At 69.3% G+C, this 56,268-nt stretch carries 55 protein-coding genes (2 of these 55 cut by a window edge); 35 read left to right on the top strand and 20 right to left on the bottom strand.

Features of this window, described 5'->3' with window-relative positions:
• The 3 genes in view from ACH49X_RS18220 to ACH49X_RS18210 are tightly spaced (each overlapping or abutting the next) and all read right to left on the bottom strand, a layout consistent with a single transcriptional unit that may run on beyond the window.
• Positions 1-479 carry the 5' portion of a M24 family metallopeptidase gene (locus ACH49X_RS18220; protein ID WP_357103185.1) on the bottom strand. The gene continues 646 nt to the left of window position 1, outside the view, so the window shows 479 of its 1,125 coding nt (coding positions 1-479); the start codon lies at positions 477-479; the stop codon falls past the left edge of the window.
• Complete coding sequence (locus ACH49X_RS18215) at positions 469-1,704, bottom strand: Xaa-Pro peptidase family protein (protein ID WP_195079162.1); 1,236 nt, start codon at positions 1,702-1,704, stop codon at positions 469-471. The genes ACH49X_RS18220 and ACH49X_RS18215 overlap by 11 nt, the downstream gene beginning before the upstream one ends.
• On the bottom strand, positions 1,701-2,873 hold the full coding sequence (locus tag ACH49X_RS18210; protein ID WP_195079163.1) for an amidohydrolase family protein: 1,173 nt from the start codon (positions 2,871-2,873) through the stop codon (positions 1,701-1,703). The genes ACH49X_RS18215 and ACH49X_RS18210 overlap by 4 nt, the downstream gene beginning before the upstream one ends.
• Positions 2,874-3,165: 292 nt before the next feature.
• Here ACH49X_RS18210 and ACH49X_RS18205 point away from each other — a divergent pair, with 292 nt between their 5' ends.
• From ACH49X_RS18205 to ACH49X_RS18155, 11 genes are all read left to right on the top strand, one after another.
• On the top strand, positions 3,166-3,813 hold the full coding sequence (locus ACH49X_RS18205) for a helix-turn-helix domain-containing protein (protein ID WP_357205763.1): 648 nt from the start codon (positions 3,166-3,168) through the stop codon (positions 3,811-3,813).
• On the top strand, positions 3,801-4,274 hold the full coding sequence (locus ACH49X_RS18200) for a hypothetical protein (protein ID WP_195079440.1): 474 nt from the start codon (positions 3,801-3,803) through the stop codon (positions 4,272-4,274). Before ACH49X_RS18205 ends, ACH49X_RS18200 begins: the two co-directional genes overlap by 13 nt.
• A gap of 375 nt (positions 4,275-4,649) precedes the next feature.
• Positions 4,650-5,390 carry an ABC transporter permease gene (locus tag ACH49X_RS18195; protein ID WP_195079441.1) on the top strand — a complete coding sequence of 247 codons (741 nt, stop codon included), beginning with the start codon at positions 4,650-4,652 and terminating at the stop codon, positions 5,388-5,390.
• Between the two features lie 19 nt (positions 5,391-5,409).
• Positions 5,410-6,249 carry an MlaE family ABC transporter permease gene (locus ACH49X_RS18190; RefSeq protein WP_397070405.1) on the top strand — a complete coding sequence of 280 codons (840 nt, stop codon included), beginning with the start codon at positions 5,410-5,412 and terminating at the stop codon, positions 6,247-6,249.
• 21 nt (positions 6,250-6,270) lie between these two features.
• On the top strand, positions 6,271-7,461 hold the full coding sequence (locus ACH49X_RS18185) for an MCE family protein (RefSeq protein WP_195079442.1): 1,191 nt from the start codon (positions 6,271-6,273) through the stop codon (positions 7,459-7,461).
• Positions 7,458-8,480 carry an MCE family protein gene (locus ACH49X_RS18180; RefSeq protein WP_357205760.1) on the top strand — a complete coding sequence of 341 codons (1,023 nt, stop codon included), beginning with the start codon at positions 7,458-7,460 and terminating at the stop codon, positions 8,478-8,480. Before ACH49X_RS18185 ends, ACH49X_RS18180 begins: the two co-directional genes overlap by 4 nt.
• 2 nt (positions 8,481-8,482) lie before the next feature.
• Positions 8,483-9,517, top strand: coding sequence for an MCE family protein (locus tag ACH49X_RS18175; protein WP_357205757.1), 1,035 nt, complete (start codon positions 8,483-8,485; stop codon positions 9,515-9,517).
• The gene (locus tag ACH49X_RS18170; RefSeq protein WP_195079168.1) at positions 9,514-10,752 is read left to right on the top strand and encodes an MCE family protein; all 1,239 of its coding nucleotides are present in this window, start codon (positions 9,514-9,516) and stop codon (positions 10,750-10,752) included. Before ACH49X_RS18175 ends, ACH49X_RS18170 begins: the two co-directional genes overlap by 4 nt.
• 2 nt (positions 10,753-10,754) lie before the next feature.
• Positions 10,755-11,888 carry an MCE family protein gene (locus tag ACH49X_RS18165; RefSeq protein WP_357103169.1) on the top strand — a complete coding sequence of 378 codons (1,134 nt, stop codon included), beginning with the start codon at positions 10,755-10,757 and terminating at the stop codon, positions 11,886-11,888.
• A gap of 2 nt (positions 11,889-11,890) precedes the next feature.
• Positions 11,891-13,330 (top strand): MlaD family protein, encoded by a 1,440-nt coding sequence (locus tag ACH49X_RS18160; protein ID WP_357205894.1) that lies wholly within the window; start codon positions 11,891-11,893, stop codon positions 13,328-13,330.
• A gap of 248 nt (positions 13,331-13,578) precedes the next feature.
• Entirely contained in the window at positions 13,579-14,049 is a 471-nt protein-coding gene (locus ACH49X_RS18155; protein ID WP_357205754.1) for a DIP1984 family protein, read from the top strand.
• A 228-nt stretch (positions 14,050-14,277) separates the two neighbouring features.
• Here the strand turns inward: ACH49X_RS18155 and ACH49X_RS18150 are convergent, their stop codons facing one another.
• The 5 genes from ACH49X_RS18150 to ACH49X_RS18130 are packed head-to-tail and all read right to left on the bottom strand — an operon-like array spanning position 14,278 to position 18,909.
• Positions 14,278-14,508 (bottom strand): hypothetical protein, encoded by a 231-nt coding sequence (locus ACH49X_RS18150; RefSeq protein WP_195079170.1) that lies wholly within the window; start codon positions 14,506-14,508, stop codon positions 14,278-14,280.
• On the bottom strand, positions 14,508-15,176 hold the full coding sequence (locus tag ACH49X_RS18145; protein ID WP_195079171.1) for an SRPBCC family protein: 669 nt from the start codon (positions 15,174-15,176) through the stop codon (positions 14,508-14,510). Before ACH49X_RS18145 ends, ACH49X_RS18150 begins: the two co-directional genes overlap by 1 nt.
• 16 nt (positions 15,177-15,192) lie before the next feature.
• Positions 15,193-15,693 carry a (2Fe-2S)-binding protein gene (locus ACH49X_RS18140; RefSeq protein WP_357205750.1) on the bottom strand — a complete coding sequence of 167 codons (501 nt, stop codon included), beginning with the start codon at positions 15,691-15,693 and terminating at the stop codon, positions 15,193-15,195.
• Positions 15,686-16,561 (bottom strand): xanthine dehydrogenase family protein subunit M, encoded by an 876-nt coding sequence (locus ACH49X_RS18135; RefSeq protein WP_195079173.1) that lies wholly within the window; start codon positions 16,559-16,561, stop codon positions 15,686-15,688. Before ACH49X_RS18135 ends, ACH49X_RS18140 begins: the two co-directional genes overlap by 8 nt.
• Positions 16,558-18,909: a xanthine dehydrogenase family protein molybdopterin-binding subunit gene (locus ACH49X_RS18130; protein ID WP_357205747.1), complete on the bottom strand. Its 2,352-nt coding sequence runs from the start codon at positions 18,907-18,909 to the stop codon at positions 16,558-16,560. The genes ACH49X_RS18135 and ACH49X_RS18130 overlap by 4 nt, the downstream gene beginning before the upstream one ends.
• Before the next feature lie 343 nt (positions 18,910-19,252).
• Here ACH49X_RS18130 and ACH49X_RS18125 point away from each other — a divergent pair, with 343 nt between their 5' ends.
• The 8 genes from ACH49X_RS18125 to ACH49X_RS18090 all read left to right on the top strand — a co-directional run bounded on the left by ACH49X_RS18125 (position 19,253) and on the right by ACH49X_RS18090 (position 28,272).
• Positions 19,253-20,350 carry an XdhC family protein gene (locus ACH49X_RS18125; protein ID WP_195079175.1) on the top strand — a complete coding sequence of 366 codons (1,098 nt, stop codon included), beginning with the start codon at positions 19,253-19,255 and terminating at the stop codon, positions 20,348-20,350.
• Between the two features lie 136 nt (positions 20,351-20,486).
• Positions 20,487-21,731 (top strand): cytochrome P450, encoded by a 1,245-nt coding sequence (locus ACH49X_RS18120; RefSeq protein ID WP_357205744.1) that lies wholly within the window; start codon positions 20,487-20,489, stop codon positions 21,729-21,731.
• A 97-nt stretch (positions 21,732-21,828) separates the two neighbouring features.
• Positions 21,829-23,475 carry an NAD(P)/FAD-dependent oxidoreductase gene (locus ACH49X_RS18115; RefSeq protein ID WP_357205741.1) on the top strand — a complete coding sequence of 549 codons (1,647 nt, stop codon included), beginning with the start codon at positions 21,829-21,831 and terminating at the stop codon, positions 23,473-23,475.
• A gap of 153 nt (positions 23,476-23,628) precedes the next feature.
• Positions 23,629-24,339, top strand: coding sequence for a hypothetical protein (locus ACH49X_RS18110; protein WP_357205738.1), 711 nt, complete (start codon positions 23,629-23,631; stop codon positions 24,337-24,339).
• The gene (locus tag ACH49X_RS18105) at positions 24,266-25,843 is read left to right on the top strand and encodes a methylmalonyl-CoA mutase family protein (RefSeq protein WP_357205735.1); all 1,578 of its coding nucleotides are present in this window, start codon (positions 24,266-24,268) and stop codon (positions 25,841-25,843) included. The genes ACH49X_RS18110 and ACH49X_RS18105 overlap by 74 nt, the downstream gene beginning before the upstream one ends.
• Positions 25,843-26,241: a cobalamin B12-binding domain-containing protein gene (locus ACH49X_RS18100; RefSeq protein WP_195079178.1), complete on the top strand. Its 399-nt coding sequence runs from the start codon at positions 25,843-25,845 to the stop codon at positions 26,239-26,241. Before ACH49X_RS18105 ends, ACH49X_RS18100 begins: the two co-directional genes overlap by 1 nt.
• 37 nt (positions 26,242-26,278) lie before the next feature.
• Complete coding sequence (locus ACH49X_RS18095) at positions 26,279-27,235, top strand: TIGR03564 family F420-dependent LLM class oxidoreductase (protein WP_195079179.1); 957 nt, start codon at positions 26,279-26,281, stop codon at positions 27,233-27,235.
• Positions 27,232-28,272, top strand: a complete 1,041-nt coding sequence (locus ACH49X_RS18090) for a CoA transferase (RefSeq protein WP_357205732.1) — start codon at positions 27,232-27,234, stop codon at positions 28,270-28,272. Before ACH49X_RS18095 ends, ACH49X_RS18090 begins: the two co-directional genes overlap by 4 nt.
• A gap of 66 nt (positions 28,273-28,338) precedes the next feature.
• Here ACH49X_RS18090 and ACH49X_RS18085 read toward each other — a convergent pair whose 3' ends face one another.
• The gene (locus ACH49X_RS18085; protein ID WP_357205729.1) at positions 28,339-29,376 is read right to left on the bottom strand and encodes a ferredoxin--NADP reductase; all 1,038 of its coding nucleotides are present in this window, start codon (positions 29,374-29,376) and stop codon (positions 28,339-28,341) included.
• Between the two features lie 75 nt (positions 29,377-29,451).
• Here ACH49X_RS18085 and ACH49X_RS18080 point away from each other — a divergent pair, with 75 nt between their 5' ends.
• The 8 genes from ACH49X_RS18080 to ACH49X_RS18045 all read left to right on the top strand — a co-directional run bounded on the left by ACH49X_RS18080 (position 29,452) and on the right by ACH49X_RS18045 (position 38,709).
• Complete coding sequence (locus ACH49X_RS18080; protein WP_357205726.1) at positions 29,452-30,864, top strand: AMP-binding protein; 1,413 nt, start codon at positions 29,452-29,454, stop codon at positions 30,862-30,864.
• Positions 30,842-31,747 carry an acyl-CoA dehydrogenase family protein gene (locus ACH49X_RS18075; protein ID WP_357205723.1) on the top strand — a complete coding sequence of 302 codons (906 nt, stop codon included), beginning with the start codon at positions 30,842-30,844 and terminating at the stop codon, positions 31,745-31,747. The genes ACH49X_RS18080 and ACH49X_RS18075 overlap by 23 nt, the downstream gene beginning before the upstream one ends.
• The gene (locus ACH49X_RS18070) at positions 31,734-32,822 is read left to right on the top strand and encodes an acyl-CoA dehydrogenase family protein (RefSeq protein WP_357205721.1); all 1,089 of its coding nucleotides are present in this window, start codon (positions 31,734-31,736) and stop codon (positions 32,820-32,822) included. The genes ACH49X_RS18075 and ACH49X_RS18070 overlap by 14 nt, the downstream gene beginning before the upstream one ends.
• A 2-nt stretch (positions 32,823-32,824) precedes the next feature.
• On the top strand, positions 32,825-33,592 hold the full coding sequence (locus ACH49X_RS18065; protein WP_357205718.1) for an enoyl-CoA hydratase/isomerase family protein: 768 nt from the start codon (positions 32,825-32,827) through the stop codon (positions 33,590-33,592).
• A gap of 357 nt (positions 33,593-33,949) precedes the next feature.
• A complete protein-coding gene (locus tag ACH49X_RS18060; protein WP_195079186.1) occupies positions 33,950-35,800 on the top strand; it encodes an SCO2524 family protein in 1,851 nt (616 codons plus the stop codon).
• A gap of 10 nt (positions 35,801-35,810) precedes the next feature.
• Positions 35,811-36,725, top strand: coding sequence for an SCO2523 family variant P-loop protein (locus ACH49X_RS18055; protein ID WP_195079187.1), 915 nt, complete (start codon positions 35,811-35,813; stop codon positions 36,723-36,725).
• Complete coding sequence (locus ACH49X_RS18050; RefSeq protein ID WP_357103137.1) at positions 36,726-37,736, top strand: SCO2522 family protein; 1,011 nt, start codon at positions 36,726-36,728, stop codon at positions 37,734-37,736.
• Between the two features lies 1 nt (position 37,737).
• Entirely contained in the window at positions 37,738-38,709 is a 972-nt protein-coding gene (locus ACH49X_RS18045) for an SCO2521 family protein (protein WP_195079189.1), read from the top strand.
• Positions 38,710-38,713: 4 nt separating this feature from the next.
• On the opposite strand, the gene ACH49X_RS18040 is transcribed toward ACH49X_RS18045, so the two are convergent.
• The 3 genes from ACH49X_RS18040 to ACH49X_RS18030 form a co-directional block, all read right to left on the bottom strand.
• Positions 38,714-39,535 carry a hypothetical protein gene (locus ACH49X_RS18040; protein WP_357103134.1) on the bottom strand — a complete coding sequence of 274 codons (822 nt, stop codon included), beginning with the start codon at positions 39,533-39,535 and terminating at the stop codon, positions 38,714-38,716.
• Position 39,536: 1 nt separating this feature from the next.
• Positions 39,537-40,013, bottom strand: a complete 477-nt coding sequence (locus ACH49X_RS18035) for a GNAT family N-acetyltransferase (RefSeq protein ID WP_195079191.1) — start codon at positions 40,011-40,013, stop codon at positions 39,537-39,539.
• Between the two features lie 136 nt (positions 40,014-40,149).
• Positions 40,150-40,914: an SDR family NAD(P)-dependent oxidoreductase gene (locus tag ACH49X_RS18030; RefSeq protein ID WP_357103130.1), complete on the bottom strand. Its 765-nt coding sequence runs from the start codon at positions 40,912-40,914 to the stop codon at positions 40,150-40,152.
• A 123-nt stretch (positions 40,915-41,037) separates the two neighbouring features.
• Here ACH49X_RS18030 and ACH49X_RS18025 point away from each other — a divergent pair, with 123 nt between their 5' ends.
• Together ACH49X_RS18025 and ACH49X_RS18020 are read left to right on the top strand one after the other, a co-directional pair.
• A complete protein-coding gene (locus ACH49X_RS18025; protein ID WP_195079193.1) occupies positions 41,038-42,183 on the top strand; it encodes an acetyl-CoA C-acyltransferase in 1,146 nt (381 codons plus the stop codon).
• A 7-nt stretch (positions 42,184-42,190) separates the two neighbouring features.
• A complete protein-coding gene (locus ACH49X_RS18020) occupies positions 42,191-43,096 on the top strand; it encodes a GTP-binding protein (protein WP_357205715.1) in 906 nt (301 codons plus the stop codon).
• A 7-nt stretch (positions 43,097-43,103) separates the two neighbouring features.
• On the opposite strand, the gene ACH49X_RS18015 is transcribed toward ACH49X_RS18020, so the two are convergent.
• Together ACH49X_RS18015 and ACH49X_RS18010 are read right to left on the bottom strand one after the other, a co-directional pair.
• On the bottom strand, positions 43,104-43,913 hold the full coding sequence (locus ACH49X_RS18015; RefSeq protein ID WP_195079194.1) for an acyl-CoA thioesterase II: 810 nt from the start codon (positions 43,911-43,913) through the stop codon (positions 43,104-43,106).
• 44 nt (positions 43,914-43,957) lie between these two features.
• Positions 43,958-44,611, bottom strand: a complete 654-nt coding sequence (locus tag ACH49X_RS18010; protein WP_195079195.1) for a TetR/AcrR family transcriptional regulator — start codon at positions 44,609-44,611, stop codon at positions 43,958-43,960.
• Between the two features lie 195 nt (positions 44,612-44,806).
• Here ACH49X_RS18010 and ACH49X_RS18005 point away from each other — a divergent pair, with 195 nt between their 5' ends.
• Together ACH49X_RS18005 and ACH49X_RS18000 are read left to right on the top strand one after the other, a co-directional pair.
• Positions 44,807-45,592 carry an enoyl-CoA hydratase gene (locus tag ACH49X_RS18005; protein WP_195079196.1) on the top strand — a complete coding sequence of 262 codons (786 nt, stop codon included), beginning with the start codon at positions 44,807-44,809 and terminating at the stop codon, positions 45,590-45,592.
• Positions 45,593-45,753: 161 nt separating this feature from the next.
• Positions 45,754-46,254, top strand: a complete 501-nt coding sequence (locus tag ACH49X_RS18000; protein ID WP_357205712.1) for a hypothetical protein — start codon at positions 45,754-45,756, stop codon at positions 46,252-46,254.
• Positions 46,255-46,280: 26 nt separating this feature from the next.
• Here the strand turns inward: ACH49X_RS18000 and ACH49X_RS17995 are convergent, their stop codons facing one another.
• The 6 genes from ACH49X_RS17995 to ACH49X_RS17970 are packed head-to-tail and all read right to left on the bottom strand — an operon-like array spanning position 46,281 to position 51,431.
• On the bottom strand, positions 46,281-47,084 hold the full coding sequence (locus ACH49X_RS17995) for an acyl-CoA dehydrogenase family protein (protein WP_357205709.1): 804 nt from the start codon (positions 47,082-47,084) through the stop codon (positions 46,281-46,283).
• A gap of 2 nt (positions 47,085-47,086) precedes the next feature.
• Positions 47,087-48,193: an acyl-CoA dehydrogenase family protein gene (locus ACH49X_RS17990; protein WP_357103116.1), complete on the bottom strand. Its 1,107-nt coding sequence runs from the start codon at positions 48,191-48,193 to the stop codon at positions 47,087-47,089.
• Positions 48,190-48,606, bottom strand: coding sequence for a nuclear transport factor 2 family protein (locus tag ACH49X_RS17985; RefSeq protein WP_195079200.1), 417 nt, complete (start codon positions 48,604-48,606; stop codon positions 48,190-48,192). The genes ACH49X_RS17990 and ACH49X_RS17985 overlap by 4 nt, the downstream gene beginning before the upstream one ends.
• On the bottom strand, positions 48,593-49,810 hold the full coding sequence (locus tag ACH49X_RS17980; RefSeq protein ID WP_323124073.1) for an amidohydrolase family protein: 1,218 nt from the start codon (positions 49,808-49,810) through the stop codon (positions 48,593-48,595). Before ACH49X_RS17980 ends, ACH49X_RS17985 begins: the two co-directional genes overlap by 14 nt.
• 3 nt (positions 49,811-49,813) lie before the next feature.
• A complete protein-coding gene (locus tag ACH49X_RS17975) occupies positions 49,814-50,179 on the bottom strand; it encodes a hypothetical protein (protein ID WP_357103109.1) in 366 nt (121 codons plus the stop codon).
• Positions 50,163-51,431, bottom strand: a complete 1,269-nt coding sequence (locus ACH49X_RS17970; protein WP_357205706.1) for an aromatic ring-hydroxylating dioxygenase subunit alpha — start codon at positions 51,429-51,431, stop codon at positions 50,163-50,165. The genes ACH49X_RS17975 and ACH49X_RS17970 overlap by 17 nt, the downstream gene beginning before the upstream one ends.
• A gap of 305 nt (positions 51,432-51,736) precedes the next feature.
• On the opposite strand from ACH49X_RS17970, the gene ACH49X_RS17965 reads away from it, so the two are divergent.
• The 4 genes from ACH49X_RS17965 to ACH49X_RS17950 form a co-directional block, all read left to right on the top strand.
• Positions 51,737-53,095 carry an ABC transporter substrate-binding protein gene (locus ACH49X_RS17965; protein ID WP_357205892.1) on the top strand — a complete coding sequence of 453 codons (1,359 nt, stop codon included), beginning with the start codon at positions 51,737-51,739 and terminating at the stop codon, positions 53,093-53,095.
• 16 nt (positions 53,096-53,111) lie between these two features.
• Complete coding sequence (locus tag ACH49X_RS17960; protein WP_357205703.1) at positions 53,112-55,235, top strand: ABC transporter permease; 2,124 nt, start codon at positions 53,112-53,114, stop codon at positions 55,233-55,235.
• A complete protein-coding gene (locus ACH49X_RS17955; RefSeq protein ID WP_195079204.1) occupies positions 55,213-55,926 on the top strand; it encodes an ABC transporter ATP-binding protein in 714 nt (237 codons plus the stop codon). The genes ACH49X_RS17960 and ACH49X_RS17955 overlap by 23 nt, the downstream gene beginning before the upstream one ends.
• Positions 55,927-55,991: 65 nt before the next feature.
• Positions 55,992-56,268: the 5' portion of an ABC transporter ATP-binding protein gene (locus ACH49X_RS17950; RefSeq protein WP_357205889.1), read on the top strand. 413 nt of this gene lie beyond the right edge of the window; only the first 277 of its 690 coding nucleotides appear in the window; the start codon lies at positions 55,992-55,994; its stop codon lies off the right edge, out of view.

Genomic DNA, 56,268 nt, shown 5'->3' with positions numbered 1-56,268 from the left:
CGCAACACCTCCACTTCCTCGGGAGTCTTGATCCGGCGTGCGGCGCGCATCGCCAGTTCGCCGTCGACCAGTTCGGCCGAGGGAAAGGCGAGCGGAAGCAGCTTCGCGAAGCCGGGTGACAGCGCGTCGGTGCCGACCCGCCGCGCGGTGGCGGCGCCCTCGATGCCGCGCAGCACGGCGATGGTGTTCATCGGATTCCACGCGATGCCGTACAGGTTCTCGTGCGGGATGTCCTCGGGCACGCCTTCGTCCCACGTGCTCAGCAGATGCACCGCGCGCGTGCGCCGCACCACCGTCGCCACCGGCCCGAACGGGCGGGTGCCCGCGACCCACAATTGCGGTGTGCCGGAGACGTAGCGGGCGTTGGCCTGGCGTCCGAGCACCAGGACGTCCAGATCATGGGCTTGCATCTGTGCCATGGCACGTTCGCGCCGCCCATGTCGCAGGGCGCGAGCGTCGGGCAGAATCTCAGTGGCCATACGGCGCGTAGGGGTAGTCGGTGAGGGCGGTCCAGCCCTCCTCGGTGATCACGATGATTTCCTCGCTTCGGTAGCCGCCGGTGCCGTCCTCCCAGACGACCGGCTCCAGAACCAGCACCATGCCGGGTTCGAACACGAAGTTCTCGTCGAACTCGGCGCCGAGATCGGTGCCGATCATCGGCATCTCGGCGGCGCTCACGCCGATTCCGTGTCCCAGATAGAAATGCGGCAGCCAGGGCTCGGCGCCGCCGGCGGCGGCGATCGCCGCCCGCGCGAGATCGGCGGCCGTGGCGCCGGCGCGGGTCACGTCGAGCACCGCGGTGAGGATCTCGCGCCAGCGCTCGAACTGCCGCTGCTGGCGGGCGTCGGGCTCGGCGCCCACCGTCCAGGTGCGGCCGAAGTCCGAGCAGTAGCCCCCGTAGGTGATGCTGACGTCGGTCCAGAGCACGTCACCGGCGCGCAGTTCCCGCTCCGTGGTCAGCAGTGGCAGAGCCAGATCGCCGTGTGTGGTCCAGACGCCGTCGGCCTTGGTCTCCGGCATCACCTGCCAGATGGCGTCGAGCATGGTGGCGGTGGCGCCGAGTTCGAACGCCCTGCGCACGAAGCTCGCCGACAGATCGATCTGCCTGCGCCCCGGCGCGAGCGCCGCCTGCACGTCGACCATGGCCTGCTCGGTGATCCGGCACGCGGTGCGGATGCAGGCGATCTCGTCGGGTGTCTTGATCAGTTTCGCGGCGCCGATCACGGCGGCGGCATCCGCGGGAGCGCCGCCGGGGAACAGCGTGGATCGCGCCCGCAGCATGGCTCCGGTGCACTCGTCCACCGCGATGACCGACCCCGCCGGGACGAGATCGGCCACGATGCGCGCGAAAGCCGCTACGCCCTCGTCGAATTCGAGATACACCGGACCGTGCAGGTGGTCGCCCGGGAGATCCGATTCCGCCGAGGCTCCCTCCCGGAACGGCAGGAGCAGGTGCGGCCACGGATCGCCCGCCACGACCACGGCGACCGGCCGTTCGACGTGGGCGAGCCCCGCGTCGCCGAGCGGCCAGTTCGCCCCGGTCGCATATACGACGTTGCTGTTGTTCAGCAGAATCAGCGCGTCGACGCCCTGTTCGGCCATGGCCGAGCGCAGCCGCGCCCCGGTCTCGCGCCGCATGCGCGCGCGATCCGGCACCTCGGGGATCGCGAGGGACGAGGTGGCCGCGACGGGGAACGACGTCATGACAGACCCAGGAATGCGGTCACGTTGCCCCTGACGATCCGGGCGGCGTCCTCCGGCCCCACGGCCTGCACCACGGCTCGCAGGGATTTCTCCGAGTAGCCGAACGTGCTCTCGTTGTGCGGGTAGTCCGACGACCACATGACCCGGTCGCGGCCGATGTGGTCGATCAGCGACAGGCCCAGCGGGTCCACCATGAACGAGGCGCGCATGTGGTTGTCCCAGTAGTAGCGCACCTCGTGCTCCACCGGGCGATCGAGCATGTGCTGGAAGGAGGCAAGCATGTGCTCGGCGTCCTGGATCGCGGAAGCCACCCAGTTCACCCCGCCCTCGAACCAGCCGATGCTCAGGCCGGGATGCCGGTCGATGATGCCGCTGAAGATGTACTTGGAGAACAGTTCCCGGAACGGGGCGACGTTGTGCATCATGCCGACGGCGACGCTGTTGACCTCGCAGGGGCTCGACAGCGGCGACTCGCCGATGTGGTGGGAGACCGGCACGCCGGACTCCTCGATCGCGTCCCACACCGGGATCATCGCGGTGCTCGCGTAGTCGATGACCTTTCCTTCGTCGTCCTTGCCCGCCGACAGCGGCAGCAGGAACGTCTTGAGCCCCAGTGACTTCAGCTCCGCGAGGGTGCGGCGCGTGCCTTCGGCGTCCCACCAGTTGATCAGTCCGACGCCGTAGAAGCTGCCGCCGGAGCGCTCCTGCAACTCCGCGATGTAGGCGTTGTACACCCGGAAGGAGAGTTCGCGAATCTCCTTGTCGGGGTAGAACAGCAGCGCCAGCAGCGCGTTCGGGAACGCGAGCTCCTTGGCGATGCCGTCGGCGCGCAGATCCGCGATCCGCGCCTCCAGGTTGCCGCTTCCGGAGCCGTCCAGCGGGTCGTACTGCATCAGCACATGACTGAAATCGCCGGGCAGGAACGACTTCCCCTTCCGGCCCAGCTGGTATGCGCCGTCCTCGTACCACACCCGCGGGGCGCGGTCCTTGAGCGATTCCGGGAACCGCTCGTAGAAGATGTCGTGCGCCAGCGAGATGTGGTTGTCGGCCGAGAAGACCTCGGTGCCCGGTGGCAGGCCGGCCGAACCCTCGGCGTGGCCGCGGCGGTCCTTCGGCGGGCCGAAGCCGCCGGGCGGGTACAACGAGGCACTGCTGGTCGGAACCGACATCTTGACCCTCCCATGGATCTGTTCGCGGCACGGAACCGCTGTCGCGTCGGCGGGGTGCGGATGCGGACTGCGTCGGCGGCGCGTGGGGCCCGCGGATCACCGCGGTTCCGTTGTGGAAATGACGTTATCACAATGTGAGAGCCACACCTACATATGTCATTGACCGGGCACCCGATTTTCGGCTCGTGACTGCGAGAATGAAATTATCGTCTGCTCGCGGTGGGAGGCCCTTGTCACACTGCCTAAACCAACCTACTGTGTGTTCACTAGGTTTGATCGAACAGGGATTCTCGTGACCACTCCTCGTCCTTACGCCTCCCTGCTGGCCAAAGGTGAAGACCGCCGACAGCGCATCCTGGCGGTCGCCCAGCGCCTGCTCACCCGGAATGGCTGGCGCAGTACGACATTGGCGCAGATCGCGCGCGAAGCCGGCGTGAGCCCGGCCGGACTGCTGCACCATTTCCAGTCCAAGGAGCAACTGCTGCACGCCGTGCTCGACGCCCGCGACGCGGACGACGCCATGGAAGCCGATGTGACGGGAGATCTGTTCCTGGAGATCCGCAAAGTCGCCGATCGCATCCAGCGCTCACCGGAACTGGTGGGCACCTTCGTAGTCCTGCTGGTGGAGAACCTGCTGCCCGAGGCTCCACTGCACGAGCGCCTGCTCGACCGTTGGAAGGTGGCCGTCGGCATCGTCGCCGACGTCATCCGCCGCAACCAGGAGATCGGACGGTACCGGCCCGATTTCGACCCAGACGTCCGGGCTGTGGAAATCGTCGCTTTCATCAATGGAATGGAGATCTCATGGATGCTCGACCACTCGATCCCGCTGACCGAGGTGTTCCACGAGTACACCAGGTCACTGGCGCGCGACTTCGCGCCGGATGGGGAACGAAGAGATACCGCCTCGACGTCGTCGCGACCAGCATCGTCGACGTAGTCCAGCACGCGGGCGGATGGCTGTTCGACCGCTCGGTCGCGGGGTGGGACGTCACGGTGCTGGTGGCCGATCCCTCGGATACGCGGCCGCTGCGCATCCTCGGCGCCGAGGTGCTGGACCTGGAGCAGGTGCTCGCCTCGCGCGGGCAGGGGCGGCAGCCGCACGCGCTCGCGGTGGCCGCCGACGTCTGCGAATGCGATCGCCGGGCGCGCCGGGGTCTGCTGAAGGCGTTGGACGACGGCGGCGTGCAAGTGGTGGTCTGGGGTGAGGGCTGGCCCGCGCCCCCGGAACACCGGGTCGATCCGGTGCTGCACCGGCTCAGCGTCGCCGCGCAAGCCTTCAAGGCCCAAGCCCTGACCGCGGCGGCGGTTCCGGCCACCTCGGTCGCAACGACCGAGGTCTTCCGCATCGGGCTGTCGTCCTTCCCTCCGATCGGCGCGGATCTCAGCCCCGTCGGCTGACTCGCATCCGTCCCGAATCTTTCTCGCCTGCTGCCTGTTTCGGCCGCTACCTGCCGTCCTCCGCGTCTCCGTCGACCGTGCGACACCCCGTCGCCGCGATCAGGGCGGCTATGGGTTTCGCGCATCGGCCTGGCTGTTCGTCGACACGGTCATCGACGCGCCGTGCCGCCGAACCGACACCGGCCGTCCGTAGCGGCTGCCCTTGCCTCCCTCATTGAGTTCTCTTGAAGAGCGTGTAATCATATTCATATATGAGAATGGCATTTTCAACGAACGAGAGGGGGATTAATGCGAGCCGAGGCCGAGGTGCGGGGGACCGCCCGCCCGGCGGGACGGGCACTGTTCACGACCATCACGCGAGCGGCGGCGGGCCCCATGCAGGCGGTCGGCGGGTTGTTCGCCATGTCGGCGGACGCGGTGCGGTTGTTGTTCCACAGGCCGTTCCAGACTCGGGAATTCCTCGAGCAGTCCTGGTTCCTCGTGCGGGTTTCGCTGGTGCCGACACTGCTGGTGGCGATCCCGTTCACGGTGCTGGTGAGCTTCACGCTCAACATTCTCTTGCGCGAACTCGGCGCGGCGGATCTCAGCGGCGCGGGCGCCGCGTTCGGCGCGGTGACGCAGGTGGGTCCGATGGTCACCGTGCTGATCGTCGCCGGGTCCGGCGCGACGGCGATGTGCGCCGACCTCGGCTCACGAACCATCCGCGAGGAGATCGCGGCGATGCAGGTGCTGGGCATCGACCCGGTGCAACGACTCGTGACGCCGCGGATGCTCGCCTCCGGCTCGGTGGCGTTCCTGCTGAACAATCTGGTGTGCATCATCGGCGTGATCGGCGGCTACGTGTTCTCCGTCTACGTCCAGGACGTCAATCCCGGCGCCTTCGCCGCCGGTATCACGCTGCTGACCGGGATCGATGAGGTGATCATCTCCTCGGTCAAAGCCCTGCTGTTCGGGCTCGTGGCCGGGCTCGTCGCCTGCTACCGGGGATTGATCGTTTCCGGCGGGGCCAAGGCCGTCGGCAACGCGGTCAACGAGACCGTGGTCTACGCCTTCATGTCGTTGTTCGTCATCAATGTGGTCGTCACGGCGATCGGCATCCAGATGACCGTGCGGTGAAGGAGCGGCGCCCGTGACCCTGATCGCGCGCTATCCGAAGACGATCCGGCGGATCCGGCGGCCGTACCAGGCGCTGGGCCGGATCGGTGACCACGCCATCTTCTATGGAAAGGCGCTGGTGTACGCGCCGTTCGCCGCCTGGCGCTACCGCAGGGAGACGGTCCGGTTGATCGCCGAGATCAGCATGGGTTCCGGGGCGCTGGCGGTGTTCGGCGGGACGGTGGTGATCGTGGGATTCCTGACCTTGGCCACCGGCGGCACCCTCGCCGTCCAGGGCTACAGCTCGCTGGGCAACATCGGCATCGAAGCGCTGACCGGTTTCCTGTCGGCGTTCATCAACGTGCGCATCTCCGCACCGGTGGTGGCCGGCATCGGGCTGGCCGCGACCTTCGGCGCCGGCGCCACAGCCCAGCTCGGCGCGATGCGGATCAACGAGGAGATCGACGCGCTGGAATCGCTTGCCATCCAACCTATTCCGTACCTGGTCGGCACCAGGATAGTCGCGGGCATGATCGCGATCGTCCCGCTGTACGCCTTGGCGGTCATCGCCTCGTTCCTCGCCAGCAGGCTGACCACCGTCGTGCTGCTCGGTCAGTCCGCCGGGCTGTACGACCACTACTTCGGGACCTTCCTGAACCCGGTCGACCTGGTGTGGTCGTTCGTGCAAGCGATCCTGATGGCGCTGACGATCCTGCTGATCCACACCTACTTCGGCTACTTCGCCAGCGGGGGACCCTCGGGTGTCGGCATCGCCGTCGGCAACGCGGTCCGGACCTCGCTGATCGGGGTCGTCTCGGTGACGTTGCTGGTCTCGCTGGCGGTCTACGGCGCCAACGGGAACTTCGATCTGTCCGGTTGAGAGGTGCCGATGTTGTCGACGATGAAGTCGCTGGCCGTGGCGTCGCGCGGACTGTTGCGTCCCGCGGCGGGGCTGGCCTCGATCGCCGTGGGGATCGCGGTCGTCGGCCTCGGTGTGACCATGTTCAACGGCGGATTCGCCGACACCGTGCCGGTGACCGTGCTGTCGCCGCGCGCCGGACTGGTGATGTATCCGGACGCCGACGTCAAGATGCGCGGGGTCACGGTGGGCAAGGTCGCCTCGATCGAGGAACGCGCCGACGGGCTCGCGTCCATCCGGTTGGCGATCGATGCCGGGCAGCTGCACCTCATTCCCGCCGACGTGCGCGTCGACATCGCCTCGACCACGGTGTTCGGCGCGAAGTTCGTGCAGTTCCTCCCACCGGAACACCCTGCGCCGCAGGCGCTTCGGCCCGGACAGGTCCTCGGCGCCGAGCACGTCACCGTGGAGATCAACACCGTGTTCCAGCAGCTGACCGCGGTGCTCGGGCGCATCGAACCGGACAAACTCAACGAGACGCTCGGCGCGATCGCCGACGCTACCGGCGGACGCGGCCACGAACTGGGCGTGATGCTCGGCGACTCGGAGCACTTCCTCGCCCAGCTCGAGCCGGGCCTGCCCGCGCTGCGCGCCGATCTCGCCATGGCGCCTGCGGTGCTGAACGACTACGCCGACGCGACCGCGCCCCTGCTAAACACCGCTCGCAACGCCGCCGCGATCAGCGAGACGATCGTGGCCGAACAGCGCGATCTCGACGCCATGCTGATCGGGCTGATCGGCTTGTCGGACACCGGAACCCGGGTGCTGGCCGACAACCATGCCGCGTTGGACACTACCCTGGCGGCGCTGGTGCCGACCACCACCCTCACCAACAGCTATCACGAGGCGCTGACCTGCGCGCTCGACGGTTTCGGGTGGCTGTCGCGATCCAAGCCGGTCGACGTGCCCGGGCTCGGGCTGTCGGCGAACTTCCTGTTCGGCACCGAACCGTACCGGTATCCGCGGAATCTGCCCAAGGTCGCCGCCACGGGTGGCCCGCAGTGTTCGGTGCTGCCGGTTCCCTACGAGGGACGGCCGCCGTTCGTCGTCGCCGACGTCGGCGCGAACCCGTTCGAGAAGGGAAATCAGACCGTGGAGCTGAACGTGGGCAACCTCCCGCAGGCCCTGTTCGGTCCGCTCGCCGGGCAACCGGGGGACGGTGGTCCCCGATGAACCCGCGCAACTCGCCGTTGCTGAAGTTCGGTGTGTTCGCCGTGGTGATGCTCGTGCTGTCCGGCTTTCTGGTGCTCGTGTTCGGTGAGTACCGGACCGGGACGCGCGCGGAGTACGCCGCCGTGTTCACCGACTCCTCCGGACTGCGGCCGGGCAACACCGTCCGCATCGCCGGGGTGGAGGTGGGCACGGTTCGCCGGGTCACGCTGCGCGACGACCACAAGGTCAGGGTGGCGTTCGACGCGGACCGCGGAGTCGCGCTGACCAGCGGCACCGCGGTGGCCGTGCGCTATCTCAACCTCGTCGGCGACCGCTATCTGGAGCTGACGGACACACCGGGATCGACCGGAATGCTGGCCGCAGGCAGTGAGATTCCCGTCGAGCGGACCTCGCCCGCGCTCGACCTCGACCTGCTGCTCGGTGGTCTGAAGCCGGTGATCCAAGGCTTGGACGCGCGCGAGGTGAACGCGCTGACCTGGTCGTTGCTGGAGATCTTCCAGGGCAAGGACGGCACGCTGGATTCGCTGCTGTCGCGGACGTCGTCGTTCACCACCGCGCTCGCCGGGCGCTCCGAGGTGATCGGGCGGCTGATCGATCACCTCGGCGCGGTCATGGCGACGCTGTCGAAGGAGGGCGAGCAGTTCGCGGGCACCGTCGACCGGCTCGAACAGCTGGTCACGCAGTTGTCGCGGGAGCGAGATCCGATCGCCGCGGCGATCGACGCCCTCGACGACGGCACCGCCACCGTCGCCGATCTGCTCACCAGGGCCCGGCCGCCCTTGGCGGGCACCGTCGACGAGCTCGCGCGCTTGGCCCCCTTGGTCGACCAGGACAAACAACTGCTCGACGACGCCTTGCAGCGGGCGCCGGGGAATTTCCGCAAGCTGGTGCGCACCGGCGCCTACGGCAATTTCGTCCAGTACTACATCTGCGCGGTCACCGTCCGGGTGACCGACGAGACGGGGCAGGTGGCGGTGCTGCCCTGGATCGAGCAGAAAACCGGAAGGTGCAGCGGGTAGCCATGCTGGAGTACCGCGGAACCCATCTGGCCCGTCCCGGCGTGATCGGGGTCGTGCTCGCGGTCTGCGTCATTCTGATCGGATTGCAGTCCCAGAAGTTCATCGAGTGGGCCACCACCGTGCGATACCAGGCCGTCTTCAGCGAGGCGGGCGGCCTCGCCGCGGGCGACGACGTGCTCGTGTCCGGCCTGCGGGTGGGCCGGGTGTCGAAGGTCGCGCTGCGCGGAGGCGACGCCTGGGTGACGTTCGCGATCGACGAGACGATCCGGCTCGGCGACGACACCGCGGCGCAGATCAAAACCGGATCGCTGCTGGGAAAGCGGGTGCTGACCCTCGTTCCTGCCGGCGCGCACACCCTGCGGCCGTCCGGCGTGATCCCATTGGAGCGGACGTCGTCGCCCTATTCGCTGACCGACGCGGTCGGCGATCTGGCCACCAACGTCGCGCAGATCGACACCGACGCGCTCAACCGGTCGCTGGACATGCTGTCCTCGACACTGGACCGCATCGCGCCGCAGCTGGGCCCGGCGTTCGACGGAGTGACCCGGCTGTCGCGATCGATCAACAGCCGCGACGGCTCGCTGCGCGACCTGCTGCGCACGACCGCCGACGTCACCGCGATCCTCTCCCAACGCGGCGAGCAGGTGAACACGCTGATCCTGAACGCGAACGCGCTGCTCGGCGTGCTGGCCGCGCGCAGGCAGGCGATCGTCGACCTACTGGCGGGCACCGCCGCGGTGGCCGGCCAGCTGTCGGGCTTGGTCGCCGACAACGAGGCCGAGCTCGCGCCGACCCTGGCCCGGCTCAACTCGGTGGCGGCGATGCTGGAGAAGAATCGCGACAACATCGCCGCGGCGATCCCCGGGCTGGCGAAAGCCGCGCTCACCCAGGGCGAAGCCGTGTCGGGTGGGCCGTTCTACAACGCCTACGTCGCCAATCTGATCCCCGCCCAGCTCATCCAGCCGTTCATCGATCAAGCCTTCGGCATCCAGCCGCCCAGCGCGTTCCCCGTCCCGGCCCCGGAGCCGCCGCGATGAAGACCAGAATCCTCGGCGCGGTCGGTGCGGTGCTGGTGGTGTCGCTGGTCGTCACCGGCGCCTACCTCGGATACCGAACATTATTCGGTTCCAGGACGATTCGTGCTGTCTTCACCTCCGCCACCGCTATATACAAAGGCGACGACGTGCGCGTGGCCGGAGTACGGGTCGGCCGGATCGGCTCCATCCGACCGCGCGGCACCACCACCGAAATGGAGCTGGAGGTCGACCGCGACGTCCCGATTCCCGCCGGCGCCAAGGCGGTGATCGTCGCCCAGAGCCTCGTCGGCGCCCGCTACGTGCAGCTGACCCCCGCCTACCGTGGGCAGGGGCCGACGCTGCCCGACGGGGCGGTCATTCCCGTGGAACGCACCGCCGTCCCGGTGGAGTGGGACGAGGTCAAGACCCAGCTCACCCGCCTGGCCACCGATCTCGGCCCCGGGCTGGGCTCCGCGAGCAGCTCGACCGGCCGTTTCATCGATCGAGCCGCGGACGCGATGGCAGGAAACGGCGAGAAGCTGCGGCAGACGCTGGCGCAGTTGTCCGGGATCGGCCGGGTCCTGGCCGACGGCAGCGGCGACATCGTCGGCATCATCGCCGAACTGCAGCACTTCGTGACTGTGCTGCGCGACAGCGATGTGCAGATCGTCGAATTCCAGAACCGGCTGGCCAGCCTGTCCAGCGTGCTCGACGACAGCAGATCCGACCTCGATGCCGCGCTGTCGGAACTGTCCGTCGCCGTCGCGGACGTCCAGCGCTTCGTCGCCGCCAACCGCGACGGCGCCGCCGAGCAGGTGCGGCGGCTGGCGAACGTGACCCGGAATCTCGTCGATCATCGAGACGACCTCGAGGAGTTGCTGCACATCTTCCCGACGAGCCTCGCCAACTTCTACAACATCTACAACCCGGACACCGCGACCGAAGCGGGTGTATTCGTGCTGAACAATTTCTCCAACCCCGTGCAATTCGTGTGCTCGTCCATCGCCAGCCTGGAGAAAACGACGACCGCCGAGGCCGCGCGCAAGTGCCGGGATTATCTCGGGCCGGTCATCGGTCTGCTGAACTTCAACTACCTGCCGTTCCCGGTCAACCCGCTGCACGGGCCGAGCGCGCGCCCGGAAAGCCTGATCTACACCGAAGATCACCTGATCCCCCGAGTGGTGGCGACCGAAGGGCCGCCGCCACCACCCATGCCCGGCATCGCGGACATCCTGTTGCCCGGCGGAAGGCGTTGACCGTGAGAGCTTCTCCCCGACGCGGCCACCGATTGCTCGCCGTCGGCGCCTGTTCGATGCTGGCGCTCACCGGATGCGGCTGGCACGGGGTGAACTCGCTGCCGTTGCCGGGCGCGCCCGGGCAGGGGCCTGCGGCGACCGTCATCCAGGTGGAGATGGCGAACGTCGGCACGCTGGTGTCGAACTCGCCCGTGCTCGTGGACGATGTCGTGGTCGGCAGCGTGCGCGGGATCCGGCTCGACGGTTGGCACGCGGTGGTCGAGGCGTCGATCCGCCCGGACGCCGCGGTGCCGGCGAACGTCGTCGCGACGATCGGGCAGACCAGCCTGCTGGGGTCGAGCCACCTCGCGCTGAACACCCCAGCGGGCGTCGCGCCGTCCGGGCGGCTGGCGTCGGGAACCCGGATCCCGCTGAACGGATCCTCGACCTATCCCTCCACCGAGCAGACGCTGGCGTCGCTGTCGGTGGTCGTCAACGGCGGAGGGCTCGGCCGGCTCGGCGAGATCATCCGTAATCTGAACGACGCCTTCGGCGGGCGCCAGGAACAGGTCGGCTCGCTGCTGGTCCGCCTCGACACGATGATGGGCGTGCTCGACGGCCAGCGCGACGACATCATCGGTTCGATCGATGCGCTCGAGCGATTGGCGGGGCAGTTCGCCGAGCAGCGCGACGTCGTGACCGAAACCTTGCGAAGGCTTCCGCCCGCACTCGACGTGCTGCTGGCCCAGCGGCCGAACATCACCGCGGCGCTGGATCGGCTGCGCGCGTTCAGCGACACCGCCACCGCCGTGATCACCGACGTCCGAACCGATCTGGTGACGAATCTGCGCAACCTCGAGCCGACGCTGCGGGCGCTGGCCGACGTCGGCCCCCAGATCGACGCCGCGCTGGCGTACGCGACCGTGTTCCCCTACGGCCAGAGCGTCATCGACCGCGCGGTGCGGGGCGACTACTTGAACCTGTTCGCGACGGTCGATCTCACCGTTCCCCGCCTGAAGCGGGAAATGCTGCTTGGCACCCCATGGGGCGACCCGACTGCCGTCGTGCAAGCCGCGGTCGGTGACCCGGGGTATGCCCGGCAGACCTCGAACCCGCTCGGCGCCGCGATCGCACCGCCGACCGACGGAGGCCGCTGATGCTGCTATCCCGTTTCGTCCGAGCGCAATTGGTGATCTTCGCGATCTTGTCGCTGGTCGGACTGAGCACGATGGCGACCGTCTACATGCGCCTGCCCGACCTGGCCGGCGTCGGCACCATCAACGTGTCGCTCGAGCTGCCGACCACCGGCGGGCTCTATCGCTTCGGCAATGTCACCTTCCGTGGCGTCGAGGTCGGCAAGGTGAGCTCGGTCGAGCTGACCGGCAGCGGCGTGCGCGCCACGCTGAAGATCGACAGCTCCTACCGCATTCCCGCCGACCTCACCGCGCAAGTGCGCAGCGTGTCCGCGGTCGGCGAGCAGTACGTCGAACTGCGCCCCCGCACGGACGCGCCGCCCTACCTGCGTGACGGATCGGTGATCGATCTGCGGCACGCGACGGTTCCGCAGCCGGTCGGCCCGATGCTCGACAAGCTCGGCGATCTGGTCGGCAGCATTCCCGCCGACGAACTGCACGCACTGCTCGAAGAACTGTTCCAAGGCATGCACGGCGCCCGATACGACCTGGACTCCTTGCTGAACTCGGCACAGACCCTCGCCGCCGATCTCAACGGTGCCGGTGGCCGGGCCCGCGCCCTGATCGAGGACTCAGGGCCACTGCTGCATTCCCAAGTCCGGTCCGCCGACGCCATCCGGATCTGGACACGCAGCCTCGCCGGCGTCACCGATCAGATCGTCGCGAACGACCCGCAGATCCGCGGCCTGCTGCGGACCGGCCCCGGATTCGCCGCCGAGGTCGCGCACCTGCTGGACTCGGTGCATCTCACGTTGCCGATCCTGCTGTCCGGCCTGACCTCGATCGGGCAGCTCGCCGTCACCTACAACCCCGGGCTGGAACAGATCCTGGTGCTGCTGCCACCGGCGATCTCGATGATCGAAGCGGTGCAACCCAATCGCAACGCCGCCGGGCTCGGCCTCGGCGACTTCCGGCTCGGCGGCATCTCCGACCCGCCCGCGTGCACCGTCGGTTTCCTGCCGCCGTCGGCGTGGCGATCGCCGGAGGACACCGACACCATCGACACCCCCGACGGGTTGTACTGCAAACTGCCCCAGGATTCCGACATCGCGGTGCGCGGCGTGCGCAACATTCCGTGCGCGAACAACCCCGCCAAGCGGGCGCCGACCGCCGCCCTGTGCAACAGCGACCAGGAATTCCAGCCTCTTGCCACCGAACAGCCCCTGCTGGGTCCCTACCCGCACGACCCGAGCCTGGAAGGGCAAGGTGTGCCGCCCGATTCACGCTGGAATCAGGGCGCGGGACCGGCGGCCGCACCCGCCTCGGCCCCCGCGGCGCCCTCTATCGGCATCGCGCGCTACGACCCCCGGACCGGTAACTACCTCGGCCCGGACGGCCGCCTCTACCAGCAGAGCAACCTGGCATCCTCGACCGACCGGACCTGGACCGACATGCTGCCGCACTGACCGCCGCCGCGCCCGATCGGCCCGGGGAATGCCGCGAGGACCGTTGTGCTGGTCCGGTTTCGAACCCGGTGACGCCGAGTGCCTGCGGCCTGGCCGGTTCCATCGACGCCCGTGGAAGGCGGGCAGGGACACCATCGAAGCCGGGACTACGCACACCTTCAGCGCAGCGCGACAAGGTAATTCGCGTGACTCGTGCGGCTGATCGGTCGATAATCGATCCTTCACGAGTCGATGGCCGGAGGTGGGGAATGAAGTTGGCGGAGGCGTTGGCGTTGCGCGCGGATACGGCGCGCCGGATCGAGCAGTTGCGGGCTCGCATCGTGAGCAACGCTCGCTTTCAGGAGGGGGAGGAGCCCGCCGAGAACGCGGCGGAGCTGCTGGCCGAGGCGGGGCAGGCGCTCGGTGAGTACGAGACGCTGATCCGGCGCATCAATCGGACCAACGCCGCCGCGCGGATCGGAGACGACGGCACCTTGACCGACGCGCTGGCCCGCCGGGACGCGTTGCGGCTGCGGCACTCCCTGGTCACGGCCGCCGCCGACGCCGCGGCGGGCAAGGGGCAGCCCGGATACGCACGCCAGCTGCGATCCGAGCTGAAGATGTTCGCGGCGTTGCCGGTCGCCGAACTGCGCGGGCAGGCCGATGACCTCGCCAAGGAACTGCGGGAGCTCGACGTGCGCATCCAGCGCTCGAACTGGGAGGTCGACCTGCTGGATTGACCGGGAGAGGTGGAGCAGGTAGCCGTCGCGGAGGCGTGCACGAACCCGACTGGCCGACGGGATATTCGGCCACTTTCTCGGCGCACGATGGGCAGTGCGAGGGGTTCGATTCCCCGTCTCACACCGCAGCCCAGCACCGCGCACACGAGACAGTGCACAGCACACAGCACATCACCATGTGCAGATCCGCGGCGGCGAGGGCGGGTCAGGGGCACTCCACCTCTCGCGTCAGTTCCAGAGTTCGCCGCAGGGCAGCGGCGGCAGGCCGGGGCGGATGTCGTCATCGACGGTGACCACGAATCCGGCGTGGGCGCCCGGTTCGGCGACGACGTCCGCGATCTGCGCCGCGCCTGCCTGGTACTCCACAGCGAAAGCGCCCGTGTCGACGCGGATATGCCGCAGGTCGCGGATGGGCGCGAATCGATCTCCGGCGGGCGTCGCGCGGGCGGGCCGGGACATCAGGGCGCCGATCGCGCAGAGCGCCTACGCAGCAGGGCGAAGAGTAGGACGAGGAGACTCACCAAGGCCAGGACGCCCAGCCGGGCGCCACTGCTCGCACCGGCGGCTTGGAGCAGATCGATCGGCTCGGCCGGTTTGCGCGGTGCGGTTGCGGTGGCCGTGGCCGAGTCGTCACCGTCCGCTGGGACCGCTGACAGCGCGCCCGGCTCCGGCTCGGTCGGTGCGGATGCCGTGATCTCCGCGGCGAGGTTGGTGGCGAACTGGCCGATGAGCGTGCCCGCCACGTCGGCGAGCGCACCACGGCCGAACTGCGCGGGCTTGCCGGTGATCGCCAGATCGGTGTCCACGAAAACCTCTGTCGCGCCGCCGGAGTCGACAAGCCGGCAGGTGATGGTCGCCTTGGCCGTTCCGTTGCCGCGAGTTTCGCGGCCACGCCCCTCGAGCACCGCGATCCCGGCGGCCTCGTCCTGGGAGAGAACCTTGATCACGCCGCTGTAGCTCAGCCCGACGGGCCCGAGTTTGACCTTGATCTTGCCGTGGAAGTCGTCGCCGTCCCGGGAAGTGATGACGGCGCCAGGAACGCAGGGGGCGATGCGTTCCAGGTCCAGCAGCACCTGCCAGGCCTGCGCAGCCGGAACGGGAATGGTGAAGGTGTTGTCGAGTTTCATGGAATTCCTTCGGTCCTCACGCCTGCCGCGCGGTGGGCGTCTCGGCGCTGCTCGAGTCGGCGGCGGCGCGGACCGCCCGGACGATGCCCTGATAGCCGGTGCATCGGCACAGGTTGCCGGAGATGGCCTCGCGGATCTCGGTCTCGGTGGGGTCGGGGTTGTCGCGCAGGAAGGCGGTGACCGACACGATGAAGCCGGGGGTACAGAATCCGCACTGCAGGCCGTGGTGTTCCCGGAACGCCGCCTGCACCGGCGAGAGCTCGCCGTCCGGTCCCGCGATGCCCTCGACGGTGGTGAGTTCGGCGCCGTCGGCCTGCACGGCGAACAGCAGGCAGGCGCGCACGGCCTGGCCGTCGAGCAGGATCGTGCACGCGCCGCACACACCGTGCTCGCATCCGAGGTGGGTCCCGGTCAGACCGCAGGTGTCGCGCAGATAGTCGGCCAAGGTGAGCCGGGGCGGCACCCGGTCCCGGCGCAGGGCGCCGTTGATGCGCACCTCGATGTCGACGTCAGTCATTCCCGGCCTCCTCTACGGCGCGTCGCCAAGCGCGCGCCACCATTGCCGCGCCGACCCGCCGCCGGTAGTCGGCGCTGCCGTGCACATCCGACGAGATCGCGTCCAGTCCGGCGGTCGCGTTCCGGCCGATCTCCTCCGCCGACGTGGCGGCGACGGCGGTGCCGATCAGTCCCGCTTCGGTCTCGGCCGCCCGCACCGGGGTCGGTGCGAGGCCGAACAAGCCGATCGCGCACCGCTCGACGCGGGAGTCCGCGTCCAGCCGGACCGCCACCGCCGCGCCCGCCATCGCGAAATCTCCACTGCGGCGGGCGAACTCCTCGATCGCGAAGCCGCATCGGCCGCGCCGGATCGGGAAGGCGACCCCGGTCACCAGCTCGTCGGGAGCCAGATCGGTGGTCCACATGCCGGTGAAGAACTCCGCTGCCGGGATCGTGCGCCGTCCGCGCGGGGAGAGCGTCTCGATCTCGGCATCGAGGGTGAGCGCCACCGCGGGATACTCCGCCGCGGCGTCGGCGTGCGCTATCGCACCGCCGATCGTGCCCCGGTTGCGGATCTGGAAATGCCCGATGAGGGGCGTGGCCCTGGCCAGCAACGGCACGCCGCGGCGGACGTCTTCGGACCGGCCGACCTCGGCGTGCGTGGTCGCCGCGCCGATCCGGACGGTACCGCCGCGCGTCTCGATACCACGCAGTTCTTCCACGCGGCGCAGGTCGACCAGATGCTCGAAGACGGCCAGCCGCAACGCCAGCATCGGCACCAAGCTCTGCCCGCCCGCGATGATCTTGGCCTCGTCACCGAGGTCGGCCAGGAGCGCGACGGCCTCGTCGGCGGTCGCGGGTGCGTGGTACTCGAAGGCCGCCGGTTTCATGCCGAGCCCTTTCCGGCGGCGCGCGCCTCGTCCAGCATCGCCACGATCGTGGCCGGGGACAGAGGCAGCTTCGAGATCTCCACGCCGAACGGCGCGAGTGCGTCGGCGACGGCGTTGAGGACGGCCGGGGTGGCGCCGATCGCCCCGCCCTCGCCGACACCTTTGAAATCGCCGGGCCCTGGGCTCGGTGTCTCGATGTGCCCCACTTCGATCGTCGGCGTTTCGGCCGCGGTGGGCAGCAGATAGTCCAGGAAGGTGGTGGCGACGGGATTGCCGCTCTCGTCGTAGGCGAGATGTTCGTAGAGTGCGCCGCCGATGCCCTGCACCGTGCCGCCGTAGATCTGGCCTTCGACGACGTTGGGGTTGATCATCGGGCCGCAGTCCTCGCTGACGATGTAGCGCAGCAGCCGCACCGCCCCGGTGTCGATGTCGACCTCGCAGGTGCACACGTGGGTGGCGTTGGCCCAGATCGCCAGCTGCGGGGTCTTGTAGCGTCCGCTCGCCTCGAGGCCGGGCGGCACCCCGGGGGGCAGCGAATCCGTCTGGTAGTAGGCGATTTCGGCGATCTCGGCCAGCGTCAGCCCTTCGTCCGGCGCCGCGCGGACGGTGGCCCGGCTGCGGACGAACTCGATGTCGGCGGGGCTGACGCCCAACCGGTGGGCGGCGATCGCCAGGATGCGTTCGCGCAGGACAGACGCCGTCTCGGCGATCGCGCCCGCCGTCATCGAGCCGGATCTGCTGCCGCCGGTGCCGCCGCCGAACGGCGTGATCGCGGTGTCGCCCTGAATGGTGCGCACGTCGGCCAGGTCCGTTCCGAGCGCGTCGGCGGTGAGCTGGACGACGGTCGTCTCCAAGCTGTTGCCCGCGGAGCCGCCCGCGACGTAGACGTTCACCTTGCCGCTCGGTTCGATGCGGATGGTGGCGCCCTCGGTGCTCAGGAACGGGCTGCCGCCGGTGGTCGGCTCGACGTAGGTGCAGGTGCCGACGCCGAGGTAGCGGCCTTCGGCGCGAGCTTCGCGTTGCCGCTCGCGGAAGGCCTCGTAGTCCAGCATCTCGACGGCCTGCTCCAGCGTTTCCAGCGGCGAGATGTTGTCGTAGGTCATCCCGTTCGGATTCGCCCACGGCAACTCGTCGCGGCGCAACATGTTCCGCCTGCGCAGTTCGATCGGGTCGATGCCGATCCGCCGTGCGGCGTGGTCGAGCAGGATTTCCCTGGTCACCGATTCGAACTGCCACGGCCCCCGGTAGGCGAGCCTGCCGACGGTGTTGGAGTACAGGAACTTCGCGGTGAACGAGGCATCGCTGATCCGGTACGGCCCGGGGAACAGCAGCCCGACGACGACGCCTCCGGTGAGCGGCGACGGCGTCGGATAGGCCCCCACGTTCTGCACGTGGTCGATCGCGGCGGCGAGAATCTTGCCCTCGGCGTCGAACGCCATCCGGACGTCGGCGTGCTCGTGGCGCGACATGCCGGCCGCCATCAGGTTCTCCTGGCGGTCCTCGATCCACTTCACCGCCGTGCCGAGCTTGCGCGCGGCCAGCAGGACGCAGGCGTCCTCGCGCAGCGGCACCTGCTTGAGGCCGAACCCGCCGCCGGTGTCGCGGGCGATGACGCGCACCCGGTGTTCATCGATGCCGAGCAGCCGGGCGCAGAACCCGCGCATCTCGTGCGGTGACTGGGTGGAGCTCCAGATCGTCATCTCCGCGGTCGGCGCCGACCAGTCCGCGACGATCCCGCGGGTCTCCAGCGGGACCGGCAGGTAAGCCTGCTGAAAGATCCGCTGCCGCACCACATGTGCGGCGGAGTCGAACAGTGGCGCCAGATCGGCGGCCGGACGACCGGCCATCTCGCCCGCGGAGTTCCCGGCGAATCCGGCGTGCACGAGGTTCGGCGAATCCGCCGCCGTGACGTAGTCCACCACCGGTTCCAGCGGCTCGTAATCGATGATCACCAGTTCGGCGGCGTCCTCGGCCACGTACCGGTCGACGGCGACGACCAGGGCCACCGGGTCGCCGACGAAGCGCACCTCCTGCTCGGCCAGCGGCGGCCGCGGCAGGGGAGGGAAGCCGACGATGTCCAGCGCGTAGGAGATCTCGTGGACGCCGGAATTCAGGTCGGCGGCGGTGTAGACCGCCAGCACGCCGTCGAGTTCGAGCGCGGCGGAGACGTCGATGTCGCCGATCGCGGCGCGGGGGAGCGGGCTGCGGACGAAGCACGCGTGCGCCATGCCGGGGCGGGTCACGTCGTCGACGAAGGTTCCCTTGCCGGTCACCAGGCGTGCGTCCTCGAGGCGCGGCACCCGGGTGCCGACGACGCCGGGCGTGGTGGTCGTTCCGGTCCGGGTCATCGTTCGGCTCGCAGGTGGTGTGAGCCGGATTCGATGCGGGGCTCGGTCGTCATCCGTTTCGTCCTCCGTTGACCTCGGCGCCGGCTGCCCGGTGAACGTCGCCCTCGGCGAGCTCGGACATCGTGGGCGGCGCCGCTGCCGCGGCTTCCGGCATGCCCGCGCGCCGATCGATTGCCGCTCGCGAATGCTGAGCACCTGTTTAGCATCGGGAGTCGCACGGCGTCAATCCACCTATGTCGAAAATGAGTATGACGCTAGTATTGTACGAGAATTGCATTCTCGCCACCAGATGGGCGGCACTGCGGGGCCGGCGGTGGGACGACGATTGCCGAGAGGGTTCATCATGCGCGAACTCGCTGCGCGTCTATCGCGCTGGCATGCCGCGAATACCGTCTACGTGCTCGCCACCGTGGTGCGCGTGACCGGCAGCGCGCCCCGGCCCGCCGGGGCCACCATGGCGGTGGACGAAGCGGGGAACGTGCGCGGCAGTCTGTCGGGTGGCTGCGTGGAGGGCGAGGTCTACGAGTTGTGCCGGGAGGTGCTCGAATCCGGCGTGCCCGTTCGCAGGACGTTCGGCTACAGCGACGCCGACGCCTTCGCCGTCGGCCTGACCTGCGGCGGAGAACTGGAAATCGTCGTGCACCGGATCACGCCCGCCGAGTACCCGGCCGTGGAAGCGGCACTGGATCCGGCCGGGCCGATGACGTTCGTGCGCGACTTGGCGACCGGCGCGGTGGCCGCGCTCGGACCCGCGAGCGCCGTCGGCGCGCACTTCGACGACGCGGTGGTGCGGCAGGCGCGCGCGATGCTGTGCGCCGGTGCGACCGGCGTGCGCGTCGTCGGTTGCGCGGACCGCGAGCGCACGGTGTTCATCGAGTCCTTCGCCTCCGCGCCGCGCATGCTCGTCTTCGGCGCAACGGATTTCACCACCGCGCTGTGCGGCGTCGGCCGGTTGCTGGGTTACCGCGTCACCGTGTGCGAGGCGCGCCCGGCCTTCGCCGACCATGCCCGGATGCCGGACGCCGACGAGGTGGTCCGGGACTGGCCGGACCGCTATCTACGGCGCACGCGCGTCGACGCCCGCACAGTGATCTGCGTCCTCACCCACGACCCCAAATTCGACATCCCGGTGCTCACGGAAGCGCTGCGCCTGCCAGTGGCCTACGTGGGCGCGATGGGATCACGCCGGGCCGACCGGGACCGCAGGCGTCGGTTGCGCGCGGCCGGGCTCACCGAACACGAACTGCGGCGGCTGCATTCGCCGATCGGCCTGGAATTGGGCGGCCGGACCCCGGAGGAGACGGCCGTGGCCATCGGGGCCGAGATCGTCGCCGTCCGGCACGGAGGCTCCGCGCGCTCGCTGTCCGACACCGAACGGCCCATTCACCCGGTCGAGACGGGGGACGCCGCGGGAGAAGTCATCGGGATCCGATCGCGCTGAGCGGATGTCCACCTAAAAATGTTGGACTGCAACACTTTCCGGTAAGGTCCCCGCACGTGCGTACACAACGAACGCCAGGCAGTCCCGCAGCAGGCGGGAAGGGACACGACGCGGCATCGCACGCGAGGGTCGCGCGTTGAGCAACACAGGGCCGGGTTCGCATGGCGAATCCCTGATCGCGTACGGGTCTCCGGTCTCCGCCGAATCGCATGTTCGGCTGGATGACCCCGCGTTCGCGGCCGATCCGCACCGCGTCTACGAAGACCTGCGACGTCACGGACCGCTGGTGCCGATCGAGCTTTCCGCCGGTGTGCCGGCGACGCTCGTGATCGGCTACCAGGTGGCCGTGCGCATCCTCAACGACGAGACCCACTTCCCCGCCGATTCCCGCCGCTGGGAGAAGAACGCCGCACCGGGCTGTCCGCTGCTGCCGATGCTGGGCTATCGCCAGAATGCGCTGCGAACCGCGGGTGCGGAACACGAGCGCTACCGGCGCACCATCATCGCCGCGTTGGAAACCGTCGACCTGCACAAGGTGCACGACGCGGTCACGCGGGCCGCCGAAGCCCTGATCAACAGCTTCTGCGACCGCGGTAGCGCCGACCTGCGGATGGACTACGCGTATCCGCTGACCTTCCGGGTTCTGAGTGAACTGTTGGGCTTTCCCGAAGACGCCGCGGCCGAGGCTTACCAGGGGATGGCCGCGATGCTGGAGGGAGTGGGCGCCGAGGAGGGGCAGCAGCGTTTCGTGCAGGCTCTGGCCGGAGTTGTCCAGCAGAAGCAGGCCGAGCCGGGCGACGACCTGACCTCGCAGCTGCTGAGGCATCCGGACGGGCTCGATCTCATGGAGATGGTGAATCAGGCCGCGCTGCTGTTCTCCATGGGCACGGAGCCGACCTGCAATCTGATCCTCAACGCGTTGCTGCTGTTGATGACCGACGAGGAATACGGCGGTGAGGTCCTCAGCGGCGCCATGGCCACCCGGGACGCCATCGATGCCGTGCTGTTCGAGGACCCGCCGCTGGCGAACTGGTGCGTGAGTTACCCCATACAGCCGCAACTCGTCGGCGATATGTGGCTGCCTGCCGATCAGCCGGTGGTCATCAGCCTGGCCGCGTGCAACAACGATCCCGTCGTGGGCGGTGACCGCAGGGGCAACCGGTCGCACCTGGCGTGGGGGGCCGGTCCGCACGCCTGTCCGGCTCAGTCCCTCGCCCTGACGATCGCCTCGCAGGGCATCGACCTGCTGCTCGATGCCCTGCCGGACATCCGTCCGCAAGGCCCCGCGCAGCGACTGGAGTGGCGGCCCGGGCAGTTCCACCGCGCATTGGCCACGCTACCGGTTCGATTTCCGGCGTGCCCGCCGGTGCGTTTCGCCTGAGAGGCGAGGCCAAGGCTGCTTATTGCTCGGCACGCAGTCGAACCGAACCGCTGTCCGGGCGTCCCATGGCGACTCATTCGAAAGGCAGGTCCCCACGATGACAATGACGTCGGAACATTCCGCATCCTCGACCAGGCAAGAAGCTCGCGAGATCGACGCGGTCGTCGTCGGAGCCGGATTCGCCGGCCTCCACATGCTGTACAAGTTGCGCGAGCTCGGCTTCTCGGTGCAGGTGTACGAAGCGGGTGGCGGACTCGGCGGCACGTGGTACTGGAACCGCTATCCGGGTGCACGCGTCGACGTGAAGAGCATGTACTACAACTACTCCTTCGACCCGGAGCTCGAACAGGAGTGGGAGTGGACGGAGAAGTATCCGCCGCAGCCGGAGTTGCTCCGCTACATCAACCACGTCGCGGATCGTTTCGATCTGCGTAAGGACGTTCGGTTGCGGACCCGGGTCACCGCCGCGGTCTACGACGAGTCCGCCGCGCGGTGGCGGATATCGACCGATCAGGGCGAGGTCGTCTCGGCGCGGTTCGCGATCATGGCGACCGGCTGTCTGTCGGTGGCGAAGATGGTGGAAGTTCCTGGCATCGAGGCGTTCCGGGGTCGCAGCTTCCACACCGGCAACTGGCCCGAGGGAGACGTGGACTTCACCGGCCGACGGGTCGCGGTGATCGGCACCGGCGCCTCCGGGGTGCAGGTCATTCCGCTGGTCGCCGAAGTGGCCGAGACGCTCACCGTGTTCCAGCGGACCGCGAACTACGTTCTTCCCGCGCACAATCACACGATCGATCCCGAATTCCAGCGCGCGATCAAGTCTCGCTACCGCGATGTGCGCAAGGCCAACCGGGAATCGTCGTTCGGCATCGCGCAACCCGAAGCCACCAAGGGGGCGCTCGAGGTGAGCGAGGAGGAGCGAAACGCGTTCTACCGCAGGGTATGGGAGGACAAGGACAGCGAACTGGTCAGCATGCTGGTCGGCTTCACGGACATCCTCGCCGACGAAGCCGCCAACGAGACCGCCGCCCAGTTCGTCCGCGATCGAATCGCCGAGATCGTCACGGACCCGGCTGTCGCCCGGATACTGCAGCCTTCCGGCTACCCCTTCGGGGTCAAGCGCCCGTGCCTGGGGACCAACTACTACGAGACCTTCAACCGTCCCAATGTCCGGCTCGTGGACCTACGCGCGACCCCGCTCACCGAGGTCACCGAGTCCGGACTGGCGACGACAGAGGAGAATTTCGAGTTCGACGACATCATCTACGCCACCGGATACGACGCGATGACCGGTGCGCTGGACGCGATCGACATCCGCGGCCGGGGTGGTGTGTCGCTGCGGGAGAAGTGGGCCGGCAGGCCCGTGACCTACCTCGGTCTCGCCGTGGCGGGCTTCCCGAACCTCTTCACGATCACGGGCCCGGGCAGCCCGGCGGTCCTGTCGAACATGCTGGTGTCCATCGAGCAGCACGTCGACTGGGTGGCGGACGCGATGGACAGGATGCGGTCCGAGGGCGTCACGACCATGGAGGCCGAGGCCGACGCGGAGCAGGAATGGACGCGGCACGTCGACGAAGTCGGCGATATGACGCTCTATCCGAAGGCGGACTCCTGGTACGTGGGATCGAATGTCCCGGGCAAACCGAGAGTGATGTACGCGTATATCGGCGGCGTCGGAGCATATCGCGAAAAGTGCGACCAGGTAGCCGCCGACGACTACGACGGTTTCACTCTGACGCGGTAACCAGGACCGCTGCCGGTGCTGGACGGCGCACGGCGCGCGTCCGGCACGAGGGCGTGCGGCACCGGCCCACTGCGGCGGGGTGCCGACCCCACGATAAGGGTGTGTTTGCGCCGTACAGTGGCCCGAATACGAACTGGTGCGATCGGTGCAGGCGTGGCCATGTCTCCGGGGCCGATTCGTTCCGCGCAGGCCACCCTGTCAACAGCGGGCCGCGTCCGGATAGGCGCTGGTGAGGTCGCCGAGATCAATGCGGCGGTGCACCAGATTCACGAGCTGGTCCTACTGGCAGGACGCGACCGGCTGTGCCGTATCGCGGCCGATGAGGTGGGCTATGTCGTCCAGCTGCTGGACAAGGGCGCGTCCACCGATGACGTCGGCCGGACATTGACCAGCGCTGCAGCCGAAATGATGGTCGCGGCGGGTTGGGTGCACTACGACGCGGGACGCCTGGATGACGCGCGTCGCTACTACGCCGACGCCGCCCAAGCCGCCACCGCGGTCAGTGATGGAATCGCGGTCGCGCATGCGTTGGGTAACGCCAGCTCGCTGCTTACCGAGCGCAACGGCGGCAGCCCTGCGGGAACGAGGCAAGCGGTGCAGTACGCCGGGACCGCCTCGCGGGCGGCGAGGAGTCACGGTGGTTCCTGGGGATCTGGGCGGAGCGCAGCGCGTAACGGTCGGCACCTCGTAGCCGGGATGACGCTGACGACATTCGGACGCGCGCTTGTCGCGGACCACCCGGCTCCTACGGTATTGGCATTCTCATTTTCTGCAAGTACCGTATTCAATGATGAACAACCAAGTGCAGACCTCCTCCGGCATCCCGCTGGAGCCGAGCTACGGCCCGGAAGACCGGCGGGGTGACCCGCCCGCGCCGGGCGTCTATCCCTTCACGCGCGGCAATTTCGCCACGGGCTACCGCGGGCGGTTGTGGACCTTCCGGCAGTACTCCGGCTTCGGCACCGCCGAAGAGTCCAATCGCCGCTACCGCTATCTGCTCCAGCAGGGCGGCACCGGGCTTTCGGTCGCGCTCGATCTGCCCACCCAGTGCGGGTACGACTCCGACGACCCCGAGGTGAGCGAAGAGGTCGGCCGGGTCGGTGTCGCGGTGGACACCCTCGCCGATGCGGAGGTGCTCTTCGACGGCATCCCGCTGGAGCGGATCAGCACCAGCTTCACCATCAACGGCACCGCCGCCATCCTGCTGGCCTTCTATGTGGCCGCCGCGGAGAAGCAGGGCGTGCCGCGCGCGAAGCTCACCGGCACGATCCAGAACGACATCCTCAAGGAGTACGCCTCGCGCGGCACCTGGATCTGGCCGCCGGAGCCGTCGCTGCGCTTGATCGCCGACACCGTCGAGTTCTGCGCGGCGGAGGTGCCGCGGTTCAACGCGATCTCGGTGGCCGGCGCGCACTTCCGCGACGCGGGCGCGAACGCGGTGCAGGAGATGGCCTTCACGCTGGCCGACGGCGTCACCTACTGCGACACGGTGATCGAGCGGGGCCGGATGACCATCGATCAGTTCGCACCGCAGATCTCGTTCTTCTTCTACACGCACGGCGACTTCTTCGAGGAGATCGCGAAATACCGCGCGGGACGCCGCCGCTGGGCCACCATCGTGCGCGAGCGGTACGGCGCGACCACCGACAAGGCCTCGATGTTCCGTTTCGGCTGCGTGGCGGGCGGCGCCTCGCTCTACGCGCCGCAGGCGCGCAACAACCAGGTGCGCGTCGCCTACGAAGCGCTGGCGTCGGTGCTCGGCGGTGTCCAATCGATGTTCACCGCCGCGTGGGACGAGCCGTTCGCGCTGCCCAGCGAGGAATCCGCGACGCTGGCGCTGCGCACCCAGCAGGTGCTCGCCTACGAGACCGGGGTGACCCGGGTGGCCGACCCGCTCGGCGGCTCCTACTTCGTCGAGGCGCTCACCGACGCGACCGAGGCGAAGATCGTCGAGATCATGGCTGATCTGGAGCGGCACGGCGGCATGGTGCGCTGCATCGAGGACGGTTACCTCCAGGGCCTCATCGCCGACGAGGCCTACCTGCTGCATCAGGCGGTGGAGTCGGGCGAGCGCCCGGTGGTCGGGGTGAACAAGTTCGTCTCCGAGGAGCCCGCGCCGGACATCGGCACCTACGAACTCGACGCCGACGGGCGCGAGCGGCAATTGAAGCGGCTGGCTCGCGTGCGGTCCGAGCGCGACGCCGGAGCCGTTCGCGACGCCCTTGCCGCCCTCTCGCGCGCCGCGGAAGGAGACGAGAACCTCATGCACCGCCTCATCGGTTGCGCCAACGCCTATTGCACGGTCGGCGAGATGACCGCCGCGCTGAAGTCGGTGTGGGGCGAGTTCCAGCAGCCGGTGGTGTTCTGATGCCCGCTCGCGTGCTGGTCGCCAAACCGGGGTTGGACGGGCACGATCGCGGCGCCAAGATCGTCGCCCGCACCCTGCGCGACGCGGGATTCGAGGTCGTCTACACCGGGATCCGCCAGCGGGTCGAGGACATCGTCGCCATCGCGCTGCAAGAGGACGTGGCCGTGGTCGGCCTGAGCATCCTCTCCGGCGCGCACGTCGCGCTCACCACCCGCGTGGTGGACGCGCTGCGCGCCGCCGACGCGGGCGACATCGCGGTCGTGGTCGGCGGCACCATCCCGCAGGCGGATGTGCCGCGGCTGCTGGAAGCCGGTGCGGCCGCGGTGTTCCCGACGAGCACTCCGCTGGAGACGCTCGTCACCGAGATCCGCGCGTTGACCGGGAACCCGGCCCCATGACCGGCCGGGTGCCGAATTCACACAGCTTGGAGGAATCGTGCGCATCGGAGTGATGATCGGGCCGGAGAAGGGGGATTCCGGGCGCAAGCTCGAACGGATGCTGCGCGACATCGAATGGGCGGAGTCGGCGGGGCTGCACACGGCGTGGATCCCGCAGATTCCCACCGATTTCGACGCGCTGATCACGATCGCCGCGATGGGACTGCGCACCTCGCGCATCGAGCTGGGCACCGCCGTGGTGCCGTTGCAAGCCCAGCATCCGATCGCCCTGGCGCGGCAGGCGCTTTCGGCGCATGCGGCGGCCGGCGGCAGACTGGCGCTCGGCGTCGGCCCCTCGCATCACTGGATCGTGCGGGACATGCTCGGTCTGCCCTACGACAGACCGGCCGCCTATACCCGGGACTACCTCGAGGTGCTGCACGCCGGATTGCGCGGGCCGGGCTCGGTGGACGTGGAGAACGCGACGTTCACCGTGCACAACCCGCTCGATCTCGGGCCGGTGGCTCCGGTGCCGGTGCTGGTCGCCGCGCTGGGGCCGGTGATGCTGCGCATCGCGGGCGAGCACGCCGACGGCACCGTGCTGTGGATGGCCGACGAGCGGGCGATCGCCACGCACGTCGTCCCGAAGATCAGCAAAGCGGCGGCGGATGCGGGCCGCCCGGCCCCGCGGGTGGTCGCCGGGCTGCCGGTGTGCCTGTGCGAACCCGGCCGGGTGCACGAGGCGCGCGAGCGAGCCAACCGCATCCTGGGGGAGGCCGAGGTTTCCCCCAACTATCAGCGACTGCTGGATCAGGGCGACGCCCGTGACATCGGCGATCTGTGCCTTGCGGGCGACGAAGCGCGGATCGCTGCCGGGTTGCGCCGCTACGCGGCGGCGGGAGCCACCGACATCTCGGTGCGCCTCTTGCCGATCGGCGAGACCCGCGACGAACTGGTGGCTTCCAAGCGACGCACCCGGGAGATGATCGCCGAACTCGCCGAGGAACTGCGGTGAGTTCGGCCGGGCCGCTGGCCGGGATTCGGATTCTGGAGGTCGGCACCATGCTGGCGGGACCGTACGCCACGATGATGCTCGCCGATCTCGGCGCGGAGGTCACCAAACTGGAACCGGCGGGCGGCGATATCTCCCGCCAGGTGAGCGAGAGCTACTTCGCGAGCCTGAATCGCGGCAAACGAAGTATCCGCATCGAATTGGGCAGCGAGCAGGGGCGTGCGCGGCTCGGCGAACTCGTCGCGCGGTCGCACGCGCTGCTGGTGAATCTCAAACCTTCGGCGATCCGGCGGCTCGGTCTCACCTACGACGGGCTGCGCCGGTGGAACGAGCAGATCGTGTGTGTCGCGATCACCGGCTACGGCCTGACCGGCGGGGACGATCCGGCATTCGACTACGTGATCCAGGCGTCGGCCGGGGTCGCCGCCCTCACCGGTGATCCGGCGGGGCCGCCCACACTGCCGGGGTATTCGTCGGCGGACAACTCGACCGGTCTCACGGCCGCGCTGGGACTGCTGGCCCAGATCGTCTCCGGGCGCGGCGGTCAGGTCGACGTGTCGCTGTTCGAAGTCATGCTTTCCCAACTGAACTACCACGCCGCCGCCTACCTGAACGACGGCAAGCGGCCACAGCGCCGCCCCCACGGCGCGCATTCGTATTACGTTCCGGCGCAGATCTTCCCGACCGCCGGCGGCCATCTGGCGCTGTTCATCACCCACGACGGATTCTGGAAGACCTTCGCCGCGGAAGCGGGCGTCGACGGGTTCGAGACGATGGCCGACCGGGTTTCCCGTCGTGCCGAGGTGCTGGCGGTGGTCACCGCGGCGCTCGCGGCCGACACCGCGACCGGCTGGGAAGCACGCCTGCGTCCACTCGGCATTCCCGCGGCCGCTGTCCGCGACTTGCCGGAAGCGCTGGACACCAGCCCGGACACCGTGGTGACGGCCGGGGAGTTCCGCTTGGTCGGCAGCCCGATCCGGATCGCCGGTTACGAGCCCCGGTACGCCCCGCCGCCGCGATTGGGCGAGCACGGGGGCTGAGGCGCGACCCGCCGCTCTCGCCCCTCGACCGCGAAGTCGCGCTCGGGGTCGGCGTGCCGCATGCTCTCACTCGTAGTCGACGGTGATCGACTCGGTGTCCGGAACGGCCTGGCAGGTCAGCACATAGCCGTCCGCGAGTTCGTCGTCGGTCAGCGCGTTGTTCTGGCGCAGTGTGGCGCTTCCCGAGGTCACCTTGGCGATGCAGGTGGCGCAATTGCCCGCCTCGCAGGAGAACGGCGGAGCGAGGCCGCCGCGGCGGGCGCTCTCCAACAGGGTTTCGCCCTTCTTGCCCGGCACCGACCTCTTCTTGCCGTTGAGGATGATCGTCACGGTGGCCCTCGCCGCGGTGGTCGCGGAAGGGGTCGACACCGTAGGGGTCACGCTGTCGGCCGGAGCCGGTACGTCGGGAATGGGCGCGGGCGCGCCGAACCGCTCGCTGAACACCAGTCCCGGTCCGGGCAGCGCCAGTTCGACCATCTCCATGAACGCTTCCGGTCCGCAGACGTAGTGATCGGCGTGGCCGTCGGCTCCGACGAAGGCCCGCACCGCGGCGGCGTCGAGGAAGCCGCCCGAGCTGTCGAGGTGCCTGACCACCTCGAGGCGGCCCGGGTGGCGCCGCGCCAGTTCGGTCAAGGTCGCCTCGAAGATCACCGAATCGGCGTCGCGGTCGGCGCACAGCAACCGGACCCGCCGGCGCGTGGTGGCCAGCGCGCTCTTGGTGAGCGACAGGACCGGTGTGATCCCGCTGCCCCCACTGAAGCCGAGCAGCGGCACGTCGGTCTCGCGCAGGCAGAACCGTCCCGCCGCCTTGGTCAGCTCCACCACGTCGCCCTCGGAGAGGTTGTCATGCATCCAGTTCGACACGGCGCCGCCGGGCACCCGCTTGACCGTCGTCATCAACTCGCCGTCGGTCTCCGGCGCGCTGGACATGGAGTAGGACCGGAACAGCTCCGTTCCGTGCACGGCGATCTTGAACGTGCAGAACTGCCCGGCGCGGTAGGCGATCGGCTCGTCCTGCGGCGCGAGCACGAACGTGCGCGCGCCGGCGCTCTCCTTCACGATCCTGGTCACGGTCGCGCGCTGGAACAAAGAAACTCTCGCCATGAACCGCCTCCTCCTGGTATGAAGATTCTAGCAGTATGAGAATTATATTCTCGCTCACGAGACGGGATCTCTCAAATGTCCTCGACCACCACTTCGAGCGCACTCGTCTTCGAAGGGCGGGCCTACACCCGGAGCGAACTCGACGGTCTGGCGGCGGGTCTCGCCGCCGAACTGGCCGATGACGGCGTGCGTCCCGGCGACCGGGTGGCGGTGATGTCGTCGAATCGGCCGGAGTTCGTCGTCGCCGTGCTGGCGCTCTGGCGGCTGGGCGCGGCGGCGGTGCTGATCAGCCCGGCCTGGAAGCACGACGAGGTCGCGCACGCGCTGGCGGTCACCGGCCCGAGCCGCGGCGTCGGCGACCACCCGGTACTGGCCGAGTTGCTGCCGATGCGGCACCTGGACGCACCGATCGCCGCCGCGAATCACACTGCCGCGCCGCCGGATCAGGCCTCGGACGCCGTGCTGGTCTTCAGTTCCGGTACCACCGGCATGCCGAAGGCGGTGCGGCACACCCACGCGTCGCTGTCGGTCGCGGTGCGCCAGTGGACGGAGGTACTCGGCCTCACGGCATCCGACCGCATCCAGATCGCCACGCCGCCTTCGCACATCTTGGGCCTGCTCAACATCGTGACCGCGTTGCGGGCGGGCGCGTGGATGCGGCTGCACCGGCGCTTCGATCTGCAGACCATGCTGCGGTGCGTGCAGGACGACCGGATCACCGTCGAGATGGCGGTCGCGCCCATCGCTCTGGCCATGGCGAGGCACCCGGATCTCGAGTCCTACGACCTGAGTTCGCTGCGCTACATCATGTGGGGCGCGACGCCGGTGACGGTGGGCGTGGCCGAAACCGTCACCCGGCGTACCGGAGTGCGCTGGCTGCCCGCCTACGGCGCCAGCGAGCTGCCGGTGATCGCGTGCAACCCGCTCGATGACCCGCGGCTGGACACGGTCGGTAGAGCCGCGCCGGGGGTCAGGGTGCGCGTCGTCGCACTGGACACCGGAGAAACGCTGCCGCCCGGCGAGATCGGTGAGATCCAATGCTCCGCGGAATCGGTGATGGCCGGGTATCTGCCCGCCGCGGAGACCGCACACGCCTTCGCCGACGGCTGGTACCGCACCGGCGACGTGGGCTACGTCGACGAGCAGGGCTGGATCCGGCTGACCGACCGCGCCAAGGAAATGATCAAGGTACGCGGCTTCCAGGTGGCGCCGGCGGAGATCGAAGCCGTCCTGCACGGTCATCCGGAGGTGACCGACTGCGCCGTGTTCGGCGTGCCCGACGCCGCGGACGGCGAGGCGGTCGTCGCGGCGGTGTCCGGCGCGGCGACGCTCACCGCGGACGAACTGATCGCGCTGGTCGGCGCGCGCCTTGCCGCCTACAAGCGACCGCGCCGGGTCGTGTTCGTGCCCGAGATCCCGCGCCTGCCCTCGGGCAAGGTGCTGCGCCGAGTGCTGAGGGAGCGCCATGGACGTCCGGCTGACCACTGAACAACGCCAATTGCGCGACGCCGCCGCGAAATTGGCCGACGATCTCGGTCCGGGGTCCGTCGCCGGACTCGACGACGAGAGCCGCCTGGCGCGGTTGGAGCGAGCGGTGGCGGCCACCGGCTGGCGTGCCCTGCGCACCGACGGCGCGTCGGGCGTCGAGGTCGCGATCGTGGCCGAGGAGTTCGCCCGCGGATTGGTCGACGTCGCCTTCCTCGGCCCGGTGCTGGCCGACGACCTGCGCGGGCGATCCGGCGCCGACGGACGCGGCTGGACGGTCGCGGTCGGCGGCAGGGCCGTCGACGCGCGCGGCAGCGAAGGGGCGCTGCTGGTCGCGGGCGAGCGGGTCCTGGCCGCATCGCTGGGCGCGACGCTGCCCGGCGCGGACCTGACCCGGCGCACCGCGGCGTTGACGGACGAACGGCGCCACGTCGGGGAGCTGACGGCCGTGGACACCACCCGATGGCACGCGCTCGCCCTCACCACGACCACCGCCGACCTGCTCGGCGTCGCCCGCGGCGCGCAGGATCTCGCGGTCGGATACGCGAAAGTCCGCCAGCAGTACGGCCAGCCGATCGGGTCCTACCAGGCGGTGGCGCATCTGCTGGCGGAGAATCGAGCACTCATCGAAGGGGCGGTCAGTGTGCTGCGGCACGCGGCCTGGGCGGTGGACGAGCTGGAACCCGCGGCGGCCGTGCGGGCCGCACGCGTCGCCAAGGTCTACACCGCGCGGGCCGCCCGCACGGTGTGCGAAGCCTCGATCCAGGTGCACGGCGGCATCGGCAACACCTGGGAATGCCTGGCCCACGTTTACTTGCGGCGCGCGCTGGTCTCGACCGAGCTGTTCCCTGTTCGACTGGAGGAGATCGACCTTGGATTTTCGTGATTCACCCCAGGAGGCCGAATTCCGCGCTCGGCTGCGCACTTGGCTCGCCGAGACGGCCGGGAAGTTCCCGACTTCGGGCGAAGACTACTGGGCGCGTCAGGGGGAATGGCATCGCGCGCTGTACGCGGCGGGATTCTTCGGGTTGTCCTGGCCGAAGGAATTCGGCGGCCACGAGCTGCCGCCGGTCTACGACGTGATCCTGGACGAAGAACTCGCGCTCGCGGGCGCGCCGCCGCGACCCAGCCTCGGGTATCTCGTGCAGGGACTCGGCAGGCACGGCGGCAAGCAACTGCAGCGGCGTTTCCTGCCCGGCATGATCGACGGCACCCAGCGCTGGTGCCAGGGCTTCAGCGAGCCGGAGGCGGGCTCGGACCTCGCCGCGCTGCGCACCACCGCGACGCGCGACGGCGACCACTACGTCGTCCACGGTCACAAGATCTGGACCAGCTACTCCGACGTCGCGGACTGGTGCCTGCTGCTGGCCAGGACCGATCCGCAAGCGCCGCGGCACAAGGGCATCTCGGCGTTCGTGATCGCGATGGACCAGCCCGGTGTGCGGCAACGCCCTTTGGCGATGATCAGCGGCGTGACCAGGGAGTTCGGGCAGGTGCTCTTCGACGGCGCCACGGTTGCCGCCGATCAGATGGTGGGCGAGCCGGGCGACGGCTGGAAGCTGGCGATGACCGTCGTCGGGCACGAACGCGAACCGTCGACTCTCGGCTACGCGGCCCGTTACGGGAAAACGGTGCGCCAGTTGGCCGCTCGCCTGGACGGCCCGCCGCCGGCGGAACTGGCCTGGGCGGCGGTGCAGACGGAGATGCTGCGCCTGCACGTGCGGCGGCGGCTGTCCGAACAGCTCGACGGCGTGATGCACGGCCCGGACGGCTCGCTGGACAAACTGCTCATGACCTGGGTGGACCAAGCCGTCGGGCACGCGGCGCTGGCCGTCGGCGGCACGGACGATCCCGAACTGCTGGCCGGCTACTTCTACAGCCGCGCCCAGAGCGTCATGGGCGGCACCTCGCAGATCCAGAAGAACATCATCGCCTCGCGCATCCTCGGATTAGGAGTCTGACCATGTACGACCTGCCCGAAGAGATCCACGTCGAAGCCGACGGACCGCTCCGGATCATCACGCTCAACCGGCCCGACGCGCTCAACGCCGTCAACGACGACCTGCACACCGGGCTGGCGCGCCTGTGGCCGCGCCTGTCCGACGACCGAGACGCGCGCGTCGCGGTGCTCACCGGCGCGGGCAAGGCGTTCTCCGCGGGCGGCGATTTCGCCTATCTCGCGGAGCTGGGCAGCGACGCCGAGCTGCGGGCGAAGACGATCGCGCACGGCCGGGACATCGTGCTCGGCATGGCCCGCTGCCGGGTGCCGGTGGTGGCGGCGGTGAACGGACCCGCGGTCGGCCTGGGGTGCAGTCTCGTCGCGCTGAGCGACATCGCCTACATCGCCGAGACCGCCTATCTCGAGGACCCGCACGTCCAGGTCGGCCTGGTCGCGGCGGACGGCGGCCCGCTGACCTGGCCGCTGCACACCAGCTTGCTGCTGGCCAAGGAGTATGCCCTCACCGGCGCGAAGATCCCCGCCGAGCGCGCCCGCGAGATGGGCTTGGTCAACCATGTGGTGGCCGACCCCCGCACCGAGGCGCTGGCCTGCGCGAAACGCGTTCTCCAACTGCCGCGCCAAGCGGTCGAGAGCACCAAGCGGCTGCTGAACCTGCACTTGGAACGCGCGGTGCTGGCCACTCTGGATTACGCCACGACCGCGGAGGATCTCTCGTTCCAGACCGCGGACTTCCGTGCGGTGATCAGCCGCCTCACCGCGGGCCGGAGCTGACCCGGATGGGAGCTGACGCCGCCGCGCCGGTTGTGGGCGGCGATCCGCCCGCGACCGGACTCGGGGGTTCACCCCCGCGCAGTAGCCGCGGGATAGCCTCATCGGACGCGGGAAGGTTGCGCGAATTTCCCATCTGCCCCGATACCCGGACGATGCGGAGCGCCGATCGAGGCCCCGCAGCCACCCCGCGACCGGGCGGGTCGCCTCGACCGACCGGAAGGCTCTGCGTCTCAGGACATCTCGCAGCAACCGGTGACCCCGCAAAGGGTGCTTGGCCAAGTGAACATTCGCGGGGCACACTCTAAGTAACGACGTCCGGCGCCGCCGGTCGAACGCGGGGGCGAGGTCCGAGAACACATGAGGATTCGGCCGAGGCAGCAGTTGCTCGAGCTGTGGCGAGCGATACTGGCCTACTCCTATCGCAACGGAACGTGGAAGTGGGGCGGGCGCGACGGCGCGAACTCCATCAGCGACGCCGAACAGCTGCTCTGCCTGCTGTATCCGGCCACCGAGATCGAAGCGTTCGCGCTGGACCAGCCGAACGACATGAGTCCCGACGTGCGGTCCGCGCTGGGCCCTTTCGGTGAGGAGACCCGCATCGGCGGCGTCCTGGTCGCCTTGGTGGAGGACTATCTGCGCCGCTACACCGGACCCGACGGCGAACCGGTCTTCGCCAGCGGTACCTACTTGCGTTGCGGCGACGACAGTTCGCTCACCGCGCAGCAACAGGCGGTGGAGGTCGTCGACTCGTACTCGATGTCGTTGAGCCTGTGCATCGCGGCGCTGCGGTTCCTGCGCGGGTTCCTGCGATTCGTCAGCGGCGAGGTCCGGTTGGAGGCCAGGCAGCTGCGCGAGCGGATTCCCACGGTGATCGAACAGGTCAGCGCGCGGCTCACCGCGGCCATGGCGGGGCTGATCCGCAGTTTCGTCATCCACACGCCGGAGCCGAAGACCGAGTACGGGCAATCCATCGTCTACATGCTCAATCAGTCCCGCACGCCGTCCGACGAGATCATCGGCCGGTTGTCGACGCAGCTGGAACGCCTGCGGGTGCAGGCGGCCAACGAGGTCAGGCTCAGTCAGACCTCCGAGATCGATGTCGCCGACGATGGGCGGCTGTTCGAATGCGGATGGAGTTGGGGCATCGTGCGCAGCGCCGAACCCATCGCTCTCGTGCCGGGCCGGGTCAGCAGCACGCGCGGGTACGCCGAATCCCGTCCCTACCTGTACTTCACGGCCGTCGCCCTGGACGGCATCATCGACCTGTCCTCGCAGCGTATCCGGGAACTCGATCTGCTGACCGACGAGCAGCGCACCCTCGCCGACGCGCTGCAGCTGCGCTTCGAGCTGACCCGCAACTACTGGTCGAGGGTGGCCCGTTTCGACAGTGGCCGCTGGCCGCTGGAGGACATCCCCTGGCGCACCTCCGACGGCGAGGAGTCGGAGTACTTCAGTCTCGTGGTCGCCGCCGTGCTCATCCAGGACCTGGTCTACCGGGAGAGCACCGAGGATCTGGCGCGCACGGTGTCGGTGCTCGACCAGCTGGCCCGCCGCGGGCGCATCACCAGCCGGTTCACCGTCGGTGATCCGGCCGCGCCGCTGCACTATCCGGGTGTGCGATTGAACCTGGCGGGCAGCGAGGACGTCGCCGGCGGGGCCCCGCTGATCTGGTATGTCCCGGATTTCGCGACCATGCTGCTGAAACGCTGCCTGGAGGCCGCTCGCCTGCGCACCGACGTCGACACCCGCGACCGGCTGATGGCGCTCGCCGAGGCGGCGATGGATCACCTCGACCAGCGGGTGCTGCGGGACGGCCCCGCGGTCGGCCTGTGGGACGACATCGGCAGGTTGGTCGGCGCGGGCGGGACAGGGCCGGAAGGCCCCTCCTGGTTCGTCACAGAGCGCATGATGGAGTGCCTGGTCATCGCCTACAGCACTTTCGAGCAACCGCCGCTGGCGCCGCAGGCGATGGTCGCGCGGGCGGTGGACCTGCTCAGCGAGGCCGAGCATCTGCTCAACCAAGAGGAACTGGAGGTCGAGGGCCAGGATCTCTCGCCGAAACAGGCGGCGATCAACCGGATCAGGCAGTCGCTCGACCGGGCCCGCCGCGTGCTGCGCGAACGTCCCGGCACCGCCTACAGCCTGGCCACGCAGGCGTTGGTCCAGCTCGACGAGCTGGCGTACGCCCGCAGGGACGCGACGCGGTAGGGGCGGCATCGTGCTGGTGTTCTCCACCTCCGACAAGGGCGGCACCGGACGGTCGGTGACCAGTTGCAACATCGCCTACCGGCTGTGCCGTTCCGGCCGCAACGTCGCCTACGCCGACTTCGACCTCGGCTCACCGACGGCGGGCGCGCTGTTCGAGATCGGCGCGGCCGAACGCGGCGTGCCGCGCGGCGGCGTGCACTCCTACCTGCTCGGCGAGAGCGGGACCGTCGCCAGACTCGACGTCGGCGCGGCCACGGATCGGCCGGAACTGCGCCGCATCGGCCCCAATGCGGGACGGCTGGTGCTGCTGCCGGGGGACGAGGGCGGCGCCGAATTCCTCACCGACGACGACGCGGTGGTCCAGCGGTGCGCGGAACTGCTGGTGGCGCTGGATCACGAATTCCGCGTGGTCGTCGTGGATCTGAGCGCGGGCCGTTCCGCGGCGCTGCAAATCGTGTTGCAGGCGACGGCCCTGCCGCAACTGCGCGGCCTGACCACCCGATGGCTGATCTTCCACCGCTGGACGCGCCAGCACATCCTCGCTGCCGCCGGACTGGTCTACGGCTCGCACGGACTGCTGAAGGCCGGAGCCGAGTGCGGCCACGACCCGGAGGAGTTGCTCGGGTCGGTGCGTTACGTGCGCACCGCGGTGCCCGACGCCAACTGGGACGGTGTCGCCCAGCGCCCGGCGCAGGCGGCGTGGCTGCAGGAGCAGGACGCCGCGCTGCGCCGGCTGGCGACCGCCAAGCGGCTGGGCACGACGGCGGTGCTCGGCTCGACCCCGATCGAGCCGGTGCTGCAGCGGCGCGAACAGCTCATTCTCGACGCCGACGTCAACGCCCAGATCGCCAACGAGCAGACCGCGCAGGCTTATGCCGAACTCGCTCGGCGACTGGTCGACAACGCGACCTGGGAGAGGCTGTAGATGCGGGATACACAGGGCTACAGCGAGGCCACCGAACAACCGCGCATTGCGCAGGTCCCGTTGTCGCACTTGTCGATCGAGGTCGGGCATTTCTATCTCAACGACATCGTCTCCGACATCGAACGGGTCGGCGCGGAGTTCCGCCGCATCGTCCCGCTGGTGTCGGCCTTCACCGAGGCGGCCAAGGTGCAGTTCGGTCCGAACGCCCGGGTCAGCACCTGCTATCTGATCGACGACTACTTCCAGCCCGACACCGATCCCTCCGCGGTTCTCACCAAGCTGCTGGGCGCCGCGGACGAGGCCGGATTGGTCATCGACTATCTGGCCAGGGAGTCGGCCTGCTGGCGCGCTTCGAGATTCGTCGACGGTGTGGCATTCGGTGAGCCGATTCCCGTGGCGGAGATGGTGGCCGCCCGCATCGTGGCCGAGCCGGCGCCGCCGAGCACCGGCCGCAGGCCGCCGACCGCGGAGTCGGGCTGGCTGTGCAACGGGCGGCGGTCGTCGGAGGACGAACGCGGTCAGGCCATGCGGCAACGGGTCTACCAGCCGCCGGAGGAGTTCGGCCGGCGGGAGCATTCGATCTTCCTCGACGTGGAACTGTGGAGCAAGCACGTCGTCGACGGGGTGGCGGTGACGCGCTGGTCGTGCCCGTTCCTGGCGGCGGTCTGGCATCTGCTGCGGCTGGGCATGCTGCGCTATCACGGTGCGGCCGTGGTGGATCCGCAACCGTGGCGCCGCGTGGATCTCCCGCCGCGCCGCTGGCCGGACCTTCCGCCGGTGGTGCAGCTCAATCCGTCCGCCGCGCCGTTCGCCGCCTACAAGACGCTGTCGATGCTGCCCAAGCGGTACATCGCGATCGAGCACGCCGTGCGGCTGGTGCTCGACCATCTCGATCTCGACGACGACGTGGTGGAGCAGACCATCGCCCGCGGCGGCGGCGAGCTGCCGCCGGTGCCGGTGCCGCGCGCGGTCAGCGAACGGCTCTCGCACCTGCTGCTCGACGGAGCCTGACATGGCCTCGACCACGCCTCTGGTCGTGCTCGGTGAAGTACGCACCTGCCTGCTGCCGTCGGCGACCGCGCTGACCGGACCGGAAGCCTGTGATTTGCTGGCGCTCATGCCTGGCTGCACGGTGCGGTGGCGGGAACGGCCTGGCACGCTCGCGGTGTCACCGACCACCGCGGTCGGCGTCGACTGCGATCTGGCCCTCGGCGAGCAGACCGCCCACATCGTCGGGACCGTGGCTACCAGCGCGGTGCTGTCCGGCGGCCGCGTGCTGCAGTCCAGCGCGCGCACCCAAGTGGTTCGCGCCGCCAACCGGCGCAGACAGACCTGGTCGCACTACCTCAGCCGCAAGGGCGTCACCGAGGTCATCAGTCGCCTGCCCGAGCGGACCGGCAGCGCGGAGGCGTTGGCCGAAGGCTACCTCACCGGCACGGTCGGCGCCGAGACGCTGGACCTGGCCTCGATCAGTGAACGGCTGCTCGCCCGCCTGCGCGCCGACACCAGGCTGGACCAGAAGCCGCCGGTGCGGGCGGGCGCCACCCGTCTGCGCTGGGTCGCCTGGATAGGCGGCGGCGCGGGGCCGACGGCCAAGCTGCACTTGGACGACCCCACGCTGCGCACGGTCCGGATGATCGTGCGCGACGAAGCGGATCTGCTAGCGGCGCAGCGCTTCTGCGAGGATCTGGCCGCGCACGACTGGTTGCTCACCGTCGTCACCGACGCGCTGGCCGAGGCCGATCGCTTCCCCTCGCACAGCCGCGAACGTACCGACATCCTCGCCCCCGTGCTGGAGGATCTCACCGGACTGTGGATGCCGGGAGCGCACACTCCGGCGTCGATGCGGACGCTGTGGCAGAAGTTGCAGACCGATCCCGGGTTGTCCCGCCAGTGGAACGCCCTCGTCGCGCGGCTGCAGAACAGCATCGCCGTCGCGACGCTGGAGGCATTGCGGCACAAGGCTTTCGACACCGAATGGTGACGGGCTACATCCGGAACCACTTGCGCACCAGCAGCGCGAAGAACACCGACATCGATACCGTCCCCGTCCACGCTTCCACGGCGAACAACGGCCGGGCGACCGGGCGCAGGTTCTCGGTGTCGCCGGGGCCGAGGGGATTGATGAAGCCGGTCACGCAGGTGTAGACGGTGGCGGCGGGCGAGGGAATGCCGCTGAAGAACAAAGCGGCGACGGTGAACAGCACCACCTGCACGGCAACCCAGCCCAGCAGCCAGAACGGCCGGTACCCGTAGCCGCACAGCACATACGACAATCGCCCCGCCCAGCGCCGCCAGCCCGGCGGCAACGCGAGAGTGCGCGCCCGCGCCAAGCGCAGCCCGCAGCGGTCCTGTGCTTCGTCGTCTTCGTTCATCCGGTACAGCGCGGCCCCTCTGCGGTAGGCGAGGGCCGCGTGCGCGGGCAGCCGCGCCGCCGAGAGTTGAGCGCCCAACTGCTCGTATTCCTCGGCCAGCATGGTGTTCTGCCTGCTGCTCAGCCGCAGCGGGCCGCGGAACTCGATCTCCGCCGCCAGTAGTGCCGCGGGGATCGCGCTCGGCACCCGCCAGCCCGCCTCGTCCGGTTGGGGTTGCCGTGCGGCGGCGTAGAGGTGCCCGAACACCAACGAGTCGGAGTGCCGCCGCGTGCTGGGCGGGTCGTAGTCGGCGAGGATCGCGTCGGCGTGCGCCGCGAACCGGCCCAAATCCACCTGCTCGGTACGGTCACCGCGATCGAGCTCGGCGGTGTATTCGTCCGCGCGCCTGGTGATCCGGGTGGATATGGATGCGACGAAGGGCGAAATCTCCCCCATGTCACGAGTCTAGCGGTCGGCCTCTCAACCGGTATTCGAAAACGTCGCGCGGTTCGCCGGGGCCGAAATACCGCTCGTCGCGCTCGACGAACGCGAACCCCGCTTGCTTGAACAGGTGGCTCGCCAGCTGATTGTCCGGCCGGACGGTCAGATACACGACTTCCGCTCCCACGGCCCGGCAGGTCTGCAGCGTGCGGTCGAGCAGCGTGCGGCCGTAGCCGCCGCCCTGGTAGCGCTTGGCCACCGCGAAGGTGAACAGCAGCGCCCGGCCGGATTTCTCCAGCGTCAGCGCGTACCCGATCACCGCCCCGTCGATCTCCGCCACCAGCCATTCGGATCCGTGCAGATCGAACAGCTGGCGCAGCATCAGATACAGATACGGCTCGGCGAACACCTCGGCCTCGATGGCCGCGATGTCTTCGAGATCGGCGAAGCAAGCCTGCCGGTATGTCGGCTGAGGCGCTTTGGCGATGTTCATCCGCTCCCTACTGCCAGGGCATAGGCCGTCCGGATTCCAGCTTAGAACGTCGATCACCGAGCGGGGTCAGTGTAGAACCAGCGGAATCCTTCGCGGGCGCGGCGGGCCGTCACGTGTCGCGGCCGGACCTCGCGGGCTATTTCGGCGGGAAGCGCAAGGCGCCGTCGAGGCGGATGACTTCGCCGTTGAGATAGTCGTTCTCGATGATGGCGGCGGCCAGCTCGGCGTACTCCTCGGAACGGCCCATGCGCTTGGGAAACGGCACCTGCGGGCCCCAGTAGGCCTCCAGTTGGTCGGCGGCCTTGCCGTACGCGGGGGTGTTCACGGTGCCGGGGGCGATGGTCATCACGCGGATACCCACCGGCGACAGGTCGCGCGCGGCAACCAGGGTCATCCCGACCACCCCGCCCTTGGCGGCGGAGTAGGGCAGTTGACCGATCTGGCCTTCGAACGCGGCGATCGAGGCGGTGTTCACGATGACGCCGCGCCCGCCGTCCTCCCGGGGATCGGTCTTCGCGATCGCGGCCGCCGACAGGCGGAGCACGTTGAACACGGCGGTCAGATAGAACTCGACGGTGGTGCGGAAACCGTCCAGCGACAGCGGCGTGCCGTCCTTGCCGATCAGGCGGCCTCCGGTGGCAGGGCCGCCGTGGGTGTCGACCGAGATGCGCAGCGGGCCCAGCGATTGCGCCTCGGCGATGGCGGCGAGCACGGAGTCCTCGTCGGTGGCGTCGGTGTGTACGTAGCGAATGCCCAGTTCGGATTCGAGCTGTTCGCCCTTCTCGTCGGCGACGTCGGCGACCACGACCTTCGCCCCCGCCGCGTGCAGGCGCCGCACGGTCGCCTCGCCCAGGCCCCCGGTCCCGCCGACGACAAGCGCGGAACTTCCACTGATCTGCATAACGTAATCCAATCTTGCAACTCGTGCTCTCGACTTGAGAGAATAATATTCTCATGACTCCCCCGGCATGAGCACCGAAAAGTCGTAGCGCCGCGATCGCGTCGCCCGGAACGGAGGCCACCAATGCCCGAAGCCGTCATCGTGTCCGCGCTGCGGACGCCCATCGGTACCGCACGCAAGGGGACGTTGCGCGACACCACCGCCTTCGACCTGGCCCACCACGTCGTCGGCGCGGTCGCCGATGGCCTCGACCCGGCCCGGATCGATGACGTCGTCCTGGGCGAGGGGCGCTACGGCGGTGGCGTGCTGGCCCGGCACGCGGCCGTGACGACGGGGCTGACCATGGTGCCGGGCCTGGCCCAGAACCGGCATTGCGCGGCGGGCATGTCCGCGGTGCAGACCGCGGCGGCCGGGATCCGCTCCGGGATGGACGAAGTCGTGATCGCGGGTGGCGTGAATTCCGAATCCACCGCTCCCAAGGCGCGATTCCGGGTCGGTCCGGACGAGTGGATCGATCCGTGGGTGTCGCCGAGTCACCCGGACCGCCCCGACGCCCCCGCGCTGGACATGTCCATCACCGTCGGCTGGAACGCCGCGGTCAAGTCGGGCATCTCCCGTGCGGATATGGACGCCTGGGCGCTGCGGTCGCACCGCAACGCGATCGCCGCCATCGACGAAGGCCGGTTCAAGGAAGAGATCGTGCCCATCGAGACCCCGCACGGCCTGTTCGACACCGACGAGCATCCGCGCCGCGACACCAGCCAGGAGAAGCTGGCCTCGCTTCGAGTGCTGCACCCGGAGATCGAAGGCTTCTCGATCACCGCGGGCAACGCCTCCGGCGCCAACGACGGCGCCGCCGCGCTCGCCATCGCCAGCGACCGCCTCGGTCTGCCCGCGCTGGCCTACATCCTGGCCTGGTCGTCGGTGGGCGTCGATCCCGCCGACACCGGCCTCGCCCCGATCGAGGCGATCACCAAAGCCGTTCACCGGGCCGGTATTTCGCTGTCGGCGGTCGGGCTGATCGAGATCAACGAGGCCTTCGCGTCGGTGCCGATCGCGGCGATCCGCGCGCTGGACCTGGATCCGGACAAGGTGAACGTCAGCGGAAGCGGCTGCTCGCTCGGGCACCCGGTGGCCGCGACGGGAGCCAGGATGATCGTCACGCTGGTGCACGAATTACGCCGCCGCGGCGGCGGTCTGGGGATCGCGGCGATGTGCGCGGGCGGTGGCATGGGTGCGGCGACGGTGGTCGAGGTGCCCGCCCCGTGACCGGATCGTGCGACGGCGCATCGGGGCGGGCGTGACCCTGGCGTCGGCGACCGTCGCCGAATTGCTGATCCAGGCGCGCGCCGGGTCGGCACGGGCGACGGGCCGGTTGCTCAGTCTGGTCGAAGGGGACCGCCGCGACGAGGTCCAAGCCGCCCTGGAGCGCCGACCCGTGCGAGTGATCGGCGTGACCGGCCCGCCCGGCGCGGGCAAGTCGACGACGATCGCGGCGCTGGCCGGTGTCTACCGGGCGCGCGGGCTGCGCGTCGCGATCCTCGCCGTCGACCCGTCCTCGCCCTACAGCGGCGGAGCGCTGCTGGGCGACCGGATTCGCATGGCCGAGCACATCGACGACCCCGGTGTGCTGATCCGGTCGCTGGCGACGCGCGGACATCTGGGGGGCCTGGCCGCCGCGGTGCCCGCCGCGATCCGGCTGCTGGCCGCGCTGCGCTACGACGTCGTGCTGCTGGAGACCGTCGGTGTGGGGCAGTCGGAGATCGAGATCGCCGCCGTCGCGGATCCCACACTGGTGATCCTGAATCCCGGCGCCGGCGACGCGATCCAAGCCGCGAAGGCGGGCCTGCTGGAGGTGGCCGATCTGCTGGTGGTGAACAAGGCCGACCGCGAAGGCGCGTCGCGGACCGTGCGTGATCTGCGTGCCGAGTCCGACGCGCCGATCCTCACGCTGGTCGCCGCGCGCGGGGAACGGATCACCGAACTGGCCGACGCGATCGAGGCGCATCATCGCGCCGACAGCCCGGCTCGGCGCGCCGCGCGGGCCCGCGCGCAGATCCTCTCCCTGGCGCAGACGCGGTTGCGCGCGCACCCCTGGCTCGACCGGCTGGCTGCGGAAGTCGCCGCGGGTGATCGCGACGCCTACAGCGCGGCCGAGCGATTGCTGTCGCCGCCCGGGTGACGTCGTGTCAGTCCTGCGGAATGCGCACCATGGCTTCCTGGGCGTAGGAAGCCACCAGCGTGCCGTCCTCGGTGAGGATGTCGCCGCGGCCGTAGGCGCGGGCCTGCGCCAGCAGCGGGCTGTGCTGGCGCAGCAGCAACCATTCGTCGGTCCGGAAACGCCGGTGGAACCAGAGGGTGTGCGAGGTGACGGCCGAGACGAACGCGGTGCCGTTGCCGCTCTGCGCGTACCCGTCCAGCGGCAGCAGCGCGGTGCCGATGAGCGTGAGGTCGGTCGCGTAGGCCGCGAGCGCGGGCGCCAGGGCGGGATCCACCTCCGGAGTGCGCATCCAGAACTCGAATTCCGGTGCGGCGGTGCCGAGATCGTCGAGATCCACGCTCGCGCGCGTCTCCCAGGGCAGCAGGTCCCAGTGCACCTTGTGCTCCGCCGACAGCAGGGCCGGCGGTGCCGCGACGGACTGCCGGTGCGGGCCCGGTTCCTCGGCGTGCAGGGAGACCGACGCGGTCGCGACGACGCCACCGGACTGTTCGGCGATCAGCGACAGTGTCGCGAAGGAGCGTCCCACGTGATGGCGGTGTACCCGGTAGCGGATCGGCTCGTCGATGCGGCCCTCACGCGCGAACACCGTGTGCAGCGACTTGATCGACTTGTCCGGGACGCCCGCGGCGGCCGCCCGGACGAATTGACCGAGCAGTTGGCCGCCGAACACCCGGCGGTAGGGCAACCGCAGATTGCGGCCCTCGAAGCAGGCGTCGTCACCGGACGGCGTCGCGGACAAGTCGAGGCAAGAGACGAGATCACTCCACAGCTCGGTCATGAGCCCGAGTGTAAGTCAAATTCTCTTATGGGAGAGTGCTATTCTCAGCCCCGAGCGAAACCGTGCGCGCAGAAGTTCCATACTTCGGACGCGGTGATCGGATGCTGCGTCTCGTCGTCGGACGCTCCCGCGGACTGCGCGGTGAACATGACGGTCTGCATGACCATCGCCGCCGTCCGGCGCGAGTTGACCTCCGGGCGCAATTGCCCCGCGTCCTTCGCCGCGTCCATCAGCTCGGTGAACAGCGCGAGCATCGGCGCGTGCGCGACCTTCACGTGATCGGGATGCGAGATCAGCAGCTGCGGCGCGAAATCGGTGAACAGCGGGCGTTGCGCCGACGGGTCCGGCCTGCACAGTTCGAACAGCAGCTCGACCGCCACCTGGAGTTTGTCCAACGGGTCGGTCTGGCCGTCGGCGGCGGCGCGCAGCTGGTCGGAGGTGCGGCTGAGCGCGTCCTCGAAGAGGGCGAGCAGCAGCTCGTGTTTGCCGTCGAACTGCAGGTAGAAGCTGCGCAGAGACTGCCGGGAGCGGTCGACGACCTCCTGCACCGTGAAGTCCGTGCTGCCCTTCTCGGTGATGATCGCCTGGGCGGCGTCCAGGAACCGCTGCACGCGCTCCTCGGCGCGCAACTTCGCCGTGCGCAGGGAGCGCTCGACGGCGCGCTGCTTCCAGGCCGGTTTCTCGCTCGGGCTGGTCACGGGCGCCTCGGTCCTCGGTCATATGGAGAGAACATGGATGCACTGTACCGGAGAACGGTGTGTCATCGGGTTCTCGGGTCGCCGTGTCCGGGCCAGCAAAGAGACTATCCTTTCCAGTTGCGAGAATGCTATTCTCACACCAGTCGAGCAGCGGCGCACGCACGCGCTCGCCGTCCCGGACTGGAGGAACTCGATTTGTACATCCGTTATGAGGTCGCCGACCGGATCGCCACCATCACTCTCGACCGGCCGGAGGCGGCCAACGCGCAGAACGGCGAACTGCTCGACCAGCTCGACGCCGCGTGGGTGCGCGCGGCCGAGGACGACGAGGTCGCGGTGATCGTGCTGCGCGGGGAGGGCAAGCACTTCTCCGCGGGCCACGATCTGAAGGACAAATCGTGGCCGGACCCCAGCAAGATCACCCTCGACCGCATCTACGGGCTGGAGTCGCGCCGCTACCTGGAGTACTCGCTGCGGTGGCGCAACGTCCCCAAACCGTCCATCGCCGCCGTGCAGGGCCGGTGCATCGCGGGCGGCCTGCTGCTGTGCTGGCCGTGCGACCTCATCGTGGCCGCCGACGACGCGCTGTTCTCCGACCCGGTGGTGCTCATGGGCATCGGCGGCGTCGAATACCACGGCCACACCTGGGAACTCGGCGCGCGCAAGGCGAAGGAGATCCTGTTCACCGGCAGGCCGGTGACCGCGCAGGAGGCGCGGCAGGCCGGCATGGTGAACAAGGTGGTGCCGCGCGCCGAATTGGACGCCCGGACCAGGGAACTGGCCGCGCAGATCGCCGCCATGCCCCCGTTCGGGCTGCGCCAAGCCAAGCGCGCGGTCAACCAGACGCTGGACGTGCAGGGCTTCTACGCCGCGATCCAATCCGTGTTCGACGTGCACCAGACCGGCCACGGCAACGCGCTGAGCGTCAACGGCTTCCCGATCCTGGTCCGGCTCGAGGACATGAAAGCCACCATGCAGTAGTTCCGGTGTGCCACCGGCGTCATCGTCTGCCGGAGCGCTCCGGCAGTAGTCGCACGGCCCTTGCCGCCTCGAAAGGGACACGTGTCCGTGCGATCCACCGGCGATCGGGCGGTCACGCGCCCGTCGCCTTCGCTGTTCCCTTCCCGAAAACGAGGACCTTCATGCGCGATTCCATCCTTCGCAAGGCCGTGGCCTGTTGCGGCCTCGCTGTCGTGGCGGCCGCGGCGCTGACCGGCTGCGGTGACGACGAGTCGGCCAGTTCCACGTCGGGCACGTCGGCGGCCCCGGCGACCAGCGCGGCGCCCGCCCAGGCCGACGCGGCGACCACCAAGGCGATCACCGACGTGTACACCAGCTTCTTCAGCGCCGCGAAGCCGCCGGATCAGAAGGCCGCGCAGGTGCAGAAGGGCGATGTCTTCCTGCCGATCCTGCAGGCGCAGGCGGGCAATCCGCAGTCCCAGGGCACGTCGGTGACGGTTTCGGCGGTGAAGCTCGTGGACGCGAACAACGCCGATGTCACCTACACGCTGTTGCTGGGCGGCAACCCGGTGCTGCCGGATCAGACCGGGCAAGCGGTCAAGGACGGCGGCCGGTGGAAGGTCGCCGCGACGACGTTCTGCGCGTTGATGACCCTGCAGGGCGGCACCTCGCCGGCTTGCTGATCGCCGCCGGCCTTTTCGGCCGCGCGTTACAACTGCGCGAGGCGCGGCGCCGAGCCCGCGGCGCGGATGTGCGCGCCCGCCTCGCGCACGAGTTCGCGCGAACTGCCGAGCAATCCGTCCAGGACCAACGTGCGCCGGACGTGCCGGTGCAAGTCGTGCTCGGCGGTGAAGCCGATGCCGCCGAGCACCTGCTGGCAGTGCCTGGCCGCGGTGAGCGCCGCCTGTCCGGCGGCGGCCTTGCCCAGCAGTGCGCCGAATTCGTTCTCGGCGTTGTGCAGCGCGGCCTCCGCGCCCTCGAGGGCGACCAAGGTCTCCGCGAGGCGGTGCCGCACCGCTTGGAAGGAGGCGAGCGGGCGACCGAACTGGGTGCGTGCCAGCGCATGCCGCCGCGCCAGCGAAAGCATCGCGTGTCCGGTGCCGAGCAGCCACCAGCCGAGGGCGCGCCGCCCGGCCGCACAGGCCTGTTCCGGCAGCCGCACGCCGGTCGCGACGGTGCGCAGCGGCAGTTCCGCGTCGACCGTCGCGCCAGGCGCGCCGTCGCGGTCCCACACCACCCAGGCGCCCGCGAACGGCAGCGGGACCGGGCCGGGGCCAGGCCGCCCGCTGCGGTGGCGGACGACGTCGTCGAGGACCGCTGCGTGCGCGCCGGTCTCGCCGAGCAGCCGGAACACCAGCGGCACGGCCACTTCGGGCAGTTCCGCGAGCAGCTCCGGCCAGCCGATGCCGGCCAGCGCCGCGTCGAGTTCCCGGCCGGTGGCGCTCGACATGGTCTTGCGCAGCGTGTCGGTGAGCAGGCCCAGTTCGGCCTGGTCTGGCCGTGTTTCGGCCATGCTCACTCCTTTCCCAGGTCCAGCAGGCGGCGGGCGATGATATTGCGCTGGATCTCGGCGGTGCCGCCGTAGATCGTGGCCGCGCGGGAGTAGAGGAACTCGGTGCGCCACGGCGAATCGGCGAGTTCCACGGCACCGGGCAGCACCTCGCGCGCGGTGTCGAACAACCGTTGCTCGGCGGTGGCCAGCAGCACCTTGTCGATCGAGGTCTCCGCGCCGAGCCGGGCGCCGCCGGCCAGGCGCCGCTGCGTCGCGTGGGAGCGGCACCGCGCCGTGTGCAACGCCAGATACGCGGCGCCCAGTTCGGCGTCCTCGGCGATCGAGGTCTGCGCGAGCACGTGGTCCAGCCGCGTGAACAGGTAGGCGATGCGATGCCAGAAGCAGGTGGAGCGTTCGTGGGGCAGCAGATCCATCGCCACCCGCCACCCGTCGCCGGGCTCGCCCAGCATGCGATTCCCCGGCACCACCACTTCGTCGAAGAAGACCTCGGCGAACTCGTCCACGCCGTGCATGGTCCGCAACGGACGGACGCTGACGCCGGGGGAGTCCATGTCCACGAAGAAAGCGGTGATGCCGTCGTGACCGGGCCCGGTGCGGGTGAGCAGCACGCAGCGCGCGGCATACTGCGCCAGACTGGTCCAGACCTTCTGTCCGCTGACGACCCAGTCGTCACCCCGCCGCGTCGCCTTGGTGGCGAGCGAGGCCAGGTCGCTGCCCGACCCGGGTTCGGAGAACCCCTGGCACCACTGCTCGCGGCCGGACAGCAGCAGCGGCACCGTCGCCGCGGCCAATTCCGGCCGGGCGTAGGAGATCACGGTCGGCGCGAGCACTTCGATCATCGAATAGATGCCGGGTTCGGCCAGGTCGCGGGAGGCGATCTCCTCGCCGAGCACCGCGCGCAGCGCGGCGGGACCGCCCAGGCCGCGCACCGCGGCGGGCCAGCCGTAGCGCATCCAGTCCGCGTCGTACAGAGCGCGCCGCACCCGCAGCAGTTGTTCCACCTGCCCGTCCAGCGAGTGATCCCGGCCGGGAGTCAGGTCGTTGACCTCCAGCCAGGCGCGCAGATTCGACCGGAACGTGGCGACCTCGTGATTCGGGTGGCCGCTCATGCCTTGGAACGCTCGAACGCGTGCGGAATCCCGGAGTCGTGATCGCCGTTGCGGCGGATGAACGTCATCCTGCGCGTGCGCAACCGCCACCCCTGCGCGGTGCGCACGAGCGTGTCGGTGTAGTACCCGATGCGCATGTCGTGCGTGCTGTGCTCGACGAAGCACAGCGGTTGGGTGCCGGTAGCGGTGTCGCCGTCGATGTCGAGCACCGGTGTGGCGGTGAGGAACAGGCCCTTCGGCGCGGCCGCGACCAACTCCGGGAACAGGTCGAGGGTGTAGGTGTCGCCGAAGGCGCTGTAGGTGCCGTCCGGCGTGAAGACCGCCAGCAGGCCTTCGATGTCGCCCTTGGTGATGGTCACCGCGTATCGCGCCAGCACCTGCTGGATCTCTAGCAGGTCGTCACTTCTGGACATGGATCTTTCCGCCTTTCATCACGAATCGCACGTCGCGGGTGACGGCGATGTCCCGCACCGGGTCGCCGGGAACGCCGATGACGTCGGCCAGCAACCCCTCCGCCAGCCGTCCGCGGTCGTCGACACCGACCAGTTCGGCCGAGGCCACCGTCGCGGCGCGCAGCACTTCCAGCGGCGGCAGCCCCCGCTCCACCAGCGCCGCGAGTTCGTCGGCGTTGCGCCCGTGCGGAATCGCGGGCGCGTCGGTGCCCACGGCGATCTTCACGCCCGCCTTGTAGGCGGCCAGCACCGAGGTGCGGGCTTTGGGGAACATCTCGGCCGCCTTGGCCTGGAGGGCGGGATCGGCCTTCGACACGTCCATCGCGTCGGCCAGCCGGGTGGTCGGCACCAGCCAGGTGCCGTGCTCCACCATCAGATCGATCGCCTCGTCGTCGATGAGGAAGCCGTGCTCGATGCAGTCGATGCCGGCCAGCACCGCGTGCTTGACCGCGTCGGCTCCGTGCGTGTGCGCGGCCACCTTGAGGCCGCGCCGGTGCGCCTCGTCGACGATCGCGTGCAGCTCCTCGTCCGAATAATGTTGCGCGCCGGGCGCTCCGGTCAGCGACATGACGCCGCCGGAGACGCAGATCTTGATCAGCTGCGCGCCGTGCTTGATCTGGTACCGCACCGCCTTGCGCACCTCGTCCACGCCGTTGGCGATGCCCTCCTCGAGGGTCAGTTCCAGCACGTCGGGGGCGAAGGCGGAGAACATGGTCGGGTCCAGATGCCCGCCGGTCGGCGTGATCGCGTGCCCGGCGGGCACGATGCGCGGGCCCTCGATCCAGCCCGCGTCGATCGCCTTGCCCAGCGCCACGTCCAGCAGATAGCCGCCGGTCTTCACGAACAGGCCGAGATTGCGGACGGTGGTGAAACCGGCGCGCAGGGTCCGGCGGGCATTGCCCACCGCGCGCAGCACCCGCAGCGCCGGATCATCCTTGACGCTCGAAGCCAGGCCGGTCTCCCCGCGCCCGCCCATGAGCAGGTTCACTTCCATGTCCATCAGGCCGGGCAGCAGGACGAGATCACCGAGATCGACGACCTCGCCCGTGACGGCGCCGCCGACACCGGCGATCCGGTCGTCCTCGATGCGCAGGACGCCGGGCCGGACGATCGCGCCGGTATCGAGGTCGAGCAGACCGGCGGCCTTCAGTGTCAGCGTCGCCACGGGTCAGACCACCGGCTCTCGGACGATATCCAGATACGCCGCGCCGGAATCCGGCACCCGCGGCTGCTTCCACACCTCCACCGGGAACGACACCATCACCAGCGACTGCAACAGGTGGAACAGGTTGCGCGCCTCGTCGGGCAGGTCGTTCCAGTCGTACTTGTCGATGTGGTCAAGGGCGGATCGCAGGCGCGGGAACACCGTGTCGTACAGCCGCTGCATCTCGTCCATGGAGGAGGCGAGGCGCTTGGCGTAGCGTTCCGGCTCGGTGGCCAGTATCCAGTCCGAGAATTGCGCCAGGTCGGCGAACTCGGCGGGCAGCGGGGCGGTGCGGGCACGGTCGGTCGGCTGGTCAGTGGGCGCGGCCATCGCGGTACTCCTCGACGATCTTCTGAGCGGTCTTGTGCAGGTGACGGAGCAGGATCTCCTGGTCGTTGAGCGGGAACTCGGTGACCTCGCGGGTGGCGATCATGGTCTGGGTCGCCTCCAGGGTGTTCGCGTCCTGCAGCGCGTACTCCTTGAAGGTCACCGCGGCCAGTTCCTGGGCCAGCCGCTGCCTGGCGTCGGCGGCGGGCACGAAATACAGGCTCGCCTCGAAGATGTGCCGGTCCACTGCGGTCGGCCAGTAGTGATAGGTCAGGTACCAGCCCGGCGCCCAGAACAGCAGCGAGAAGTTCGGGAAGAACTCGAATTCGTCTACGCCCCAAGCCCGGTGGCGGGCCGGGTTGATGCCTTCCGGCAGCGGCTCCAGACCCTCGATGTCGGGCCGGTCCCATGGACCGAACAGGCCGCTGCGCAGTTCGCGCTCGATCGGCTTGACCATCGTCGGGTCCTTCGGCGGGGCCATCCCGCCCCAGGACGAGATCATCGAGTGCGGGGCGGCTATTTCGTAGTGCAGGGCTTCGTAACCGACGCCGTAGAGCTTGTCGGCCTCGTCCTTGACCGCTTGCTTCTGGTGCAGCACGGGCGCGTGGTAGAACTCGGCGAACGCGTCGATGAACAGTTTCCAGTTGCTGCCGATCTCGGCCCGGTAGCTGAAGACCTCGGTCATCCGGTCGAACGGGTACCCCTCGAGACCCTTGGCCAGCGGACCCAGGTATTCGGTGAGCGGCTTGGCGTTGTCGTCGAGATTGACGAAGATGAAGCCCTCCCACACCTCGCAGCGCACCGGCTTCAACCCGAATTCGTCCTTGTCGAGGTCGAAGAACTCTTTCTCCTGCTGGACGAAGGTCAGCTCGCCATTCAGGCTGTAGCGCCAGGCGTGGTACTTGCAAGTGAACTGGCGGCAGGTACCCGCGGTCTCCTCGCCCGGGTAGTCGTCCCAGACCAGCTTGTTGCCACGATGACGGCAGATGTTGTGGAACGCGCGCACCACGCCGTCGTTGTCCTTGACGACGATCAGCGAGGTGCCGACGCAGGCGAGTTCCTTGGTGAAGTAGTTGCCCACCCGGGGCAGCCGGTTCACCCGGCCGACGTTGAGCCAGTTCTTGCGGAAGATCGCCTGACGCTCGTCCTCGTAGAAGGCGGGGTCGATGGAGTCGGTGTAGTCGACCGGCTCGGTGCCCAGCTCGGGATAGTTCTGCGTCCAGCTTCCCGCGGCAGGTTTGGTGAAGTGTGACATGCGCCTCCTTACCTCCGAATGAGAATATCATTCTCAAAATCAACTAGTAGATTTCCATGCGGCTGCGGCACTGTCAACGCTGATCGGGCGCCGTGGCGCCACCGGCGGCCCCGCCCGCTGCCGGATCTCGCTCTCCAAGGAGTAGATATTGATTATCCGAATCTGAGAAGATAGTTTCCCTGGCAGCGAGCGTGCCCTCGGAGCACGTGCTGCTCATCGGAGAGCAACGGGCGAGACGTCGGCGAGGACAACCGATCGCGTGCCGGGCGGCCCACAGAGGAGGAACTACGGTGAAACCGCAGCGAATGATCGTTGCCGCGATGGCGATCGCGCTCTTGGTGGCCGGGTGTGGGCGTGACGGCGGTGGGCGCGGCGCCGACGAGGGTTCCGGCTCGGCCGCCTCCGGCAACTTCGGCAACCTGACCGGCGTCTGCCGGCCCGGGAGCGCCAAAACCGCCTCCGCTCAGGGGGTCACGGCGACCGAGATCGAAGTCGGGGTCTTCTCCGACATCGGCTTCACGAAGAATCCCGATCTGGTCGACGCCGCGAAGGTGTTCACCTCCTGGTGCAACGCGGCAGGCGGCATCAACGGCCGCAAGCTCGTGACCAACTTGCGCGACACCAAGCTCATGGAGGTGCGCCAGCGCATGCTGGAGTCCTGCCGGGAGGACTTCGCGCTCGTCGGCGGCAGCGCGGCGCTGGACGGGCTCGGCGTGAAGGACCGGCTGTCCTGCCTGCTGCCCGAGTTCCCCGCCCAGGTCACCCAAACCGCGAACACCGGCTCCGACCTGCAGTTGGGCGGCGGTTCGTCGGCCTCGGAATCGGTCAACCCGTACACCGGTTTCCAGGACTGGCTGATCAAGGAGGCCTACCCCGATTCGGCCGGCGCGATCGGGATGATCAACGGCGATTCACCGATCACCAAGGTCATGGGCGAGAAGATGACCGAATCGCTGACGGCGGCGGGCGCGAAGATCGTCTACAACGACCTGTATCCGCTCGCGGGCGTCTCGGACTGGACGCCGTACGCGCAGGCGATCAAGGCCGCCGGCGTCAAAGGCCTGATCTTCTTCGGCGAGTACCGCTACCTCGCCAAACTGCAGGACGTGCTCACCAGCATGAACTACGAGCTGGACTGGATCGACGCCAACGCCAACTCCTACAACCAGTCGTTCCTCGACGTCACGAAGAACTCGCTGGCCGCGCAGAACAACTACGCCGACCTGAGCGGCACCGCCCCGCTGGACGCGGCCGCGCAGGTGCCCGCGGTGCAGCAGCTGAAGGATCTGTTCGAGCAGTACGCGCCGAGCAGTCCCATCACCTTCCAGGTGCTGCGCGCCTTCCAGTCGTGGTTGCTGTTCGCCAAGTCGGCGACCGGTTGCGGTGACGATCTCACCCGCGCGTGTGTGTACAACGCCGCGCATCAGGAGACGGCGTGGACCGGCGGCGGCCTGCAGGCTCCGGTCGATCTGTCCCGGCCGCTGTCGGAGCAGACTCGATGCTTCAACGTCCAGCAGGCCACGCCGGACGGGTGGAAGACGGCGGATTTCAAGCCGAACAACGGCGTATTCCGCTGCGGCTTCACCCCGTACGAGTACACCCGGGATTTCGGCAAGCCGCTGACCCTCGCCGACGTCGGCAAGAGCATGAGCGACCTGAAGTGACGGAGCATTCGCGCTGATGGAGCAGTTCATCGCCTTCGGGATCGTCGGCCTCAGCACCGCGGCGATCTATGCCGTGATCGGCAGCGGCCTGGTGCTCACCTACACCACCACCGGCGTGTTCAATTTCGCGCACGGCGCGGCGGGAATGATCTCGGCGTTCGTCTACTGGCAGCTCACCATCGGCTGGGGCTGGCCCGCGACGGTGGCGATCGTCGCGGTGCTGCTGGTCTTCGCGCCGCTGTTCGGCTTGCTGTTCGGCAAGGCGCTGGCGCCGACCCAGGGGCTCGGCGACGCCGAGAGGCTGGTGATGACCATCGCCCTGCTCAGCGGCCTCATCGTGCTGGCGCGCTGGATCTGGAATCCGAACGAATCACGTTCGCTGACCAGGTTTTTCGCCGACAAGCCACCCATCGACCTCGGCGCGGTCATCCTCACCTGGCATCAAGCCCTCACCATGGCGGTGGCGGTGGCGGTCGCCGCCGGGCTGCGCATCCTGCTGTATCGCACCAGGATCGGCGCCGAGATGCGGGCCACCGTGGACGATCGCGCACTGGTCGGTCTGACCGGCGCCGATCCACGGCGGGCGAACCGGATCGCCTGGATGCTCGGCATCGAGCTGGCCGCGATCGGCGGCATCCTCATCGCGCCGACCGTGGCGCTGGATGCCGGGCAGCTGTCGCTGCTGATCGTCAGCGCCTACACCGCGGCCATCTTCGGGCGGCTGCGCAACCTGCCCATGACGTTCGCGGGCGCGGTGGTGGTCGGTCTGCTGGAGAGCTACCTCACCGGGTATCTCCCGCAGAACGACTATCTGCCCGGCCTGCGGCTGGCGGCGCCCGCGCTGTTGTTGTTCGTGGCGCTGCTGGTCTTTCCGCACGGCCGGTTGCGTGGCCGGGACCGCAAGCTCAGCCCGGTGCCGCTGCCGTCGCTCCGCGGTTCGGTGGCGTTCGCCGTCGCGGTGATCGTGCTCGGCCTGATGCTCGCGACCATGCTCACCGAATCCGATCTGATCACCTACGGCGCGATGTTCGCATGGGGCGTGATCGCACTGTCCTACGTGCCGCTGCTCGGTTTCGCCGGTCAGATCTCGCTGTGCCAGCTCAGCCTGGCCGGCGTGGGCGCGGTGGCCTACGCGCATCTGGGACCGGACGGTCAGTGGTGGGCACTGCTCGCCGCGATGGGCATCGCCGCAGTGGTGGGGGCGGTGGTCGCGGTGCCGGCGCTGCGGCTGTCGGGGGTGTACCTGGCGCTGGCGACGGCGGCGTTCGCGGTCATCCTGGATCGCTGGATCTTCACCCTGCCCTCCTTCGAGATCCTCGGCGTGCGGATCGCGCTGTTCGACCAGGGCTCGGTATCGCTGGTCGGGCCGAATCTGTTCGGGTTGGAATTGGATACCACCGCGGAGGTGACCGTCTTCGCCGCCGTGTGCCTTGCCGTGGCGGGCTTGACGGTGGTGTTGTTGCGGCGCAGCCGTTTCGGACGTCGGTTGATCGCCTTGCGGGACAGCGAGGCCGCCTACGCCACGCTCGGCGGCAGCCTGCTCGCGGCGCGGGTGCTGGTCTTCGCGCTGGCCGCGGCCATCGCCGGGCTCGGCGGCGCGCTGTACGGCATGCAGGTGCAGGCCGTCGCGCCGGAACAGTTCAATCTGGTGGCCGGATTGCCGATCTTCTTGATCGTGACCATCGCCGGTCTCGGCGCGGTCGGTGCGGGCCTGTTCACCGGCGCGGTCTTCGCCGGACCGTTGAACGTGATCCCCGTGCTGTGGCCGGGCCTGCAGAATCTGGCGCAGGTGCTGCCCGCGCTCGGCGGTATCGCCTTCGGCGGTGGCGTGCTGAAGGACGGGGCGATCGCGACGATGCGCGCGGACTGGCTGCCGCTGCTGCGCGACCGGATCGTCGCACCGCTGCTGGTGCTGGTGATCCTGGGGCTGTGGGGCCTGCGGCTGATCGACGTCGTCGACGGCTGGGGCTTCACCCTCGGCGTGGTGGTGGCCGCCGTCGCGGCGCGCGTCGGGCACGGCGTGCGGACGCGGCCCGCACCGGATCCGGCCCGGACTCCGGTGGAGTGGTGGGGCCTGCGACGACCGTGGAGTTCCGGAGACGAGGAGGTGCTCGACCGTGCCGTCGCTACTGGAAGTTGACGATGTCACCGTCGTCTTCGGCGGCAACCGCGCGCTCGACGGCGCGGGATTGCGCGCCGAACGCGGCGCGGTGACCGGGTTGATCGGCCCCAACGGCGCGGGCAAGAGCACGTTGTTCGACGTGATCTGCGGCCTGCGCAAGCCGACGAAGGGACGCGTGGCGATCGACGGCGCCGACGTCACCCGGCTCGGCCCGGCTCGCCGGGCCCGGCACGGCCTGGCCCGCACCTTCCAGCGGCTCGAGCTGTTCGGCAGGCTGAGCGTGCGCGACAACCTGCTGGTCGCCGCGGAACTCGGCCCGCAGCGCAGGCACGCCGCCAGGATCGTCGCCGAGATCATCGACCGGCTCGGTCTGCACGAGATCGCCGACGCCTGCGCCGACGAACTGCCCACCGGCACCGGCCGTCTGGTGGAAGTGGGGCGCGCCATCGCGGCGCGGCCCAGCCTGATCCTGCTCGACGAGCCGGCCGCGGGGCAGGACCCCACCGAGACCGAGCGGTTCGGTGAACTGTTGCGCTCGCTGGCCGACGACGGCGCCGCGGTGCTGCTCGTCGAACACGACATGGGCTTGGTGATGAACGTCTGCGACGAGGTGTTCGTGCTGGATCTCGGCAAGGTGATCGCCTCGGGTCCGCCCGCGGTGATCCGCGCCGACGAGACCGTCCTCGCGGCCTATCTGGGGGACGTATGAGCGTGCGGAGTGCACTCGAGACAACAACGCAGACAACGTCGTCCGCTCCCGCCCAGCTGCTCGCCATGCGCGAGGTGCGCGCCGCCTACGCCGCCATCACCGTGCTGCACGGCGTCGATCTGGAGGTCGCGGCCGGACAGGTGGTGGCACTGCTCGGACCCAACGGCGCGGGCAAGACCACCGCGCTGAAGGTGATCGCGGGCATCCACCCGGTCGCGGCGGGGCGGCTGCTGCTCGGCGGGCGCGACGTGACCGGAGCCGCCCCGCGCGACCTGGCCCGCGCGGGCGTCTGCCTGGTCCCCGAGGGTCGTGGCGTGTTCCCGAATCTCACCGTGCGCGACA

The organism is Nocardia sp. NPDC019323 (assembly GCF_044389845.1).
In the GTDB taxonomy this organism is placed as follows: Bacteria; Actinomycetota; Actinomycetes; order Mycobacteriales; family Mycobacteriaceae; genus Nocardia; species Nocardia implantans.
This window is presented reverse-complemented; position numbering and strand designations above follow the sequence as displayed.

Excerpts from the sequence above, each read along its gene's own strand:
- ACH49X_RS18030 (WP_357103130.1), bottom strand. The coding sequence starts at position 40,914 with ATGCAGATCAGTGGAAGTTCCGCGCTTGTCGTCGGCGGGACCGGGGGC.
- ACH49X_RS18215 (WP_195079162.1), bottom strand. The coding sequence starts at position 1,704 with ATGACGTCGTTCCCCGTCGCGGCCACCTCGTCCCTCGCGATCCCCGAG.
- ACH49X_RS18050 (WP_357103137.1), top strand. The coding sequence starts at position 36,726 with ATGCGGGATACACAGGGCTACAGCGAGGCCACCGAACAACCGCGCATT.
- ACH49X_RS18105 (WP_357205735.1), top strand. The coding sequence starts at position 24,266 with ATGAACAACCAAGTGCAGACCTCCTCCGGCATCCCGCTGGAGCCGAGC.
- ACH49X_RS18195 (WP_195079441.1), top strand. The coding sequence starts at position 4,650 with ATGCAGGCGGTCGGCGGGTTGTTCGCCATGTCGGCGGACGCGGTGCGG.
- ACH49X_RS18185 (WP_195079442.1), top strand. The coding sequence starts at position 6,271 with ATGAAGTCGCTGGCCGTGGCGTCGCGCGGACTGTTGCGTCCCGCGGCG.
- ACH49X_RS18145 (WP_195079171.1), bottom strand. The coding sequence starts at position 15,176 with ATGAAACTCGACAACACCTTCACCATTCCCGTTCCGGCTGCGCAGGCC.
- ACH49X_RS18180 (WP_357205760.1), top strand. The coding sequence starts at position 7,458 with ATGAACCCGCGCAACTCGCCGTTGCTGAAGTTCGGTGTGTTCGCCGTG.
- ACH49X_RS18035 (WP_195079191.1), bottom strand. The coding sequence starts at position 40,013 with ATGAACATCGCCAAAGCGCCTCAGCCGACATACCGGCAGGCTTGCTTC.
- ACH49X_RS18045 (WP_195079189.1), top strand. The coding sequence starts at position 37,738 with ATGGCCTCGACCACGCCTCTGGTCGTGCTCGGTGAAGTACGCACCTGC.
- ACH49X_RS18000 (WP_357205712.1), top strand. The coding sequence starts at position 45,754 with ATGCGCGATTCCATCCTTCGCAAGGCCGTGGCCTGTTGCGGCCTCGCT.
- ACH49X_RS18115 (WP_357205741.1), top strand. The coding sequence starts at position 21,829 with ATGACAATGACGTCGGAACATTCCGCATCCTCGACCAGGCAAGAAGCT.
- ACH49X_RS18075 (WP_357205723.1), top strand. The coding sequence starts at position 30,842 with ATGGACGTCCGGCTGACCACTGAACAACGCCAATTGCGCGACGCCGCC.
- ACH49X_RS17985 (WP_195079200.1), bottom strand. The coding sequence starts at position 48,606 with ATGTCCAGAAGTGACGACCTGCTAGAGATCCAGCAGGTGCTGGCGCGA.
- ACH49X_RS18015 (WP_195079194.1), bottom strand. The coding sequence starts at position 43,913 with ATGACCGAGCTGTGGAGTGATCTCGTCTCTTGCCTCGACTTGTCCGCG.
- ACH49X_RS18040 (WP_357103134.1), bottom strand. The coding sequence starts at position 39,535 with ATGGGGGAGATTTCGCCCTTCGTCGCATCCATATCCACCCGGATCACC.
- ACH49X_RS18125 (WP_195079175.1), top strand. The coding sequence starts at position 19,253 with ATGCGCGAACTCGCTGCGCGTCTATCGCGCTGGCATGCCGCGAATACC.
- ACH49X_RS17970 (WP_357205706.1), bottom strand. The coding sequence starts at position 51,431 with ATGTCACACTTCACCAAACCTGCCGCGGGAAGCTGGACGCAGAACTAT.
- ACH49X_RS18065 (WP_357205718.1), top strand. The coding sequence starts at position 32,825 with ATGTACGACCTGCCCGAAGAGATCCACGTCGAAGCCGACGGACCGCTC.
- ACH49X_RS18025 (WP_195079193.1), top strand. The coding sequence starts at position 41,038 with ATGCCCGAAGCCGTCATCGTGTCCGCGCTGCGGACGCCCATCGGTACC.
- ACH49X_RS17975 (WP_357103109.1), bottom strand. The coding sequence starts at position 50,179 with ATGGCCGCGCCCACTGACCAGCCGACCGACCGTGCCCGCACCGCCCCG.
- ACH49X_RS18170 (WP_195079168.1), top strand. The coding sequence starts at position 9,514 with ATGAAGACCAGAATCCTCGGCGCGGTCGGTGCGGTGCTGGTGGTGTCG.
- ACH49X_RS18210 (WP_195079163.1), bottom strand. The coding sequence starts at position 2,873 with ATGTCGGTTCCGACCAGCAGTGCCTCGTTGTACCCGCCCGGCGGCTTC.
- ACH49X_RS17960 (WP_357205703.1), top strand. The coding sequence starts at position 53,112 with ATGGAGCAGTTCATCGCCTTCGGGATCGTCGGCCTCAGCACCGCGGCG.
- ACH49X_RS18155 (WP_357205754.1), top strand. The coding sequence starts at position 13,579 with ATGAAGTTGGCGGAGGCGTTGGCGTTGCGCGCGGATACGGCGCGCCGG.
- ACH49X_RS18060 (WP_195079186.1), top strand. The coding sequence starts at position 33,950 with ATGAGGATTCGGCCGAGGCAGCAGTTGCTCGAGCTGTGGCGAGCGATA.
- ACH49X_RS17995 (WP_357205709.1), bottom strand. The coding sequence starts at position 47,084 with ATGGCCGAAACACGGCCAGACCAGGCCGAACTGGGCCTGCTCACCGAC.
- ACH49X_RS17990 (WP_357103116.1), bottom strand. The coding sequence starts at position 48,193 with ATGAGCGGCCACCCGAATCACGAGGTCGCCACGTTCCGGTCGAATCTG.
- ACH49X_RS18100 (WP_195079178.1), top strand. The coding sequence starts at position 25,843 with ATGCCCGCTCGCGTGCTGGTCGCCAAACCGGGGTTGGACGGGCACGAT.
- ACH49X_RS18175 (WP_357205757.1), top strand. The coding sequence starts at position 8,483 with ATGCTGGAGTACCGCGGAACCCATCTGGCCCGTCCCGGCGTGATCGGG.
- ACH49X_RS17965 (WP_357205892.1), top strand. The coding sequence starts at position 51,737 with ATGATCGTTGCCGCGATGGCGATCGCGCTCTTGGTGGCCGGGTGTGGG.
- ACH49X_RS18130 (WP_357205747.1), bottom strand. The coding sequence starts at position 18,909 with ATGACCCGGACCGGAACGACCACCACGCCCGGCGTCGTCGGCACCCGG.
- ACH49X_RS18080 (WP_357205726.1), top strand. The coding sequence starts at position 29,452 with ATGTCCTCGACCACCACTTCGAGCGCACTCGTCTTCGAAGGGCGGGCC.
- ACH49X_RS18150 (WP_195079170.1), bottom strand. The coding sequence starts at position 14,508 with ATGTCCCGGCCCGCCCGCGCGACGCCCGCCGGAGATCGATTCGCGCCC.
- ACH49X_RS18135 (WP_195079173.1), bottom strand. The coding sequence starts at position 16,561 with ATGAAACCGGCGGCCTTCGAGTACCACGCACCCGCGACCGCCGACGAG.
- ACH49X_RS18085 (WP_357205729.1), bottom strand. The coding sequence starts at position 29,376 with ATGGCGAGAGTTTCTTTGTTCCAGCGCGCGACCGTGACCAGGATCGTG.
- ACH49X_RS18140 (WP_357205750.1), bottom strand. The coding sequence starts at position 15,693 with ATGACTGACGTCGACATCGAGGTGCGCATCAACGGCGCCCTGCGCCGG.